At 46.7% G+C, this 57,671-nt stretch carries 48 protein-coding genes and 1 tRNA gene (2 of these 49 cut by a window edge); 28 read left to right on the top strand and 21 right to left on the bottom strand.

Translation table 11 applies throughout. The features are described 5' to 3' along the window. On the bottom strand, positions 1 to 2,439 hold the 5' portion of the coding sequence (gene rapA, locus L1N97_RS13800; RefSeq protein ID WP_236130187.1) for an RNA polymerase-associated protein RapA. 465 nt of this gene lie to the left of the window's left edge; 2,439 of the gene's 2,904 nt are visible here — the first part of the coding sequence; its start codon is at positions 2,437 to 2,439; its stop codon lies off the left edge, out of view. Between the two features lie 247 nt (positions 2,440 to 2,686). On the opposite strand from rapA, the gene L1N97_RS13795 reads away from it, so the two are divergent. The 3 genes from L1N97_RS13795 (at position 2,687) to L1N97_RS13785 (ending at position 6,059) form a co-directional block, all read left to right on the top strand. Beyond that, positions 2,687 to 4,078, top strand: coding sequence for a PhoH family protein (locus tag L1N97_RS13795; protein ID WP_229588066.1), 1,392 nt, complete (start codon positions 2,687 to 2,689; stop codon positions 4,076 to 4,078). Positions 4,079 to 4,157: 79 nt separating this feature from the next. Then, on the top strand, positions 4,158 to 5,192 hold the full coding sequence (locus L1N97_RS13790) for a hypothetical protein (RefSeq protein ID WP_236130186.1): 1,035 nt from the start codon (positions 4,158 to 4,160) through the stop codon (positions 5,190 to 5,192). Positions 5,193 to 5,228: 36 nt separating this feature from the next. Continuing rightward, positions 5,229 to 6,059 (top strand): RluA family pseudouridine synthase, encoded by an 831-nt coding sequence (locus L1N97_RS13785; RefSeq protein WP_236130185.1) that lies wholly within the window; start codon positions 5,229 to 5,231, stop codon positions 6,057 to 6,059. Positions 6,060 to 6,080: 21 nt separating this feature from the next. Here the strand turns inward: L1N97_RS13785 and L1N97_RS13780 are convergent, their stop codons facing one another. Continuing rightward, positions 6,081 to 8,129, bottom strand: coding sequence for a tetratricopeptide repeat protein (locus L1N97_RS13780; RefSeq protein ID WP_236130184.1), 2,049 nt, complete (start codon positions 8,127 to 8,129; stop codon positions 6,081 to 6,083). Positions 8,130 to 8,196: 67 nt separating this feature from the next. Then, complete coding sequence (locus L1N97_RS13775) at positions 8,197 to 9,132, bottom strand: D-2-hydroxyacid dehydrogenase (protein WP_236130183.1); 936 nt, start codon at positions 9,130 to 9,132, stop codon at positions 8,197 to 8,199. 206 nt (positions 9,133 to 9,338) lie between these two features. Here L1N97_RS13775 and L1N97_RS13770 point away from each other — a divergent pair, with 206 nt between their 5' ends. The 3 genes from L1N97_RS13770 to L1N97_RS13760 all read left to right on the top strand — a co-directional run bounded on the left by L1N97_RS13770 (position 9,339) and on the right by L1N97_RS13760 (position 11,892). Further along, the gene (locus L1N97_RS13770; protein ID WP_229588075.1) at positions 9,339 to 10,268 is read left to right on the top strand and encodes an ABC transporter ATP-binding protein; all 930 of its coding nucleotides are present in this window, start codon (positions 9,339 to 9,341) and stop codon (positions 10,266 to 10,268) included. Continuing rightward, a complete protein-coding gene (locus L1N97_RS13765; protein WP_236130182.1) occupies positions 10,265 to 11,446 on the top strand; it encodes an ABC transporter permease in 1,182 nt (393 codons plus the stop codon). Before L1N97_RS13770 ends, L1N97_RS13765 begins: the two co-directional genes overlap by 4 nt. A 125-nt stretch (positions 11,447 to 11,571) precedes the next feature. Then, the gene (locus tag L1N97_RS13760; RefSeq protein WP_229588079.1) at positions 11,572 to 11,892 is read left to right on the top strand and encodes a hypothetical protein; all 321 of its coding nucleotides are present in this window, start codon (positions 11,572 to 11,574) and stop codon (positions 11,890 to 11,892) included. Here the strand turns inward: L1N97_RS13760 and L1N97_RS13755 are convergent, their stop codons facing one another. After that, positions 11,893 to 12,363 carry a tellurite resistance TerB family protein gene (locus L1N97_RS13755; protein ID WP_236130181.1) on the bottom strand — a complete coding sequence of 157 codons (471 nt, stop codon included), beginning with the start codon at positions 12,361 to 12,363 and terminating at the stop codon, positions 11,893 to 11,895. It lies immediately after the preceding gene. Between the two features lie 115 nt (positions 12,364 to 12,478). Here L1N97_RS13755 and L1N97_RS13750 point away from each other — a divergent pair, with 115 nt between their 5' ends. The 3 genes from L1N97_RS13750 to L1N97_RS13740 all read left to right on the top strand — a co-directional run bounded on the left by L1N97_RS13750 (position 12,479) and on the right by L1N97_RS13740 (position 17,598). Next, positions 12,479 to 13,300 carry a zinc-dependent peptidase gene (locus L1N97_RS13750; protein ID WP_229588083.1) on the top strand — a complete coding sequence of 274 codons (822 nt, stop codon included), beginning with the start codon at positions 12,479 to 12,481 and terminating at the stop codon, positions 13,298 to 13,300. A gap of 96 nt (positions 13,301 to 13,396) precedes the next feature. Then, positions 13,397 to 14,452, top strand: coding sequence for an efflux RND transporter periplasmic adaptor subunit (locus L1N97_RS13745; protein WP_236130180.1), 1,056 nt, complete (start codon positions 13,397 to 13,399; stop codon positions 14,450 to 14,452). After that, on the top strand, positions 14,452 to 17,598 hold the full coding sequence (locus L1N97_RS13740) for an efflux RND transporter permease subunit (protein WP_236130179.1): 3,147 nt from the start codon (positions 14,452 to 14,454) through the stop codon (positions 17,596 to 17,598). The genes L1N97_RS13745 and L1N97_RS13740 overlap by 1 nt, the downstream gene beginning before the upstream one ends. On the opposite strand, the gene L1N97_RS13735 is transcribed toward L1N97_RS13740, so the two are convergent. Next, the gene (locus tag L1N97_RS13735) at positions 17,579 to 17,761 is read right to left on the bottom strand and encodes a hypothetical protein (RefSeq protein WP_229588089.1); all 183 of its coding nucleotides are present in this window, start codon (positions 17,759 to 17,761) and stop codon (positions 17,579 to 17,581) included. The two genes, L1N97_RS13740 and L1N97_RS13735, sit on opposite strands and share 20 nt — an antisense overlap. A gap of 135 nt (positions 17,762 to 17,896) precedes the next feature. Between L1N97_RS13735 and L1N97_RS13730 the strand changes: the two genes are divergently transcribed. From L1N97_RS13730 to L1N97_RS13715, 4 genes are all read left to right on the top strand, one after another. Beyond that, on the top strand, positions 17,897 to 18,868 hold the full coding sequence (locus L1N97_RS13730) for a calcium/sodium antiporter (RefSeq protein ID WP_229588091.1): 972 nt from the start codon (positions 17,897 to 17,899) through the stop codon (positions 18,866 to 18,868). Beyond that, the gene (locus L1N97_RS13725) at positions 18,868 to 21,096 is read left to right on the top strand and encodes an exonuclease domain-containing protein (RefSeq protein WP_236130178.1); all 2,229 of its coding nucleotides are present in this window, start codon (positions 18,868 to 18,870) and stop codon (positions 21,094 to 21,096) included. Before L1N97_RS13730 ends, L1N97_RS13725 begins: the two co-directional genes overlap by 1 nt. 171 nt (positions 21,097 to 21,267) lie before the next feature. Further along, entirely contained in the window at positions 21,268 to 21,957 is a 690-nt protein-coding gene (gene mtgA / locus L1N97_RS13720) for a monofunctional biosynthetic peptidoglycan transglycosylase (protein WP_236130177.1), read from the top strand. A gap of 97 nt (positions 21,958 to 22,054) precedes the next feature. Continuing rightward, on the top strand, positions 22,055 to 22,882 hold the full coding sequence (locus tag L1N97_RS13715; RefSeq protein ID WP_236130176.1) for a DNA ligase: 828 nt from the start codon (positions 22,055 to 22,057) through the stop codon (positions 22,880 to 22,882). Here L1N97_RS13715 and L1N97_RS13710 read toward each other — a convergent pair. After that, positions 22,879 to 23,802, bottom strand: a complete 924-nt coding sequence (locus L1N97_RS13710) for a DMT family transporter (protein ID WP_236130175.1) — start codon at positions 23,800 to 23,802, stop codon at positions 22,879 to 22,881. The genes L1N97_RS13715 and L1N97_RS13710 overlap by 4 nt on opposite strands. 31 nt (positions 23,803 to 23,833) lie before the next feature. After that, on the bottom strand, positions 23,834 to 24,409 hold the full coding sequence (locus L1N97_RS13705; protein ID WP_236130174.1) for a hypothetical protein: 576 nt from the start codon (positions 24,407 to 24,409) through the stop codon (positions 23,834 to 23,836). Between the two features lie 592 nt (positions 24,410 to 25,001). Here L1N97_RS13705 and L1N97_RS13700 point away from each other — a divergent pair. Beyond that, on the top strand, positions 25,002 to 25,283 hold the full coding sequence (locus tag L1N97_RS13700) for a type II toxin-antitoxin system Phd/YefM family antitoxin (protein ID WP_236130173.1): 282 nt from the start codon (positions 25,002 to 25,004) through the stop codon (positions 25,281 to 25,283). Continuing rightward, positions 25,280 to 25,567 (top strand): type II toxin-antitoxin system RelE/ParE family toxin, encoded by a 288-nt coding sequence (locus L1N97_RS13695; RefSeq protein WP_236130172.1) that lies wholly within the window; start codon positions 25,280 to 25,282, stop codon positions 25,565 to 25,567. Before L1N97_RS13700 ends, L1N97_RS13695 begins: the two co-directional genes overlap by 4 nt. 1,199 nt (positions 25,568 to 26,766) lie before the next feature. Here the strand turns inward: L1N97_RS13695 and L1N97_RS13690 are convergent. Then, on the bottom strand, positions 26,767 to 27,030 hold the full coding sequence (locus L1N97_RS13690) for a hypothetical protein (protein ID WP_236130171.1): 264 nt from the start codon (positions 27,028 to 27,030) through the stop codon (positions 26,767 to 26,769). 637 nt (positions 27,031 to 27,667) lie between these two features. Then, positions 27,668 to 28,276, bottom strand: coding sequence for a TetR/AcrR family transcriptional regulator (locus L1N97_RS13685; RefSeq protein WP_229588107.1), 609 nt, complete (start codon positions 28,274 to 28,276; stop codon positions 27,668 to 27,670). Positions 28,277 to 28,529: 253 nt separating this feature from the next. On the opposite strand from L1N97_RS13685, the gene L1N97_RS13680 reads away from it, so the two are divergent. From L1N97_RS13680 to L1N97_RS13665, 4 genes are all read left to right on the top strand, one after another. Further along, a complete protein-coding gene (locus L1N97_RS13680) occupies positions 28,530 to 29,774 on the top strand; it encodes an efflux RND transporter periplasmic adaptor subunit (protein ID WP_236130170.1) in 1,245 nt (414 codons plus the stop codon). A 10-nt stretch (positions 29,775 to 29,784) separates the two neighbouring features. Continuing rightward, on the top strand, positions 29,785 to 32,964 hold the full coding sequence (locus L1N97_RS13675; protein WP_236130169.1) for an efflux RND transporter permease subunit: 3,180 nt from the start codon (positions 29,785 to 29,787) through the stop codon (positions 32,962 to 32,964). Beyond that, positions 32,957 to 34,339 carry an efflux transporter outer membrane subunit gene (locus tag L1N97_RS13670; protein ID WP_236130168.1) on the top strand — a complete coding sequence of 461 codons (1,383 nt, stop codon included), beginning with the start codon at positions 32,957 to 32,959 and terminating at the stop codon, positions 34,337 to 34,339. The genes L1N97_RS13675 and L1N97_RS13670 overlap by 8 nt, the downstream gene beginning before the upstream one ends. Before the next feature lie 160 nt (positions 34,340 to 34,499). Then, positions 34,500 to 35,123 (top strand): LysE family translocator, encoded by a 624-nt coding sequence (locus L1N97_RS13665; RefSeq protein ID WP_236130167.1) that lies wholly within the window; start codon positions 34,500 to 34,502, stop codon positions 35,121 to 35,123. Between the two features lie 3 nt (positions 35,124 to 35,126). Here the strand turns inward: L1N97_RS13665 and L1N97_RS13660 are convergent, their stop codons facing one another. The 3 genes from L1N97_RS13660 to L1N97_RS13650 form a co-directional block, all read right to left on the bottom strand. Continuing rightward, positions 35,127 to 35,735, bottom strand: a complete 609-nt coding sequence (locus L1N97_RS13660; protein ID WP_236130166.1) for a DUF502 domain-containing protein — start codon at positions 35,733 to 35,735, stop codon at positions 35,127 to 35,129. Between the two features lie 10 nt (positions 35,736 to 35,745). After that, positions 35,746 to 36,831: a DUF2891 domain-containing protein gene (locus L1N97_RS13655; RefSeq protein ID WP_236130165.1), complete on the bottom strand. Its 1,086-nt coding sequence runs from the start codon at positions 36,829 to 36,831 to the stop codon at positions 35,746 to 35,748. 150 nt (positions 36,832 to 36,981) lie between these two features. Next, complete coding sequence (locus L1N97_RS13650; protein ID WP_229588119.1) at positions 36,982 to 37,920, bottom strand: LysR family transcriptional regulator; 939 nt, start codon at positions 37,918 to 37,920, stop codon at positions 36,982 to 36,984. A 108-nt stretch (positions 37,921 to 38,028) separates the two neighbouring features. Between L1N97_RS13650 and L1N97_RS13645 the strand changes: the two genes are divergently transcribed. The 3 genes from L1N97_RS13645 to L1N97_RS13635 all read left to right on the top strand — a co-directional run bounded on the left by L1N97_RS13645 (position 38,029) and on the right by L1N97_RS13635 (position 41,995). Beyond that, complete coding sequence (locus L1N97_RS13645) at positions 38,029 to 39,054, top strand: zinc-binding alcohol dehydrogenase family protein (protein ID WP_236130164.1); 1,026 nt, start codon at positions 38,029 to 38,031, stop codon at positions 39,052 to 39,054. A gap of 115 nt (positions 39,055 to 39,169) precedes the next feature. Beyond that, positions 39,170 to 40,330, top strand: a complete 1,161-nt coding sequence (locus L1N97_RS13640; RefSeq protein WP_236130163.1) for a phage tail sheath family protein — start codon at positions 39,170 to 39,172, stop codon at positions 40,328 to 40,330. A 198-nt stretch (positions 40,331 to 40,528) separates the two neighbouring features. Continuing rightward, positions 40,529 to 41,995 (top strand): aminoacyl-histidine dipeptidase, encoded by a 1,467-nt coding sequence (locus L1N97_RS13635; protein WP_236130162.1) that lies wholly within the window; start codon positions 40,529 to 40,531, stop codon positions 41,993 to 41,995. Positions 41,996 to 42,050: 55 nt separating this feature from the next. Here L1N97_RS13635 and L1N97_RS13630 read toward each other — a convergent pair whose 3' ends face one another. Next, positions 42,051 to 42,560, bottom strand: coding sequence for a lipocalin family protein (locus L1N97_RS13630; protein ID WP_236130161.1), 510 nt, complete (start codon positions 42,558 to 42,560; stop codon positions 42,051 to 42,053). Between the two features lie 91 nt (positions 42,561 to 42,651). On the opposite strand from L1N97_RS13630, the gene L1N97_RS13625 reads away from it, so the two are divergent. The 3 genes from L1N97_RS13625 (at position 42,652) to L1N97_RS13615 (ending at position 44,781) form a co-directional block, all read left to right on the top strand. Next, on the top strand, positions 42,652 to 43,014 hold the full coding sequence (locus L1N97_RS13625; protein ID WP_229588128.1) for a DUF2237 family protein: 363 nt from the start codon (positions 42,652 to 42,654) through the stop codon (positions 43,012 to 43,014). Positions 43,015 to 43,016: 2 nt separating this feature from the next. Then, positions 43,017 to 43,268 (top strand): TIGR03643 family protein, encoded by a 252-nt coding sequence (locus L1N97_RS13620; protein ID WP_226751701.1) that lies wholly within the window; start codon positions 43,017 to 43,019, stop codon positions 43,266 to 43,268. 61 nt (positions 43,269 to 43,329) lie between these two features. After that, positions 43,330 to 44,781, top strand: a complete 1,452-nt coding sequence (locus L1N97_RS13615; protein ID WP_236130160.1) for an NAD-dependent succinate-semialdehyde dehydrogenase — start codon at positions 43,330 to 43,332, stop codon at positions 44,779 to 44,781. 154 nt (positions 44,782 to 44,935) lie between these two features. Here the strand turns inward: L1N97_RS13615 and L1N97_RS13610 are convergent, their stop codons facing one another. The 5 genes from L1N97_RS13610 to L1N97_RS13590 all read right to left on the bottom strand — a co-directional run bounded on the left by L1N97_RS13610 (position 44,936) and on the right by L1N97_RS13590 (position 51,167). Further along, entirely contained in the window at positions 44,936 to 46,981 is a 2,046-nt protein-coding gene (locus tag L1N97_RS13610) for a S9 family peptidase (protein ID WP_236130159.1), read from the bottom strand. 451 nt (positions 46,982 to 47,432) lie between these two features. Further along, the gene (locus L1N97_RS13605) at positions 47,433 to 48,422 is read right to left on the bottom strand and encodes a PA2778 family cysteine peptidase (protein WP_236130158.1); all 990 of its coding nucleotides are present in this window, start codon (positions 48,420 to 48,422) and stop codon (positions 47,433 to 47,435) included. Then, positions 48,423 to 48,803: a PA2779 family protein gene (locus tag L1N97_RS13600; protein WP_229588136.1), complete on the bottom strand. Its 381-nt coding sequence runs from the start codon at positions 48,801 to 48,803 to the stop codon at positions 48,423 to 48,425. Between the two features lie 206 nt (positions 48,804 to 49,009). Beyond that, positions 49,010 to 49,951: a TIGR03571 family LLM class oxidoreductase gene (locus tag L1N97_RS13595; protein WP_236130157.1), complete on the bottom strand. Its 942-nt coding sequence runs from the start codon at positions 49,949 to 49,951 to the stop codon at positions 49,010 to 49,012. Between the two features lie 43 nt (positions 49,952 to 49,994). Then, positions 49,995 to 51,167: an MFS transporter gene (locus L1N97_RS13590; protein WP_229588140.1), complete on the bottom strand. Its 1,173-nt coding sequence runs from the start codon at positions 51,165 to 51,167 to the stop codon at positions 49,995 to 49,997. Positions 51,168 to 51,336: 169 nt separating this feature from the next. On the opposite strand from L1N97_RS13590, the gene L1N97_RS13585 reads away from it, so the two are divergent. The 3 genes from L1N97_RS13585 (at position 51,337) to L1N97_RS17095 (ending at position 54,636) form a co-directional block, all read left to right on the top strand. Further along, positions 51,337 to 52,224: a LysR family transcriptional regulator gene (locus L1N97_RS13585; RefSeq protein ID WP_236130156.1), complete on the top strand. Its 888-nt coding sequence runs from the start codon at positions 51,337 to 51,339 to the stop codon at positions 52,222 to 52,224. A gap of 358 nt (positions 52,225 to 52,582) precedes the next feature. Continuing rightward, the gene (locus L1N97_RS13580) at positions 52,583 to 54,307 is read left to right on the top strand and encodes a DUF4041 domain-containing protein (protein ID WP_236130155.1); all 1,725 of its coding nucleotides are present in this window, start codon (positions 52,583 to 52,585) and stop codon (positions 54,305 to 54,307) included. 83 nt (positions 54,308 to 54,390) lie between these two features. Next, positions 54,391 to 54,636, top strand: coding sequence for an AAA family ATPase (locus tag L1N97_RS17095; RefSeq protein WP_442967245.1), 246 nt, complete (start codon positions 54,391 to 54,393; stop codon positions 54,634 to 54,636). Positions 54,637 to 54,885: 249 nt separating this feature from the next. Here the strand turns inward: L1N97_RS17095 and L1N97_RS13575 are convergent, their stop codons facing one another. The 3 genes from L1N97_RS13575 to rpoD all read right to left on the bottom strand — a co-directional run. Beyond that, complete coding sequence (locus tag L1N97_RS13575) at positions 54,886 to 55,641, bottom strand: reverse transcriptase domain-containing protein (RefSeq protein ID WP_236130154.1); 756 nt, start codon at positions 55,639 to 55,641, stop codon at positions 54,886 to 54,888. Positions 55,642 to 56,187: 546 nt separating this feature from the next. Continuing rightward, positions 56,188 to 56,264 (bottom strand) — tRNA-Ile (locus tag L1N97_RS13570). 236 nt (positions 56,265 to 56,500) lie between these two features. Further along, positions 56,501 to 57,671, bottom strand: partial view of an RNA polymerase sigma factor RpoD gene (gene rpoD, locus L1N97_RS13565; RefSeq protein ID WP_226751719.1) — the 3' portion only. It continues 680 nt past the right edge of the window; 1,171 of the gene's 1,851 nt are visible here — the last part of the coding sequence; the start codon falls outside the window, past its right edge; its stop codon occupies positions 56,501 to 56,503.

Genomic DNA, 57,671 nt, shown 5'->3' with positions numbered 1-57,671 from the left:
GAAGCTACCAACCGGTACGGCTTTGTTAGGTAATAATGCCACGGAGCTGTTACCTAACACATCATTACTCAGGATATCCAAAGTGCCTGTGACCATCGGGTGATCCCAGCTTAAAAATTGAATATCTTCTTCGGCTAAGGCGGTAGCACGGTCGAAGGTTACGGTGGTGCCATCATCTGCTAATCCAGGATAGTTTTGCTGTAAGTGCTCAGATGGCCGTAAAATGATGCTGGTATCAGAGCGATCCTCTTGATTAACGCCCAGTAAATCCCACGCCTTGAACATCAGCATTGGCAGTTTAACGTCTTGATCGAGTGCACTGACTTCCGCAGCAAGTTGTAACGCTTGTTGACCACCGCTGGAGTTGATCTCTAGTAACTGATCGCGGCCTTGCTCTAATTTAGTTTGTAACTCGGCGGCCAATTCAGCACAGGCTGCGATTAATTGCTCGGCCTCGTCGCTCGGGCCTCGGTAGTCAGCGAGTAGCTGTTCTAACTGCGCTTTTTGTTGTTCAAAAATCAGCCGGCCCGTTTGGCAGGTTTTGGCAAACGCATTTAAGCCGTGATGATACCATTGCAGTAATAATTGCTGCGCAGTATCCGCGAAGTAGGGGATATGGATCTGAATATCATGCTGCTGCCCAATCCGATCTAACCGGCCAATCCGCTGTTCGAGTAAATCAGGGTTTAGCGGTAAATCAAACAATACCAAATGCTCGGCGAACTGGAAGTTACGACCTTCACTACCAATTTCAGAACACAGCAACACTTGGGCACTGTACTCTTCTTGGGCAAAGTAGGCGGCCGCTTTATCTCGCTCGATAATGGTCATGCCTTCATGGAATACGGCGGCACGAATACCTTCAGATAAACGTAAGGCCTCTTCCAAGGCGAGAGCCGTGGCTGCCGACGCACAAATGACTAAAAATTTGCCGTGTTTCGCCGCTTTTAACGCGGACAACAAATACGCTACACGCGGGTCAAATTGCCACCACTGACTGTTTTCACCTTCAAATGCCTGAAAAACTTGCTCTGGAAAGAGATTAGCGGTGATTTTAGCGTGCACCGAGGCGTCTTGTTGCAAGGCGCGATGTACTTTTAAGGCATTTTGATATTGCTCTGGCATTGCCAGAGGTTGTAATAGCGGGCAACGTTTTGGAAAGCCTTGAATGGTGTTACGGCTATTGCGGAATAAAATGCGGCCGGTCCCATGACGATCTAATAACTTTTCGACCAGCTCATGCCGCAACGTCTCGCTGAGGGGTTGCTGATCGGCGAGTGACTGTAATAGCGCTTGGCTAGCGCTATCGTTTAACAAGTTGTTTAACGAGGCTAACAAGTTGGCATTCAGTGACGTGGCGTTTAACAGTTGCTGAGCCAATTTGGCGATCTGCTGATAATCTTGCTCTTCAGCTTGAAATTGTTCGTAATCATAAAAACGATCAGGATCTAATAACCGTAGCCGGGCAAAGTGGCTCTGATGGCCAAGTTGATCGGGGGTGGCTGTCAGTAAGATTAAACCGGCTGTATCTTGGGCTAGGGCCTCGATGCGCTGATATTCCGTACTGGGCTTTAATGGATCCCAATGTAAATGGTGGGCTTCGTCGACCACCAATAAATCCCAGTGGCTACTCACCGCATGCTCGTGCCAGCTGCGCTTTTTCGCTAAAAACTCCATGCTACACAGCACGAGTTGTTCGGTATCAAAGGGGTTATCCGCATCGAGTTGCGCTTGCTGGCAACGTTCTTCATCAAAAATCGCAAAACGCAGATTAAAGCGCCGCAACATTTCTACCAACCATTGATGTTGTAATGACTCGGGCACGATAATTAAAATACGACTGGCCAAGCCCGTTAGTAATTGCTGGTGAATAATTAAACCGGCTTCAATGGTTTTACCTAAACCCACTTCATCTGCCAATAACACCCGTGGTGCGTGGCGCTGTGAAACTTCGCGTGCAATATGAAGCTGATGTGGGATCAAGCTAACACGACCACCAACCAAACCACGCAGCGGGCTTTGTTGCAGGCTTTGTTGATGCTGCCAGCTTTGATAGCGTAATGGGAAGAACTCAAAACGGTCTACTTGACCGGCAAATAAGCGATCTTGAGGTTTGTTAAAACTCAGGAAGTGGTCTAAAAAGGTTTCGCGTAAAATGCAGGGCTCTTGCGTATCTAAGCGAATACCGTGATAACTTAATAGCGCGTTTTCAATCGTTACTTGCTGTACCAGTAAAGTAAAGCCCTCTGCACTTTTCACTTCATCGCCGATGTTAAAACTCACGCGAGTCAGTGGCGCTTCTTGCTGAGCATAAAAGCGTGTTTCACCGCTGGCGGGGAACAGAATTGATAGCATTCTGCCCTCCAGTGCAATTACAGTACCTAAGCCTAAATCAGACTCTGTATCGCTGATCCAACGTTGTCCCAGTGCAAAATTCATTCTAAACCCTAACTGTCAAAAACGGGGCGCTATGGTACAGCGAAACGACCTTGGTTGCATCTGTCTCGCACAGCTTTTTCTTCAGCAACGATTATAAGTTGTCATGCTGTTGTCATCTGGTAACGGCAACGTAGCAATTAGCGTCTAAGGTGCGGTTCGGAACTTTTAGTCGCAGTCTGGCAAAGTTGCACTATGCTAAAAAGAGCCGTAATGCTTTACGGTGAGATAAGCAAATAAAGGAGTGCTTATGGCGCGGAAAAAACAGCAAGCGAAAAAAATTTATGTCCTAGATACCAATATTTTGTTGCATGAACCTTTTGCCTTCCTTAATTTTGAAGAAAACGATGTTGTGATACCGATGACGGTATTAGAAGAACTTGATCATATAAAAGATAAAAATAAAGATGTCAGCCGAGATGCACGAGTGGCGATTCGTGCGTTGGAAGATATTTTAAAAGACGCCTCCCCAGAGCAAATGCTGCACGGTGTGGCGTTACCCAGCCGCCAAGATGCTAAGCCCGCCGGTCATATTTTTATTGTTAACGATCACCATCTAAAAGATGAAATCCCTGGTTTACCCGGCGGCGAGAACGATCATCTGATCATTAATACCGCCTTGTATTTGCAGCGCGAAAAAAGCCCTGTAAAAGTCATATTGGTTACAAAAGACATCAATATGCGTTTAAAAGCCAAGGGTGCGGGTTTAAAACAAGTGGAGGATTACCGCACTGACCAACTGATAGATGATGTACGCTTTCTCTATAAGGGCTATTACAAATTTGCCGGAGAGTTTTGGCCACAAGTCGGTGAATGTCACAGTGTGAATGAAGGGCGCGATACGGTCCATTACATCAACCGAAAGGTCTTACCTAATGCCTATGTTAACGAGTATTTAGTCGATGAGGCTGAAACTTTTGCTGGGAAGGTCTTGGCAGTCAGCGAGCACGAATTAAAAATCCAAGACTTCGGTTATGAGCGATTAATGCATCGACATGCTTGGGGGATTCATCCAAAAAATATTTATCAAGCCATGGCCTTAAATGCTTTGCTCGATCCGCAAATGGATTTGGTGATTTTAACTGGCCCCGCCGGTTGCGGTAAAACCCTGATTGCCTTAGCTGCCGCGCTGGAGATGGTTATTGAAAAAGGCATTTACGATAAAGTCATTGTGACGAGGAATACACCTGAAATTGCCGAGTCTATTGGCTTTTTACCAGGCTCTGAAGAAGAAAAAATGGCACCTTGGTTAGCGGCAATTACCGATTCGCTAGAAGTGCTACACAAAACCGACGAACATCCGCATGCCAGCGTGAATTACATTATGGAAAAGGCGAATATTCAGTTTAAGTCGGTTAACTTTATGCGTGGCCGCAGTATTCAAAATGCCATTGTTATTTTAGATGAATGCCAAAATTTAAGCGCCGCACAGTTAAAAACCATTATTACCCGTTGTGGCGAGGGAACAAAATTAATCTGCTCAGGTAATTTATCGCAAATCGACAGTAATTATCTTACTGCGGTGACCTCGGGGCTCACTTACATTGTGGAGCGTTTTAAAAACTTTGAAGGCAGTACTACCGTTAATTTAAATGGGGTTGTTCGTAGTCGATTAGCCTCTTTTGCTGAGGCGAACTTGTAGTTTTCTGCGATGGATAGATTGACTAATTAATGAAACGCGCTAATTTAGTTTCAACGCAATTGTTAACAAGGAAAGGTTGATGCAAAATCCAGCGCTTTACGAATATCGCCGTACGATTAAATTGGCGGCGCTATTCGTCCTTATGTTGAGTTTTGCTGCGGCACTCTGTCACTTTTTATTGACCATCGATAACCGGCTACAACACACCGAACAACGTTTGCAATTTAAAGCCGCACAAATTGACACGCAATTACAACCGCTGCTGAATTTGCTTAATTGGTTAACCAAGCTACCGTTTAGTGAGCAAGCTGCTTTGCAAAGCACACTTGCGTTAAAGCTGCATAATCGTCAGGGTGAGCCATTAAATACCACCGAGTTAGTAGAGAAAACCGAAAGTGTGGCCAGCGAATTGTTATTACTGCAACATCTCGATTTAGCCTTTACGGCTATCGAATTGATGCAACCCGCGCTAGAGCGCATTGTGTATGTGTCAGAACAACATTTTATTTATGCTAATCCGCAGACACAGTTAACCGCGACTTTAGCGAATTTAGTGCCGTGGTTTGAGCAATATGAGCAAGCTGAAGGCTCAGCTAAACCAGGTTTAGCGACTTTGGCGCTAAGTAAAAACAAAGTATTGCTAAGCCAACGTATCCAGCAGCCTAATGGTGGGGCAGGGTATATCTTATTTGTGTTAGATGTCCCTTTATTGTTGATGCCATTACAACAGCAAACACCGGGGGCTGATTTCCTATTATTAGATGAGCATGGCCATATGCTTGGTGGCACGACAAAAGACGACAGCAAGGTCGATGAAATGCTGCTGCAATTACAGCGGATAGGTCGGCAGCCGTTTTCTTTAGCGATGCTTGAAGCACGGAATGGCTTATTTAGTGCCGGCTTTAAAAGCTTTATCGCTTATTGGATTGGCTATCTTGTCGTGTTGTCGCTGGCAACCTTAGGTTATGCGTATCGTTACAAGCAAAAAGTAGTGGGGCCGGTGCGGCGTTTAACGGTTCATGTTGAGCGAGCGATCCGCGATCAGGGTAGCGTAAGACATATTCCTAGTGGTTGGGAAGAGATCTTTGATAAGATCAGTCGATTGAAATCCTGATATACCTTTGCCAATGGCAAGGGCTGAGAATTTATTATGAAGTTGTCTCGTCAACTGCCGGTGACTACGGCCATCTCTGCTATCGATTTACTGGTCTCTGCTGCTCCTGAATTAAGTAAAGGCCGTTTAAAAGATGCGATGAACAAAGGTGCAGTGCAGTTAGTCGGCAAGCCGGTTAAACGGTTGCGCCGCGCTCAATTCATGTTAAAGCCCGGTGCAACACTACTGTTAAATTACGATGAGGATATTTTGCAGCGGCAATGTGCGCCGGCAACCTTATTATTTGATGAAACCGCGTACAGTATTTGGTTTAAACCGGCAGGTATGTTGTCGCAAGGCAATGAGTGGGGCGATCATCTGAGTTTACTGCGCTTTGCTGAGCAGCATTTTACTCCTGCGAGGCAGGTTTTTTTATTACACCGCTTAGATCGTGAGGCCAGTGGCTTAGTTATTCTTGCCCACAGCAAAAAAGCGGCTGCCGCTTTTAGTCAATTAATTGCGCAGCGACACATTGCCAAAGGTTACGCCATTACGGTAAAAGGCCAATTATCTGCCGATTTAATAGCAGATGGGGTGATCAGTTTACCGTTAGACAATAAAGCTTCAGAAACCCGTTTTACTGTTGAGGCTTATGATGCCGTTACCGATTGCAGCCGACTTAATGTGCAGTTAATCAGTGGTCGAAAACATCAAATACGTCGTCACTTTGCCAGTGTTGGCCATCCGGTGTTAGGCGATCCACACTATGGTAGTGGCAATAAGTCGGCGGCAGGGTTGGCATTACAAGCGGTCAGTTTAAGCTTTAACTGTCCATTACGCCGACGCCAGCAGCTTTTTGAGCTGCCAGCGGCACTGCGTATAGCGTGATAGGGTAATCAGGTTGGGGGGTTAATCGGCTTGATCTGGCGTTAAAGCTTGCTGATTGACCAACATGGTCAGTTCGCCCAAGCGATAAGCATTGACAATATCTGTGCGTAAATCTTCTACCTGCCATTCGCAGGGCCTAGCATGTTCAGTTGTGAAACTTAACCGCCAAGCCAGATCCGCTGGCGGAGATTGCTCAAGTAATGACCAACCAAACCATAAGATATCGGTTAAACCATTCAAATCACGTTTGTGCCAATTGGGTCCTAGCAATGAGGCTAATTCCAGTTCTGCCGTTAAGATAGCGGGTGCAACACCTAGCGCGAGCAATTTATTGCTAAATGATTGGATGGCTTGTTCTAACAAAGCACTTTGTGCGGCTTTATCTTGGCTGTTAACGGCGAGCCAAAGCATTTCACTGCCACTAAAGGATGCGTTAACCGCCTCCGTATCAAGCTCTTGTGCTAATTGTTTTAGCATATCGGTGACAATGCGTCGGCCAAATTGCCGCTGTAAGGCAGCACGCTGGCGCGGCATAATAACGAGTAAGCTCTGTGTTTGCTGTTGATCAAGCACTTTCACCTTCTCACGGAACTGGATCCATTGCGGCGGCGCTAACTCTGGCACTACCGAAGGCGTGACGGCGTTTTGTTGCCGGCGCACCAATTGCCAAAAAACAAAGCAGATAAAAATCAGTAAAACCAGTAACGCTTGCAGTAAAAATTGGCGAGATTCTGTTTCTGCTAAGGTTTGCTTTAATGTGGTTAATTGCTGGCGATATTGCTCTGCTTCATTAATTTCTGATAAGTCTTCGCTAAGCTCAGCCATGTTGTACTGCATTTGTTCTGCTAATTCTTGTTGATTTAATTGTGTGACTTTTTCTTGTAAGGTATAAGCTAGTTGCCAATCGCCTGCCGCACTCGCTAAAGCTGCTGCGCTATCGTGATAGCGCAATTGTAAAAAAGTGGCGGCTTGTTCGATATCCGGGCTTAATTCATTTAGCAGCACTTTCGCTTCAGCATAACGTTGTTGCGTAATCAATAATTTAACAATGGCCAACGCAGTTTCTTGCATCATGGGGCGCACGTTTAACTGTTTAAAGTTCTGCAGGGCCAACTGATAATACTGTTCTGATTGTGGGTAGTTTTTACTTAAAAGTGCGGCGCGACCCAAGCTGTAATAAACCAAAGCGGTGCGCTGTTTGTGCTGCAATTGCTCTGCGATTTCTAAAGCTTGTTGCAGTAAAGTTTCAGCTTGTGCTATCTGCTGTTCACCTTCCATATAACTTTCAGCCATGTAAATCAGTACATGACTGTAATTCGACAACCGATTTAATTGTTGATAGCGTTCAGCCGCTTGTTGAAAGTGAGTAAGGGCAAGATCATGTTGATCAAGCTTGCGATAAGCCATGCCCATCCGGAAATAAATCGATGCAATTTGTTCGTCATCCGATAACTCACGGGCAATGACCAGCGCTCGTTCAAAATGACTAAAGGCGACTTTATACTGGTTATTTTGCAATGCTAATCGGCCAATCAGCACTAAGGCATTCAACTGGCGTGGGGTATTGCTGAGCTCTTCAGCCAACAGCAAACTCTGCTTGGCATATTCTAAGCCTTGGCTAAGATTACCCAATACATTATGAGCAGAGGCAAAGCTGTTAAATACATCGCTCAATAGTACTTTTGCAGCCACATCTTTTAACGAGGTGAGGCGCTTTTCAGCTTCAACTAATTGTACTAGTGCCATCTCGGCATCTTGAAAATAAATGCCATAGATTTGCGCTTTATGAAATAAACTCATGGCGCGAAGATAATCGCTTGGCGCCATGTTTTCGGCTTTATTAACCGCATCTAAAGCGGCTTCACGTTTGCCGAGTGTTTGATAGCTTTCTGCTAAGACTAAATAGTCTTCGGTGCTTAGGCTGTTCTCTGTTTGCGTTTGTAACGACGTGATCACTTGTTCGGCATGTTCACTGCTGCTTGCTGCGTCGCGCATTCTCGAGCTCAGCGTTTCTGCGGCTAAGTTCGTACTGATAAACAGTATAAAGGTAACAAACGTCAGGCATTTCATAGCACTTTTGCTCTTATTAGGTTGTTGGCCACCGCATTCAACTTGTTGGCGCATGGTGTAAAATATTCTACTGTGTTGCTATAAAGTTATTAATATTGTCAGCAATTTTGCTCACCATCCGTGCTCTGGCTTCGCGGCTGGCCCACCCAATATGTGGGGTAATTAATAAATTCGGTAAGGCACAGTGCAACAGCGCCGTGTCGGGCGCGGGGGGTTCTTCGGCTAACACATCTAAACCGGCTGCCAGTTTTCCTAGCTGCAGGGCATTAATCAGTGCGTCGGTATCGATTAATGCACCTCGTGCGGTATTAATTAAAATCGCGCCAGGTTTCAGCCATGCCAGCCGCTGTGCGTTAATAAAGGCTCGGGTGTCTGTCGTTAACGGACAGTGTAATGACACCACATCGGCTTGAGCAAAGGCCTCTGCCATCAGCATTCGGCCTGGTCGTGCTTCGGTTGCGCTGGGGCGCTCTGAGATAATCACTTGCATACCAAAGGCTGCAGCTAATTTTGCTGTGGCTTGACCTAAAGCACCATAACCCACAATCACCATGGTTTTGTTAGCTAATTCCATTATCGGAAAATCCAGCAAACAAAAAGAACGGCTTTGTGCCCATTTGCCCGCGGCAACCCGCTGCTGATAGCCAATAAGTTGATTGGTGAGTGCCAGTAATAACGCAAAAACATGCTGCGGCACCGCCGTTTCGGCATAGTTACGCACATTTTTTACCACAATTCCGGCGGCTGCTGCCGCGTCTAAATCGATATTGTCGGTGCCGGTTGCACTGATCATAATTGCTTTTAAACGCGGTAGCTGCTTCAGTACCTCGGCATCTAAGATGCATTTATTCACGATAGCAATATCAGCATTGCGCAAGCGCGGCACAATCTGCGCCGTTGTACTGTAATCGTGTAAGGTTAATTCACCATCAATGTGCTTTAACGCTGAAAAATCCGCATCACCCAAGGTGGCAGCATCTAAAAAAACCAGTTGAAGAGCCATAATTTATTCTTAAATACCAAAGCTATAAATTAGCGATAGAGCAATTACACTGTTTTACCATAGCCGTAGCTAAAATGCAGCAAGTGTTGTTGTTAGACCATTGGCTAAGTGGTTCTGATATTTTTGTTATACATTTGCTAACAAATTGCTTGTGAATTAGCGTAATGGCTTTGCTATTATCGAGTTTTCATAGAGGAGTAAGCAGCATGCGAATAGCGGTATCGGCTATTGAAAAAGCTTATGCAACGGTGCAAGCCGTGCGTGGCGTCAGTTTTACCATTGAACCGGGTGAGATTTTCGCCTTACTGGGCCCAAATGGTGCGGGTAAGTCATCTATTATTCGTATGTTAGTGGGTATGACGTTGCCCGATACGGGCACTATTCAGGTCGAATACCAACAGCAGCGCTATAACCATATACCACGGCGTCAGTTGGGTTACTTACCCGAAGACCGTGGTTTATATCCGGATAAAAGCGTTGAGAAAAATTTATTGTATTTGGCGCAATTACACGGTTTAAGCAAAGCAACCGCACAGCAGCAAATGTCGCACTGGTTAGAGATATTTGAGTTAACTGAACGGCGACATGAAGACTTAAAGCAATTATCAAAAGGTAACCAACAAAAAGTGCAGCTGATCGCGGCCGTGATCCATCGGCCGGCCGTGGTGATTTTGGATGAGCCATTTTCTGGCTTAGACCCACTCAATCAGGAAAAAGTCGTTGCCTTTTTAAAAGAGCTGCGCCAGCAAGGTATGACGGTGATCCTCAGTGCCCATCAAATGGCGATGGTAGAAAAACTGGCTGACCGCATGTTGCTGATGGCAAAGGGCAAAGTAGTCTTAGCGGGCACCTTAGCCGAGATCCGCCTGCAAGCACAGCCAAAGCAAGTGGTGTTAATTGAAACTGAACAAACAGTCAGTGAAGACAGCTTAGCGTCAGTATTGGCTGATGAGCATTGGCAATGGCAGTCGAGTCACAGTTTTAGTGTCACCTTAGCCAACAGCACGGATCTCACACACTGTTTGCAACGTGTTTTGGGTTCATTCACTGTGCGCGCCGTGACCATGCAAGCAGCCGATTTACATCAATTATATGTGTCGGCCATGGCCGAACATCAGCAAGGGAGTGCAGCATGATCTCTAAGCAAAGTTTAATTGTCGCTAAATGGGAGTTTTTACGCTTCTTTAAATGGAAACAACAGCTGATCTCCTACCTGTTAATGGTGTTGGTGATGGCCGCGGTGGTGGCTTGGAGCTTTTTTGTGGACGAAAGTCGGCATCAATATCGGATTGCCGTTCCTGCGCATTTTACCTTGGAAAATACTGAGCAATTTCAGTTTCAGCGGCCCACGATAACCTTAGAAGAGCAATTGGCACAGTTAAAAAGTACTGAGACCTGGCATGCGGTGGTCAGCGAAGAGGCTGAGGCTATTGTGGTGCATACGCTATCGGGTAAAAAATGGCAGCAAACACTGGATAGCGAGTTACAAAAGTACTTTCGGCAAGTTTATGGTCAGTCACAAGGCTTGTCTGCGGCACAGTTAGCGACATTAGAAGAGCCCGTTACCCTTGAAATGCGTTATTTGGATGACAATTATAAGGGCAGCGATCGGCCTGAAAAGATGATCGCGATAGGTTTATTGTTTTTATTGCTGATTGGTTTATCGACGGCCTTTGGCCAATTACTGATGAGCATTACCGGTGAAAAACAACAACGCGTAACCGAACAGTTATTCGCTATTGTAACGCCACAGCAGTGGATTGATGGCAAGGTGCTGGGCCACAGCTTAAGCGCTATGAAAGCCATGTTTACCACCAGTTTAGTTATAGTGTTAAGTACGGTGATCACGCTGTTGTTTATCGCCGATAAGCCGGTGGATTTCACTTGGCTAAATTGGGCGGTCATTGCTTGGTTAGTGCCTTTCGCTTTAGCGGGGCTGTTGTTATGCGCCTGTTTTATGGCGGCTATTGCAGCTTCGATTGACGATCCTAACACCAGTGGTAAAGGGGTAGTGATGATGGTGACATGGTTACCGCTGTTATTTACTTACTTGGTCATAGATAGCCCCACTGGCTTTGGCATGACCTTACTCAGTTGGTTACCATTGACGTCGTTTGCGGCTATGCCGGTAAGATTAGCCATGGTAGAACTTGCTTGGTGGCAACCCTTGCTATCGTTATTATTGCTACTGGGTACGCTGTATTGGTTGAGGCGTTTAGCCGGGCGCATTTTTTTACGCGGTATGCAGATGTATGGCAAAGAACCGAGTTGGGGCGACATTATGCGCTGGGCACTGAGCAATAAAACCGAGTAATCGCATTTATTGAACTATTCAGGTCAGGCTCAGCCAGATAAGAGATAATAAGCTGCCGTGGTAACACGGTGGCGCTTTTTGCAGAGCAAGGTTCCACTTACTGCAGCAAATTAAATGAGGTTATTATGTTTGATTCATCCTTTCGCCAGCAAGCAGCCGCTTGGCAACGCCAGTTTCAGCTGCAGCATCGAGGCAGCTTTTTACAGCGTGTGCTCGCCTGGTTGGTACTGGGTGTCATGCTGATGGTCGGGGCCTTTTTACTGTTGTTTGCCTTAGTACTCAGCTGGGTATTGATCCCCATTTTGATTTTTCGGCATCGGCAACGCATGCGTAAATTTAGAGAGCAGGCCGGTCAATATCAGCAGCAACAGCAAAGCCACACCCGCTCTGGCGGTCAAGTGATTGAAGGCGAAGTCATCCACAAAGATGACACCGATCCACGTTAGTTAAGTGGGTTTATTGGCCAGCTTACTTTGAATAAAATCACTGTGGCGGATGAACAGTAAATCTGCCACTTTACGTAACATCGCATCTTCATGTGGGTCGATATTGCCATCGGCATAAGCCACTTTCCATAACTGGTCTAAAACGGCAATGCGCTGCGGCTCGGTTAAACTTTTTAGTTTCGAGGTGTAAGCATGTAAGCAGGTTGAGTCAGCCGCCATTTGCTGCGCCTGAGCAAAAACCTTGTTGGTATGCTCTGGGGTTAATTGATATTCCTCTGATAAATAGCGCTGCACCAGTTGCTGCTCTGCTTCAGCGCTGTCAAAGTCTGCGTGTGATAACTGTAGCATCAGTACCACGGCCATAAACTCTGCTTCGTTAAGCCCCGCTTGTTGCCAATGCTGTTCAGCCGCGCCGGCACCTTGCCAATCGTTACTGGCTTTCTCGAGTAAGTTTTTTAAAAGATTAAACATGACAACTCCTAAATCACTGCAGCCATAGCGCCTAACTGCTTGGCGCTAAATGCTTGAATTTTGTCAGACCTCACCCCACTAAAAGAGTTCGACTGCCTCTTGCTGGAGCACCTGAGTGCCCTTACTTATTTTATTAATACTGACCATCTTAATCAGTGGTTTTATCTTTGGCCAGCCTTACTACCAACGTTGGCAACGGCAGAAAATTCGCGCTCGGCCTTTTCCCGAGCCTTGGCGGCAGATCTTAAAAAAGCGTTTACCCTATTATCGCGCCTTGCCTACTGATCTGCAGCTGCAATTAAAAAAACATATTCAGGTGTTTATTGCAGAGAAAGATTTTATAGGTTGTGCAGGCTTAACCGTTACCGATGAAATGCGCGTGACCATAGCGGCGCAAGCCTGCTTGCTGTTATTAAACCGACCCAATCATTACTTTCCGCAGCTAAAAGCGATCTTGATTTATCCTGCCGCCTTTATTGTGGCCAATGCGCAACAAGATGCGGCGGGCTTAGTCAGTGAGCAACGGCGTATTCTCAGTGGGGAATCATGGCAACAAGGGCGGGTGATTTTAAGTTGGCAAGATACTTTGGCTGGCGCCGCCAATCCAAAGGATGGCCACAATGTGGTGATCCATGAGTTTGCGCATCAATTAGATCAAGAACATGGCAGTGCACAAGGTGCCCCATTATTGCAGCGCAGTAGTGATTATCAGCAATGGTCTCAGGTGATGCAGCAAGCCTTTGATCAATTACGATGGCAGCTACAACAGGGCCAACCCGTGCTGATTGACCCTTACGCGGCAACCAACCCGGCAGAGTTTTTTGCGGTGCTATCTGAAGTGTTTTTTGAACAGTCTGCCGAATTAGCGAAACAGCATCCGGCATTGTATCAACAATTGAGCTACTTTTATCGATTAGACCCGTTAAGTTGGCACTAATCGCGCAGAGGCCGTCTTTCGCCGTGTGCTGATTGATCGTTATGCTCACTTTACGCATAACAGATCAGGCTAACCTGCTGATGATAAGGAGAGACAATGCGGCATTTATGGGCAATAACATTACTGTGGAGCGGTATCTTGCTGGCACAAGAAGCAGTGCCTGTGCAAGCGATTCAGCCTGTTGCCAACAGTTTGGCAGAGCAACTGACGGTATCCGGCACCTTAACGGCACGTCAAGATGCGAACTTATCAAGTAAAACGGCGGGTTTAGTGGCACAAGTTCATGTTGATGCAGGTAACCGTGTGGCAGCGGGTGACGTGTTGCTGACTTTAGATGCCGCCTTAGCACAACATAATTTAGCACAGTTTCAAGCGGGGTTAGCGTTAGCTGAAGTTAACTTACAAGAACAGCAACGCTTGGTTGCCGAAGCCGAAACGCTGACGTCGCAACAGCTTTTTCCACAAACGGAATTAGCGTTAAGAAAAGCGGCATTGCGTCAAGCAGAGGCCCTAAAACGTCAAGCAGCTGCGGCGCTGGCGCAGCAGCAAGAGCAAGTGGCACGTCACCAGTTAACCGCACCTTTTGCCGGCGTGGTGGTTGAGCGATACACTGATGTGGGTGAATATGTCAATTTAGGTGCCCCAGTATTTCGCTTAGTGGCCTTAACGCCGTTGTATCTTGACGTGCAATTACCACAAGAATATTACCCCGCCTTAGCGGATCTTTCACATATTGATGTTATCTCTGATCTTTATCCTAATAACGCCTTGTCCGCCACCTTAACGGCCGATGTCCCCGTGACCAGCGGTAATGCCCGGAGTTTTCTGGCTAGGCTCACCGTCGAGAGCCAGCTTAGTGGCTTATTGCCAGGTACGTCAGCCCGCGCGGTATTCCATTTTCAACAACGTGAGCGTCAAGTCTTGGTGGTGCCTGCCGATGCGTTGCTACGCCATGCTGATGGAAAATTCAGTGTGTTTTCTATTGCTGAAGGTAAAGCCTATCGCCGACTTGTGACCCTTGGGCGCAATACCGCTGGCGGTGTAGAAATTGTGTCGGGTTTACCCGAAGGTGAAGCGGTGGTGGTGCGAGGTAATGAAAATTTACGTGATGGCCAAGCGGTTCGCTTAGTTAGTGTGGCAGGAGGCAACTAATGTTAGCTGCCGCTATCCGCCATGGCACCATTTTAACGGTTGCTGTTTTAATTATTTGTGTGTTGGGTATTGTTGCCGCTTTTCGAATACCCGTGCAGATGATCCCTGATCTGGAAGTCAGAACCATCAGTGTGGTCACGGGCTGGCCCGGTGCCACGCCGCAAGATATTGAAAAAGAAATTTTAATTGAGCAAGAGCGCTATTTACGCAATTTGCCTAATTTGCAGCGGATGATATCCAGAGCGAGTACCGGCTCAGCTAACATTGAGTTAGAGTTTCCGTTCGGGGTGGATGTTAATGAAGCCTTGATCCGAGTCAGTAATGCTTTAAGCCAAGTGTCTAGTTATCCTGAAAATGTCGACCAACCGCGCTTATTAAGCAGCTCCTTTTCCGCAAATGCCTTTATGTATTACCGCTTAATGCCCCTTGCCGGCAACCCGCTGCAATTAGACATGGACATGCTGCGGGATTTCGCTGAAGACGTGGTTAGGCCCCGTATGGAACGCGTGCTTGGCGTATCCGAAATTGGTGTCAGTGGCGGTGCTGAGCGGCAAATTCAGGTGCTGGTCGATCCGGCTAAATTGGCACAACGCGGTTTAAGTATGAGTGATGTACGCCAAGCCATTCGCGAGCGTAACCGCGATAGCTCTGCAGGTGATATCGATAACGGTAAACGACGCTATTTATTGCGGGTGATCGGCCGTTTCGATAATTTAAGCGAATTAGAAGACGTTATCCTTGCACAACGCGGCGCTGAACAAGTGCGACTGCGTGATGTTGCCAGCTTGGTCTTAGATCATTTTGAAGTGCGGCAACTTTCTTATGCAGACGGTGAGCAAGCTATAGGTTTGTCCGTCAGCCGCGAAAGTGGTACCAATGTGATCGCCATTAAACAAGGTATGTTGGAGGTTGTGGCGCAGCTTAATCAAGATTTATTAGCGCAGCAAGGTTTGCAACTGATGCTGATTGGCGATGACGTACGTTATGTTGAAGATTCTATCGTTAATGTCTGGACCAACTTAGCATTAGGGGCCGCTCTAGCAACCCTGGTTATGTATCTGTTTTTACGTTCTGGCCGTGCCACCCTTGTCGGCATTATTGGCCTGCCAATTTGCACCATTGCGTCATTCCTTGGCTTGTTATTATTTGAACGCACCATCAATGTCATTTCTTTAGCGGGAGTTGCCTTTGCCATCGGTATGACGGTGGATAACACTATTGTGGTGCTCGAAAGTATCGAGCAAGCCAGGCGACGGGGCTTAACTAAGTTTGATGCAGCTTTAGCCGGTGTGCGTGATGTTTGGCCAGCGGTATTAGCCTCAACCATGACCACGGTGTTGGTGTTTTTGCCTATTTTGTTTATTGAAGAAGAAGCTGGGCAGTTGTATTCCGATATTGCGATATCGATTGCCGCGGCGATAATTGCCTCGATGTTAGTGGCGGTGTTTGTGGTACCTTCCGCCTTAGCCAGAATGGGATTTGGCGGTCAAGCTGCGGCTCAAGCGGGCGGATCAGCTGCGCCAAGCCGAATATTGGCTGTGATAAATCAGCTAACTGCCAACGGTAAGCGGCGGGCAGCCGTTATGCTGAGCACACTTGTCTTTACCTTGGGCTTAGCCGCTTGGTTAATGCCCCCTGCCGAGTACCTGCCCGAGGGCGAAGAGCCGAAAGCATTTTCATTGATGATTGCGCCACCCGGTTACAACCTCACTGAAATGGCGATGATTGCCGAAGAGGTCAGGGCGTTTCTAGAGCCGCACGTGCTGGCAGACGCGCAAGCGTTTGACGAGGGTACAACCGGCATGCCTCCTTTGAAATATTATTCAATGAATGTGTCAGTAGGGCGAATTTGGTTGATGAGTGAGCCGGTGCGAGCCACGGATATACAGGCGATGATGGATCGCTTAACGGCGTTATTTCGGCAGTATCCTGGGATGCGGGCTTTTTCTTCACGAGGTTCCATAATTAGCAGTAATGATGGCGGTACCCGTGCGGTGGCGTTGGATATTTCGGGGCCTGATCTGGCGAGTTTATATGCGACCGCCGATGCCGCCTATTTGGCAGCACAACAGCTATTTGACAACCCACAGTTAAATTCTGATCCGTCGTCGTTGTCTTTAGATCAGCCGCTGATTGAAATTCGCCCCAACTGGCAACGCTTGGCAGAGCAAGGCTACAGTGCGGCTGACTTTGGCTTTGATGTTGCCGCGTTAAGCGATGGTGCCTTTGTTGACGAGTTTTTCTTAAACGACGATAAAGTGGATATTTTCTTATTCAGTGCGGCGGGTAATCAACAACAATTGGCCGCGTTGGGGCAAGCGCCCTTGTATACACCGGCTGGCGCAGTATTACCGCTGAGTGCCTTAGCTGAACTGCGTGAAGTGGCCGACAGTGATAACTTACGGCGGGTAAATGGTTTACGTACTGTCACGTTGTATATTATCCCGCCTCGCGACGTCGCGTTAGAAACTGCTGTTGAGCAAGTACAGCAACAGCTTGTGCCACAATTACAACAACAAGGCGCCATTGCCCAGGGCGTTAGCCTCGATATCACCGGTGCCTCGGATCAGCTTGATGCCACTAAGGCGGCGCTAAGTGGTAACTTTATGATTGCGATTGTCTTAATCTATTTATTACTGGTTGCCATTTTCCGGCATTGGGGCTATCCGCTTTTAATTCTAACGACTGTGCCCTTAGGGCTGGCGGCGGCACTGGTCGGTTTGGTCACCATTAACGCAACGGGGAGTGTGTTTACTGCGATGGGACTAAGCGGTTTTTATCAACCCTTTGATATGATCACCATGTTAGGGTTTTTAATTTTGCTCGGCACCGTGGTGAACAACCCCATTTTGATTGTTGATCAAAGCCGGCGTAACTTTGCAGCACAGCCAGGTAAGGTACAAGCCGCAGTGTTGGCCGCGGTGGCTACACGGTTAAGGCCTATTTTAATGTCCACCGCAACAACAGTGTTTGGTTTGGCGCCTTTAGTATTCCTCCCTGGTGAAGGCACAGAGTTGTATCGTGGCGTGGGGGTCATAGTATTAGGTGGTTTGCTGCTGTCTACGGTCGTCAGTTTAATTTTCTTACCGGCATTATTAATCTCGGTATTTAATGCCATACCGCGTTTTACGCGAATAACATCTTGAGCAATTGCGCAATTAACACTAAGGCGACCAACGGCAGGATCCAGCGACTGTATTTACGATAGTCCTGCTCTGCTGTTTCGCCTTTTTTAGCAAACTTTTCCATAACGGGCACTAAAATCATTAAGGCCAAAAATAATACGGCCAGGATCCCAATTAATACCATGTGGCAATGTGTCCTTCTCGGTTAACGCCATGTTGATGGCAGCTATTTATTTTTGCATAGGTACAGAGTACCCCTCTATTGACCTTACCATACGCATGATAAACTGCCCATAATCTATTAAGGAGATTATTGATTATGTTGCTGGCGGTATTAGCGTTGTTAGCAGGCTTAGCCTTGCTGGTGTGGAGTGCAGACAAATTTGTCGATGGCGCGGCGGCAACAGCTAAATATGCAGGTATGCCACCGTTGCTGATTGGTATGTTAGTGGTGGGGTTTGGTACTTCAGCACCCGAAATGGTGGTGTCGGCGATGGCAGCCAGTGATGGTAATCCTGCTTTGGCTTTAGGGAATGCTTACGGCTCGAATATCACCAATATTGCGTTAATTTTAGGCTTAGTCGCGTTAATTAGCCCTATTGCGGTTAATTCGCAAGTGCTGCGAAAAGAGCTGCCCATTTTATTAGGCGTAACCTTGTTTGCCGGTTGGCAATTATTCGATCATCAGTTAACACGGTTTGATGCTTGGTGTTTGTTAGGCGTGTTTTTACTGTTAATGATTTGGTCGGTATGGCAAGGCATGCGTAACCCTGGCGATCCGATGGCAGTCGAAATGAATACCGAACTGGCCAACGCCGAGAGTATGAGCTTAAAACAATCGATAATCTGGTTGCTGGTAGGCTTACTGTTATTGATTTTGGCTTCGCGGATGTTGGTGTACGGTGCGGTGTTTATTGCACAATCATTGGGTGTCAGCGATTTAGTCATTGGCTTAACGGTGGTGGCGGTGGGAACCTCGTTACCAGAGTTGGCGTCTTCATTGATTGCCATCAAAAAAGGTGAGCACGATATTGCCTTGGGTAATGTGATCGGTTCAAACCTGTTTAATACCTTAGCGGTAGTGGGTATCGCAGCGATGATCCAACCGATGAGTGTTGATGCGGTAGTGTTAACACGCGATTGGACCTTGATGGCGGTGCTGACTGCGGCGTTATTAGTGCTCGGGTTTGGTTACAAAAAACAGGGGCGTATTAATCGGTTTGAAGGCGCGTTGCTGCTGGCTGTGTTCTGTGGTTATACCGGTTATCTATTAAGTACCGTGTTGGGCTGATGGCATATAGCAAACCTGAGTTAGATAGCGGTTATTATTTACAGCATTTTAATGAGCTGCTGCAGTTTGTGGCAGCGCATTATCAAGCAGTGCTAACGGCAGACAGTCAGGCTTTTATTAGTGACTTTGCTGCCTTAGCGCCCTCTGCGCAGCTGTTGTTGGTGCGCATGCTGAATCGCAAAGGCGCAGTGTTTTGTGATAGCGAACTAAGCTACGATGAAATTGGTGAGCCAACACCTTGGTTAATGCTGTTGCAGCAACAGGGTTTTGTCGCAGAACTCCAGACTACGGATTTGGCCGATTTTTGGTTACGTCTGACTAAACACACCTTATGGCAATTACTTGAGCGGGCGCAGCAGCAACTGGCCGCGCCGTTGGAGCTTAAAAAAAGTGCCACCAAACCGCAATTGCTGCGTATCGCGTTGAGTTTGCCAGTGGATTGGTTGGCACTGATCCGCCAGTTACCACAGCGCTATGTGGTGTTACAGCGACAAGCCGCACTGAGTTATATCTATTTCCTGTATTTTGGCCGCATAGAAAGCAACTTATCGCTGTTTACGCTGCGCGATCTGGGTATTCGGCAAACCGGGCAATTTAAACAAGTCTTCCAACCTCGCTTTACCGAGTTAGCTCAAGCGCAACTGGCTTTTAGCATTGCTAGCGCTAAAGCACCGATCCAAGCATTAGCCAAAAAACTGAAACCGCTTACAGATGTGGCAACCATCCGCGCCGAATTACAGCCGATGCTCACTATGGTTGAACACTGGCCGCAAACCGATGATCCGCAGCTCAGCACTAAGCGCAGTGAGCGGTGTTATCAGCTAGGCCGGATTGCCGAGCAGCAGCGGCAAATGGATTTTGCTATCGCGTTTTATCAGCAAAGTGCTGATTTTCCCGCATCAGAGCGACTGGCGCGTTTATATTGGCAGCAAGGCCAGCGCGAGCAATGCCAAAGCTATTTGCAGCAACTGTTAAATGATCCAGCCTGTGATGAAGAATGGCTGTTTGCCGATGATTTTTTCACTCGGCACTTTCCTGCGCCAGGCACGGTCAGTGCTAAGCGCTCCCGACTGACAGAATTACTGCAACAAGCTCCCAGTATTGGTGTGGATGAGTTGTACTTAGGCAAAGCCGAGCAAGGTGTGATCGCGCATTATCAACGCCAAGGTTATCAGGCGTTTCATGCCGAAAATAACCTATGGCTGGCGCTATTTGCCCTATGGTTTTGGCATGAGCTATTTGAGCATCCGGCAAGTGCCTTGCATAACCCGTTTGAACGGCGGCCACGCAATCTCAGTGCTGGGCTGTTTTACTCGCAATTTGCCGACAGTATTGAACAGAAACTGCAGTTGTTAGCCGAGCCTACGGCAACGCAGTATTTACTCAGTGCTTTGGCCGCGCATTTTGGCAAACGCAATAGTATCTGTTTTTGGCCGCAAGACTTGGCAGAGCAACTGTTACCCTTAGTTAAGCAAGCTCCTGCCAAGGCGTTAACCACTTTGTTACGTCATATGGCGCAAGATTTTCAGCGCTGCAGTAGTGGCTATCCTGACTTGCTACTGATTAAAGGGAATGAGCTGGCTTTTGTTGAAGTCAAAGCCCCGGGTGACAAGATCCAGCGCCATCAACTCGCGCGTTTGTTAGCTTTGCAGCAAGTAGGGTTTAACGCCCGTTTAGAAAAGCTGCATTGGATCATCGATCCTGATCGTCTGTATGTGGTACTTGATGTCGAAACCACTGGCGGTAAAGCGGGGAGTGATCGGGTCATTGAAATTGGTGCGGTTAAAGTACAATCTGGCGAGATCATTGACAGCTTTAGCACCTTACTTGATCCTCAGCGGCGCATTCCGTCTTTTATCAGCCGACTAACCGGCATTACAAATAATATGGTTGTGGGCGCCCCCACCTTTGCCGAAATAGCCGATAGCCTGGCGGCCTTTCTCAACGGCGCGGTGTTCGTGGCGCATAACGTGAAATTTGATTACGGCTTTATTAAGGCCGAGTTTGCTCGGTTAGCCATACCCTTGGATATGCCGCAGCTGTGTACCGTGGTAAATATGCGCCGGTTTTACCCCGGGCATGCTTCTTACAGCTTAGGCAAATTATGCCAAGCGTTAGACATTCAACTGTTGAATCATCACCGCGCCTTAGATGATGCTAAAGCCGCTGCGCAATTACTCTTACTGATAAATCACAAACGCGGTAAGCCAGAGCACGCCACTACCTAACCTCTTTTTAATGCGGCATATATTGCCTTAATAGAGGGCATAGGTAATTGAGCTATGCCGTCATTGCCGTTGGCAATAAAGGGGTGCTGGCTTAATAGGGTGTGCTGCTGTCATCGTCTATAGTGTTAAGGGCAACATCTAAGAGTCATGGCTTTAATGAAGAGGGTTAGAATGACACAACATCAACGCAGTTGGCTTGGCTGGACAGGGTTAGTCATTTGGCGTTTTTTGCTCTGCTTTTGCCTGATTTTAATGATTTTGCTGTCTGTGCTGCGGTTTATCCCGCCACCTACCTCCGCTTTTATGCTGCAAAGCCCTTATCCCGTGACGCAACATTGGATAGACATTGCTGAGCTACCGGCGCATGTGCCGTTAGCGATGGTTGCCTCTGAAGATCAGCGGTTTCCTCAGCATTGGGGGGTAGATTTTGCGGCGATCAGTCAAGCATTGCAGCAATTTGATAATGGCGGTGGTCTGCGGGGGGCGAGTACCCTAAGCCAGCAAACGGCAAAAAATCTATTGTTATGGCCAGGGCAAAGTTTTTTACGTAAAGGTTTAGAGGCGGGTTTAGCGCTGAGTCTTGAGGTCATTTGGGGTAAAAAACGGATTTTAGAGGTCTACCTCAATCTTGCTGAATTTGGGCAAGGTATATACGGTGTTGAAGCGGCCAGCCAACATTATTTTGCTAAATCGGCGCGCTATCTCACCGTTAATGAGGCCGCAAGGCTTGCCGTGTTGTTACCCAGTCCACGCTCGCGCGATCCACGTCAATTAACGCCTTATTTGCGTCAACGCGTCGCTTGGGTCGAGCGACAAATGCGGCAATTAGGCAGTGATTACTTAAACCCGATATTGCATTAATCACTGGTGGTAGCAATAACCGCGACGCAACTGCAAAAAAACCAGCAAACGTTAACAAACGGCTATACTTTATTTTTTAAATAAAGGATGCCAAATAATGATTAGATTGTTAATTTTTTTATGGGTGTGCGCATTGCCTTTAGGGGTAGCCGCTAAGCCTGAGTTGCTGCTAGCTCAGGTTTATCATGAGGATGTCGACATTCAAGATTATTGGGTAAGCGAGAAATTAGATGGGGTGCGTGCTTATTGGGATGGTCAACAACTACTTAGCCGAGGAGGCAATATTATTGCTGCGCCGTCTTGGTTTCTTGCTGATTTTCCAAGCCAAAAATTAGATGGCGAGCTGTGGCTGGGTCGCCAGCAGTTTGCCGCTACGTTAAGCATAGTGAGCAAGCAACAACCGGTACAGAGCGAATGGCAGCAAATTCGTTATTACGTATTTGAGTTACCCGAAGCGCCAGGGACCTTTAGTGATCGGGTCTTGGCAATGCACGCACTTAAACAGCAGCTCAATTCGCCTTATATCGTCATTGTGCCGCAGTTTCGTGTTGCGGATAAGCAACAACTGTTGACTAAACTTACTGAGCTGGAGCAGGCTGGCGCAGAGGGCTTAATGTTGCACCATCAAGACGCGTTATATCATACCGGCAGAAGTCAGGCGTTATTAAAGCTGAAAACCTATCAGGATTCAGAAGCCGAAGTGGTGGGTTATCGCCCGGGTAAGGGCAAGTATCAAGGTATGGTTGGAGCGCTTATCGTCAAAACACCTGAAGGCAAAACCTTTGCTATTGGCAGTGGTTTAACCGATGCGCTGCGCGAAACACCACCAGAAATTGGCACGGTGATAACCTATCGGTATAACGGTCTGACCGTGCATGGCTTACCTCGTTTTGCGCGATTTTTAAAAGTACACTCCGATTATTAAGCCATTGGCTCGGGTATCACGGTGGTGGGGCGCAGTAAGGCTCGGATCCGTTCAAAGGGAGTCAACACGATAGCATTGCCCAGTAACACCAGCGCAAAACCGCTAAAGGTATAGCTGGTCCAACTAAAACCTTCAAATAAGGTACTTAATACCACGGCCACTAATGGAAACAGCACTATGGTATAGCTGGCTTTTTCCGGGCCAATTTTTTTCAGTAGCGCAAAATAACTGGCAAAAGCGATGACCGAGCCAAAGATCGCCAGATAGAGCAATGAAGCAAGATAAGCCGGTTCAGTACTGAAGTTAAACTGTTGCCCTTGCCATAATGCCGCTAACAATAATACGCCGCTACCGTACAGCATGCCCCATGCATTCACTTGCATAATGGGCATGCCTTCACGTGAATTTCGCACGCTGACCATGTTGCCAAACGAGGCCGAGAGCGCACCCGATAAGATCAGCAATAAGCCCATTAAGCTGGCATTGGTAAAATCTAACCCATCTAAATCAGGCCAAAACAGCACCACAATACCGGCGATGCCCATTAAGGCACCAAAATAAATACGTTTCGCTACCGGTTTGCCGAAAAACAACCGGGTATTAACGATGTTCATCAGTAGCATAGTGGTAAAGGCGATGGCGGTCATCGCGGAGGTCAGGTATTGCTGTGCTTGATAAATAAACAGAAAGTTAACGGCAAAATTGAGTGTGGCTAACAGCAAAATAAAACCATGCTGGCGCAACGTGAAACGCATATCGAGCTTTTTGTACCAGCAAAATAGCCACATCAGTACAGCGGCAATGGCAAAACGGTACAAGAGTGATACTTCAATCGCCACTTCACCGAGTTGAAACTCAATGGCAAACCAGGTGGAACCCCAGATCAGTACGGTAACTAAGTACAATAAGATGTTTTGCATAAAGCGCTGCCAGTGGCGATAAAGGCGCTGATCATAAAGCCTTGTTCAAGATTAAAACAGTGGTCAAAGTAGAATTTTTTATGTGGTTTGCTTTAATGCGACGACGGTGCAGTCGCGTGTTAAACCATGCAGCTTCGCCAGGTTGTAACTTTGTGTAGTTGATAACCTTTTCGCCGTTGGCGAGTGATTTGCTTTCTTTTGCCTTGCGAAAATAATAATGCATAGTCTGCGACTTTAAACGCTTGTTAATCATGTGGTTAAAAACTTTTTCGCCGTTGGCGAGTGATTTGCTTTCTTTTGCCTTGCGAAAATAATAATGCATAGTCTGCGACTTTAAACGCTTGCTAATCATGTGGTTAAAAGCTTTTTCGCCGTTGGCGAGTGATTTGCTTTCTTTTGCCTTGCGAAAATGATAATGCACAGCCTGCGACTTTAAACGCTTTATAATCATATGGTTAAAAACTTTTTCGCCGTTGGCGAGTAACTTTCTTTTGTCTCGCCAAAAGAAAGTCACCAAAGAAAATGCGACCCACGTTGCGGCGAAAGCCCGTTCAATTTTGCCCGCCCAAGGCGACGAGGTAACTCGCTCGGCGCTACCGCCCCTCACTCAGACACCCCTCGTCTTAAAACCTTGGTCGGACAAACTTGCTCGGCTTGCAACGTAATGGGATTTAAAAGCGCATCAGCCTTAAATACTTAGTCTTTGGCCTCAAAAATGAAAACGATTTGGGGTAAAAAACGGATTATTCAGCTTAGCGAATACGGCTCTGGCTTTTAGTCCCCTTAGAGCGAGCCGACTGGTCATCGTTGGCCAAGGTTTTAAGAAAACGGGTGTTTGAGTGCGGCGACGGTAGCGCCGCGCGAGTTACGTTTTCGCCTTGGACAACGCATGAGCAGCCGGGCTTTCGAGCGGAAGTGGGGTCGAATTTTCTTTGGATACTTTCTTTTGGCGACGCAAAAGAAAGTATCTCGCCAACGGCGAAATCGTTAAGGGTCTTGGTATATGCCCCCGAAGCTACTCCTTAAAGCGCAGGACCAAAATTCCTGCCGCACCAAAATGTCTACGCGCATATCCGCAATAACTTAAGATCTGACAATTGTCTAAGTTTTTTAAAAAATAAAGACTTTATCAATTCCTTGCTCACAAAGGTCAACAGGACTAATATTTGTACGTTAAGTTGTACTAATTGGAGTTCAATATGAACCGTATTCATCTTGATAAAGATATTCAGCCTTTATCTGAATTTCGTGCTGGTGTTACATCATTTATTAAGCAAGTCAATGAGACACGTCGGCCGTTGGTTATTACGCAGCATGGTAAAGGTGTGGCCGTTGTTCTTGATGTCGCAGAATATGAAGCAATGCAAGAGAAGATCGAGTTACTTGAAGAAATACATACTGCTGAAGTGCAATTAGCTGCAGGTTTAGGTGTATTAAATAAAGATGCTCGTTCCCAAATCTTAAAACGCATTAATAGATGAGAGTAGTCTGGTCACCTTTAGCATTACAAAAGCTGGGTGATGCTGCAGAGTTTATTGCTTTGGATAATCCCTCCGCCGCAGAAAAATGGGTAAATGACGTTTTTGACAAAACGGATCTCCTTGAATCAGTGCCAGAAATGGGGCGAATGGTTCCAGAAATGCCTCATACACACTACCGAGAAATTATCTTTGGTCATTACCGCATCATTTATAGCTTGAGTCATGAGATACGCGTGCTAACGGTAAGACATTGTCGTCAGTTGCTCACCGAGCATGATGTGTGAAACGATGTTAGTAAATGCTTAGTCTCTCCCCTAAAAATGATGTTTAACGAAGCTTCCTGCTAACACCTAAAAGCGAACTTAAAAGCCTTAAAATTGAAATTTCAGCAATTGACGCAGTGCCAAATACAATCAATAATCATGTATCAGATGATAAAATAGTAAAGTTTAAATGAAATTTTTGAGTAAACTCAAAGGCTACTGTCAAAACAAGATAATAATTAAAGACACTAAAATTTATTCATTTTTAATAATTGGTAGCATGTACTTTTTAGGCTTTTTTAAAGTATTTATGAGTGGAAGCTTTGAAGAATTTTCTTTATATCGGTTTACTTGGGTCTCATTAACAGTTATTCCTGCAGGTATCATAGTTTCCTTTTGGTATGCAGTTCATGAGCATAACCAAAAAAGTGATTGAAAATAACTGATGTACTAAGTACCAAGTGAGTAATTCAGTAGACTTGATTAATCTTGGCGGTAGCACAGGCACCCGAAACTTCAATCAAAAATGCTTAGTTTCTGACCCCAAGCATGCTATTACTGCGAAAGCCCGTTCAATTTTGCCCGCCCAAGGCCACGAGGTAACTCGCTCGGCGCTACCGCCCCTCACTCAAACACTCCTCGTCTTAACACCTGGTCACGCAAACTTGCTCGGCTTGCAACGTAATGGGATTGAAAAGCACATCAGACTAAAGAGTATTTCGGTTTTAAGATTCTTACAGCTAAGAAGTGAAAGCGGTCTTTGCTGATTGCGTTGTGAAATGTCTGCAATATTGCACAAACAAGCTATTCAGCTTAGCGAATACCGCTCTGGTTTTAATTCCCCTTAGAGTGAGCCGACTGATCATCGTTGGCCAAGGTTTTAAGAAAACGGGTGTTTGAGTGCGGCGACGAAGCATAGCGCGAGTTACGTTTTCGCCTTGGACAACGCATGAGCAGTTGGGCTTTCGAGCGGAAGTGGGGTCGCATTTTCTTTGGATACTTTCTTTTGGCGACGCAAAAGAAAGTATCTCGCCAACGGCGAAATCGTTAAGGGTCTTGGTATCAGAACCCGAAGCTACTCAAACACCCCTCGTCTTAACACCTGGTCACGCAAACTTGCTCGGCTTGCAACGTAATGGGATTAAAAAGTACATCAGCCTTAAATGCTCAGTCTTTGACCCCAAACATGTTACAAGTCTCTTACTCCAAACATGTTATCTTTAATGCTTAGCAATTGTTGAATGGTGAATAATCCAATAGGCTAAAGCAACAAATACACCACCAACTAAAACGGCTAAAGACCAAATCCACGAGTTTACAAAGGCCAAAGAATCATGCTTACTTTGTAGCCTTTTGGCGTCATTGAATACTGCCGCACTAAACGCAATATGCACTAAAATGGTCGCTATAATTGGCAATAAGCTCCAAGTCAGACTAAAAGTCATTAAGTGCTCTGAACCTATATTGCTTGAATGAAAGTCCATTAAAATTCTCTCCTGGATGATTAGAAAAACTCAACTTTTACATAGCGCTTAAGTGTTTTATCCGACACGTTATACAGTGACGGATAAACGCCAGTTGAACGTGACGATTCACTTAGTTTTTGGTATAGCTGATGCTAATGGAATTTTCTTTTTGATGAAACAATTAATTTACAGTGGTTAATTTTGAAATGCTTTTTCTCTGAACTCTAAACATGAGTTGCATAAATGACGACCAAAACGATTTTGGATAAAAGACGGCATTTGCAGCTTAGCGCATACCGCTTTAGATTTTAGTCCCCTTAGAGCGAGCCGACTGATCATCGTTGGCCAAGGTTTTAAGAAAACGGGTGTTTGAGTGCGGCGACGAAGCATAGCGCGAGTTACGTTTTCGCCTTGGGCAACGCATGAGCAGTTGGGCTTTCGAGCGGAAGTGGGGTCGCATTTTCTTTGGATACTTTCTTTTGGCGACGCAAAAGAAAGTATCTCGCCAACGGCGAAAACGTTAAGGGTTTTAGGTTTTGGTATCTGTCCCCGAAGCTTGCAGACGCAAAAGAAAGTATCTCACCGCAGGTGAAATATTGCCTCGCCAAGTAGGCTAAGCCACCGAATATTCAGCCGCAAAAAATGCAGGTAAAACTTAGCGTGGAAAGGCCTGCAGCGTCATTTCCGCAATTTGCTGCAGTTGCTCTGCTGTGGCGCCATTATTGGCTTGAATCGCCATGCCTTGTAACACGGTTCCCATAAAGCGTGACAACACTTCTGCATCAACATGTGCCGGAAGATCGCCCGCTATTTTGGCCTGAGCAAAGCGTTCATGCAGTTTTTGTTCACCGGCCAACCGGCGATTAATTAATGCCGCTTTTACGGCCGATGCCGCTTCGCTGCAAGACAAGGCGCCTTGCACCACAAAACAACCTTGGGGTTGTGTTTTGTCGGCCATATTATTCGCCGCACCATAAAGCATATGTTCGGCTACTTGATAGGCAGTGGGTTTTTCTAGTGCCGGTAAAAAAAACGAGCAAGGGCGGCTTTCATAAAGCTCAATGGCTTTTAAAAAAAGCTGTTCTTTATTACCAAAAGCGGCATACAAGCTGGGTTTGTTAATTCCCATGGCTTCGGTGAGATCGGCTAATGAAGTGCCATCGTATCCTCTGCGCCAGAAAACCTCTAGAGCCTTCTCAAGCGCGGTATCTGTATCAAAGGCGCGGGGGCGGCCGACACTTTGTGGGCAACTTGTTACGGTCATGGCTCTGCTCCTGAAAATAGTGTTTATATAGTAAACAGCAAATCGCCCCATGTCCAGCAAGGGTTATATACCGCTAGGTATAAAACCTGACCCCCAGCTAACGCTTATAACGAATCGTTCTAAAGGCAAACTTATTATATTTACCGCTTGGTACAAAATAGATTGACAGTAAGAGATAAATCTATATATTTACCGACCGGTACAAAACAAGCAGATTAAATGCAAATTACGCAACAAAGTGGAGACGTGCGTCATGAGTAGTTTCAAACAGGTGAGAATTTTAATGTTAGCCAGCGTTGCGGCATTAGCGCTGTCCGCTTGTGGCAACCCGGAAGCCGCTGAGCAAGCTACGGCGCCTGCTGCTCCTGAAGTGAGTGTGGCACAGGTTGTTGCTGAGCGTATCACCGAATGGGACGAATTTACGGGCCGTTTGCAGGCTCCGCAAACCGTGAAGCTGGTGCCTCGTGTATCCGGTTATATCGAACAGGTGCATTTCAACGAGGGCGCTTTGGTGCGTCAAGGGGATTTACTGCTGCAAATCGATCCTCGCCCGTTTACCGCAGATGTCGCGCGTTTAAAAGCCGAATTACAAAATGCCGAAAGCGCGGCCAGCTTAGCTGAAAGTGAATTTCGGCGCGGCGAAAGGTTAAGCAAACAGCAAGCTATTTCTACTGAAGCACTCGACAGCCGCTTAGCACGGCAACAACAAACAGCGGCCACTGTCGCTGCCGTGAAAGCCGCCTTACAGCGCGCAGAATTAGATTTAAGTTATACCCGCGTAACGGCCCCTATTAGTGGCCGAGTGTCTTATGCGATGGTGACAGCCGGTAACTTTGTGACCGCTGGGCAAACTGAACTGACCAATTTAGTCTCGACTGACAAAATGTATGCCTATTTCGATGTAGACGAGCAAAGCTATTTAAAATACGCCCGCCTAAGCAACGAAGGAAAACGCGCCGATACCCGTGATGCAACGGGCAACCCAGTTTATATGGCGCTGGCTAACGATACAGATTATCAACATATCGGTCAGATCGATTTTGTGGATAACAGTGTAAATCAACACACTGGCACGATTCGTCTTCGCGCCAGTTTTGCTAATCAAGATAACCATTTATTACCCGGTTTATTTGCCCGTTTAAAGCTCGTTGGCAGCAACAGCTATGACGGCGTGTTAATTGATGAAAAAGCCATTGGTACGGATTTGAATAATAAGTTTGTATTGGTGGTGAATGCCAATAATCAACTGGAATATCGCGCCGTGACTTTAGGGGAAAAAATCAATGATTTGCGCATTGTTAAAGCGGGCTTAGCCCCTAGCGATAAGATTGTGGTCAATGGTTTGCAGCGGGTACGGCCGAATATGCAAATTTCACCGAAAATGGTGGAGATGGCAAATGAAACGCAGCTAACGCAAATTCGTCAGGCACAGCAACTGCTTGAGCAAAGCCACGCCGCCTTAACAGCACAAGCCGCACACAGCGCGACTCAAGGTTAAGGGCTCTTCGATGTTTTCTCAATTTTTTATCAAACGGCCGATCTTTGCTGCCGTTATTTCATTACTGTTTTTTATCAGTGGTGCCATTGCGGTTTGGCAACTGCCGGTAACGGAATATCCAGAAGTGGTGCCACCCACTGTGGTGGTCACCGCAAATTATCCGGGTGCCAACCCTAAAGTGATTGCTGAAACCGTTGCCTCGCCGTTAGAGCAGGAAATCAACGGTGTTGAAGATATGTTGTATATGTCATCGCAAGCCACCTCGGATGGCCGCATGACCTTAACCATTACCTTTGCCATTGGTACCAACGTCGATTTAGCGCAAAGTCAGGTGCAAGCGCGGGTTGATCGCGCTATGCCAAGACTGCCGCAAGAAGTGCAGCGGCTGGGCATTGTCACAGAGAAATCGTCACCCGATCTCACCATGGTGGTGCATTTAACGTCACCAGACGATCGTTACGACATGCTGTATTTATCTAATTATGCTGCGCTAAATGTTAAAGATGAATTAGCGCGTATTGAAGGTGTTGGCGCGGTACGGGTATTTGGTGCGGGTGATTACAGCATGCGTATCTGGTTAGATCCGAGTAAGGTTGCGGCCTTAGGGTTATCGCCAAGCCAAATTGCCAGTGCCATTCGTGAGCAAAACCAACAAGCCGCTGCCGGTAGTTTGGGCGCACAACCCAGTGGCGATGCCGATTTTCAATTATTGATCAATGTGAAAGGCCGTTTAACCACGGAGGCAGAGTTTGAAGACATTATTATCAAAGTGGGCGAGCGCGGTGAAATCAGCCGCTTAAAAGATGTCGCACGGGTCGAATTGGGTGCATCTACCTATGCACTGCGTTCCTTGTTAGATAATAAAGATGCGGTTGCTTTACCGATTTTCCAAGCGTCAGGTTCAAACGCCATTCAAATCTCTAATGATGTACGTAGCACCATGCAAAGCTTAAGCAAAAGCTTTCCGGATGGGCTTAGTTACGACATCGTTTACGATCCGACGGTTTTCGTGCGGGGCTCAATTGAAGCCGTTGTAAAAACCTTACTTGAAGCCGTATTGCTGGTGGTGTTAGTGGTGGTGCTGTTTTTACAAACATGGCGCGCGTCTATTATTCCGCTGGTGGCTGTGCCGGTGTCTTTAGTGGGTACTTTTGCCTTTATGCACTTAATGGGTTTCTCATTAAATGCCTTATCGTTATTTGGCTTAGTGTTAGCAATTGGTATCGTGGTTGATGATGCCATTGTGGTGGTCGAAAACGTTGAGCGTAATATCAGCGAAGGTTTATCACCGGTAGCGGCTACACAAAAAGCCATGAAAGAAGTCACGGGGCCTATCGTGGCCACCACTTTGGTATTAGCGGCCGTGTTTATTCCAACGGCGTTTATGTCGGGTTTAACCGGGCAGTTTTATAAGCAATTCGCGCTAACGATTACGATCTCTACCTTTATTTCGGCGATTAACTCGTTAACGTTGAGCCCGGCATTGTCGGCCCTTTTGTTAAAAGGGCATGGCGAGAAAAAAGATGCGCTAACCCGTGGTATGGACAAACTGTTAGGCGGTTGGTTGTTTGCACCGTTTAACCGTTTCTTTACGCGGTTGTCGAATGGCTATGGTTATTTGGTGCAAAAAATCATTCGTTTTGGTGCCATTGTGATGTTGCTGTATGTTGCCTTGGTCGGTTTAACCGGCTTGCAGTTTGCCACTACGCCAACCGGTTATGTACCAGGGCAAGATAAACAGTATTTAGTTGCTTTTGCGCAGCTACCGGATGCCGCTTCACTTGAGCGTACCGAAGCAGTGGTGAAAGAAATGTCACGGATCGCCTTAGCACAGCCAGGTGTGGCTAATTCGGTGGCCTTTCCAGGACTGAGCATCAATGGCTTTACCAATAGCCCGAACAGTGGTGTGGTCTTTACCCCGTTAGACAGCTTTGACGAGCGTCAAGATCCAGCGTTATCCGCTAATGCCATCGCTGCGGCCTTAAACCAAAAATTTGCTGGTATTGAAGATGCTTACATCGCTATTTTCCCGCCACCGCCAGTACAAGGTTTAGGCACCATTGGCGGCTTTAGATTGCAAATTCAAGACCGTGCTAATTATGGTTATGAAGAGCTGTACAACGTGACCATGCAGGTAATGATGAAAGCGTGGCAGACACCTGAACTTGCTGGGGTGTTTTCAAGTTATCAGGTTAATGTACCGCAGCTAGATTTAGATATTGATCGCACCAAAGCGAAACAACAGCAAGTTTCGTTGGATACGGTGTTTCAAACGCTGCAGGCGTATATGGGCTCGGTTTATGTCAATGACTTTAACCAGTTTGGTCGCACCTATCAGGTGAATATGCAAGCTGATCAAAAGTTTAGACAAACGCCAGAACAAATCAGCCAGTTAAAAGTACCGAATGCCCAGGGGGAGATGATCCCACTTGGTTCTTTTATCACGGTAACCGATACCGCCGGCCCTGATCGCGTGATGCACTACAACGGTTTTACCACGGCAGAGTTAAATGGTGGTGCGGCGCCCGGTTTTAGCAGTGGTGAAGCGCAAGCGGCTATTGAGAAAATCTTGGCAGAAACGCTACCCAATGGCATGACTTACGAGTGGACTGAACTGACCTACCAGCAAATTTTAGCCGGTAATGCGGGTATGTTTATCTACCCGTTAGTGATTTTGCTGGTGTTTATGGTGTTAGCGGCGCAGTACGAAAGCTTAAGCTTGCCACTGGCGATTATCCTGATCATTCCAATGACCTTATTATCGGCGTTAAGTGGTGTGCTGTTATACGGCGGTGATAACAATATCTTTACGCAAATCGGTTTAATTGTGTTGGTGGGCTTGGCAACGAAGAATGCCATTCTTATCGTCGAGTTTGCGAAAGAGTTGCAAGACCAAGGCATGACAGCTTTAGAGGCCATTTTAGAGGCCGGTCGCTTACGTTTAAGACCGATTTTAATGACGTCTATTGCCTTTATTATGGGCGTAGTACCGATGGTGTTCTCCAGTGGTGCCGGTGCAGAAATGCGCCAAGCGATGGGCGTAGCGGTCTTTGCCGGCATGATTGGTGTCACTATTTTCGGCTTAATTTTAACCCCGTTGTTTTATTATTTACTGGCCAGTCGGCAACAGCAAAAACGCGCCGCGACGCCAGTGCAACAAAACTCGACTGTGGAGGCTTCTGATGCCTAACATGTTTAAGCTATCAACGGTGGCAATACTGGTCGCTGCGTTAAGTGCCTGCGCGGTGGGACCCGATTATCAGCAACCGACTCAGGTAGCCACCATTAACTTTGATAGCCCTTATCAACAAGCAGAGCAAGCTCAAAGCTGGTGGCTAGCGTTCGATGATGCCACGTTAAACCGCTTAATTAGCCGTGCTTTAGTGGAGAACCGCACCTTAGTGCAAGCCCGCGCTAACGTTGACCGCGCCTATGCGGTATTTCGTGACACGCAAAATAATAGCTTGCCCAAGGGGAGTTTAGCGAGCGGTTATCAAGCAACTGAAAATGGCACAGTGTCGAGCAGCGATGACGGTGTCATTACCCGTGGCTTTAGCAATGGCGCTAGCCTAAGTTGGGATATCGACTTATTTGGTAAGCTACGGCGGGCCACCGAAGCGGCAACCGCGGCGGCAGAGCAAGCCGATATCTTGTGGCATGATGCGCAAGTACAGCTGATTAGCCAAGTTGCCACCAGCTATGGTGAATATCGCGGTGCTCAGCTGCGGTTATTAGTGGCAGAGCAAAATTTGCAGAATTTGCAGCAAAGTCGTGACATCGTGCTGGCTCGGCTTGAGGCCGGTTTAGCGTCTGAATTAGAGTTAGCGCAAATTGAGGTGCAATATCATCAGGTGCAAGCCGCGGTGCCTGCGTTTCGGGTGGCTTTGTTAACTGCCGATGCCACTTTATCAGCGTTATTAGCGCAACAACCCGGCAAACTTAACTTAGGCTCTGTACCGAAACTGCCTGAGTTGGCCGAGCCTGTCGCCGTGGTCGCCGGTGAAAATTATCTGCGTTATCGCGCCGATGTTGCCAGCGCTGAGCGCGAGTTAGCGGCAAGAACTGCCGATATTGGCGTGGCTACCGCCGATTTGTATCCGAATGTGTCGATATCGGGCTTTTTAGGCTTTTTATCTGGCCCGGGTTTTTCGTTGGGCAGCGATAATCAAAGCTGGGCGATAGCGCCCACACTAAGCTGGCAGGCTGCCGATTTAGGCTCGGTGAAAGCGCGGATCCGTGTGGCTGAAGCCAATGCCACTATGGCCTTAGCCCAGTTTGAGCAGCAGGTGTTCAATGCCATTGCCGATATGCAACTGAGCTTGCAAAGCTACAATTTGAGCCGTGAGCAGCAACTGAGCACTGAGCGGCAATGGCAAGCTAGCAATAAAGCGCTGCGTATCGCGCGTGAGCGTTACAATGCCGGTAGCGGTGAGTTTTTAGCGTTATTAGATGCCGAGCGCGAGCAGCTGTCCGCGCGCGATCAGTTAGCGCAACTGCAGCAACAAAGTTTTGGTCGCTTAGTGGCTATTTACCGCAGTTTTGGTGGTGCGATCCAGCTGCAATAAATACAGCTTGCCGTGCTTTGAGTTAAAAAGCTGGAGTAATCCAGCTTTTTTGCTTTGATAAAACCGTCAAACTACCTGAAGGGCGCTAATTCCTGTTTAAAGTCACTTGCTGAGTGCACAACTAATCGCCAAAATAGCCGCCTACTGCGATGAGGTCACTATGGTTAATTTAGCTTTGCTGGGTGCGTTTATTCCGACGTTTTTGTTTGTGTCGGTCACACCGGGTATGTGTATGACGCTGGCAATGACGCTAGGTATGAGTCAGGGCGTGCGCCGCACCTTTTGGATGATGTGGGGTGAAATGTTAGGCGTGGGGCTGGTGGCGGTATTGGCCGTGCTAGGCGTCGCCGCGCTCATGTTGCAATTTCCGGCGTTATTTCAATGGTTCAAACTGCTGGGCGCGGCTTATTTGTGCTATGTGGGTATCCAAATGTGGCGGGCTAAAGGCAAGTTAGCTTTACCCAGTGCTGGCGCCGTACCGCAATTGTTATCGCGCCGCGCCTTGTTTAGTCAGGGGTTTATCACCGCAGTGTCCAATCCGAAAGGCTGGGCTTTTCATATGGCGTTATTACCGCCGTTTATCGACAGTTCGCTGTCGTTTTGGCCACAACTGGCTATTTTGATTAGTATTATTTTGTTGCTAGAGTTTTTATCTATGCTGCTGTATGCCAGTGGCGGTAAAGCCTTGGCATTGTTTTTAACACGGTCTAATCGGGTGCAGTATCTCAATCGCATTGGCGCCAGCCTGATGTTCGGCGTGGCGCTGTGGATGCTAGTCGATTAACGTTTAATCGGGCTTAGGCGGTGCTTTGGCACTGCCAATACCCCCGCTTAACACCAGTTGTAGCGCTTCAGCGGGTTTCATATCAATTTTTCGGGTGCAGCTACGCGGTACAATAATGGTATAACCGCCCACATTGTAAGCCATCGGTAAAAAGACGGCTAATTGCTCTTCTTGCATTAAGCTCGACATGCGGTCATCGGCTTGGCCGCCTTGTTTGGTGACAATACCAATCATCTCAATCTCGGATGAGGGCAGCTTAACCAGTACCACTGATCCATCTTTAAAGTTTTTACCCGACATCACATCAATAATATCTTGCAGCATGCCGTAAATTTGTTTGGTACCGGGCAATTTCATCAGCGTTTTGCCGGGTAATTGCCACAGCCAATTTAGGCTACGCCAGCGAGAGCTAAACCCTACTGCAACACAAACTAAGAGAAAACCGACAATCGCTAAACCTGGAAAGTACCATTCACCCGGCAGAACCATTTTAAACAGCGGGGCTAAACTGCTTTCGATGGTATGCAGCAGCCAGCGTAAGATCTCAATGGTGATCACTAAGGGTAAAATGATCACCAAGCCTTTCAATAGGCTTTTTACAAAAATGTTCATGTCATTCCTTTTATGGCTTAGCACTATTTAACGCATGAATGGCAAAACTACCTAACCAATGACCACCTTCGTAACTGTCGCCAATCAGGTTAGGATAGGAGTGCGCAACATGCTGATCGGCAATGGCTTGTAAATGGGCATAGCGTGGGTATTGTTTGGCCAGTACCGATAAATTCCAAGCGCGACTGAAGTTTAAACCATCTAAATGCACCAGTTTACCATCGCTGCGATCGCTAACTTGGCCAACGGCCAGTTTATAGTTCTTATCGGCTAATTGCGGCATAAAGCGGTTTACCCAGCGTAAAAACTGACCGGCAGGTAAAATGCGCTGCATCAGGCCAATTTCTTCTAAGCAAGGCGATAAAAAGTCATAACCACTCGGCTCCCAAGTGATGGGGCAGTTGGCATCGTCTAAATAATAGCTTTTGGCACGCTCACTGATCAGCTGTTGTAACGCGGTATGCTGCAGGGTAAGCGCATAATCGTAAGCAAAGCTTAAACCAAAGGCGGTGTTAGTATGTTCACCCACTCGCACTGGATAAACCAAGCGCGGTAAGAAGTTTTCGTAGCGGCTAACAATCACATCGGCCAGTGGTTGTAAATTTTTAGCCAATTGTTGGCCAAGCGGATCGGGCCAACTGTGCAGCTCTGCGGATAGCTTTAACAACCAGGCCCAGCCATAAGTGCGTTCAAACGACGCATTGATATCTTTGCTAAAAAACGCGACTTCTTGTGCCACTTTTTCAGCGGTGAGATGACGTTTTAAAATGGTTTTAACGTCTTCAGCTTGCGCCAGCTCAGGAAACTGTTTCAGTAAAGTGACCATTGACCAATAGCCATGCACCGCACTGTGCCAATCAAAACAGCCATAAAAAATCGGGTGGACTACCGACGGTTCTTGTAAATCCGCGGCACTGCCCAATACGGTGCCCGTTTTGTATGGATAAGGTGTTTCGACACAATGCAGCGGTAATGTCACCAGCTTGTTAGCTTCGGCTTGGGTCAAGCTATGGCGAGTTGCGGCGGTATTATTCGCCTGGCTGGTAAAACTGAGTGTAGCGATAAAAACCGTGCTGAGCAGGGTGCTTAACTTCATAATGAAACCTTGTTGTCTGAAAATAAGATCAGGTAATGCGTCTAAGACTAAAGCATATTGGTGAGGTTGTTAATGTAAATTCGCCGCCTTTCGTCATTTCGCGGTTTTACATCGGCAAAGTGCTGGGTTGATGCTGCATGGTTGCCTTCGCTATGCTGGTAAATCAGCTGGATGTAATAGCGCTTGCTGCAGTAATTGCTGCAATAAATCAGTGCAGCGAGTACGCAACATGTCACGTAATAAACGCACCGTCGGGGTAATAAGTTGTCGGCTAGGGCAAACTAACCATAATTCAGTTGGCGTGGGTTGGTACTCGGGCAGCAGTCGCTGCACAGTGCCATCTAATAAATGCGCTGACATGTCTAACGCCGATTTGATGGCGACACCTTGCCCAGCAACGCACCAACGCCGCACGAGATCGGCATCGTTAGCCACCCGATTACCGGAGATTTTCACTTTAAAGGTGTCGTTTTGATGCTGAAACTCCCAGACGTCTTTTACTAAATCATACAGTTGATAACATAAACCATTATGTGAGGCGAGTTGATGCGGATGCGTGGGAGTGCCATGTGTGGCTAAGTAACTTGGCGCGGCACATAGTACTCTGGGTACATGGCATATTTTAAAGCCATAGAGGCTGGCATCTCTTGGTGCGCCATAGCGTAAGGCTAAATCAACCGGATCACGGTAAAAGTCGACATTGGTATCACTGATATGCGCTTTGATACTCAGCTTTGGGTGCTGCAGCATAAACTCATCTAACCACGGTAAAATAATATTGCGGCCCAGATCTGACGATAAAGCCAGCCGTAGTTCGCCATCAATAATGTGCTGTTCATCTTTTAGATTTTGGCCGGCTTGTTGTAATAGTTGCAGAGCGTGTTCACATTGCGGGATAAATTTTTCACCTTGTGGCGATAAGCGTAATTGTCGGGTTGTGCGTACAAACAGTTCTGCACCTAACGCTTGCTCTACCCGTTTTAGAGCCGCACTGGCGGTGGCAGCTTGCATGTTTAAACTGGTTGCGGCTGCCGTGATACTGCGAAACTCAGCCACTTTCAATACCACCCATAAATCTTGTATTTGCATTCGATACTCAAATATTTTTTGATAATAAAACAAATATTGCGTTGTTTATCATTGTAAAAGCAAGCGCTATGCTACATCCCTCATTCAATACCGTTTCGGAGCAACAACATGAAAGCCATCGGATACCATGCAAATAAAGCCATTACTGAACCGCACGCCTTAGTCGATATCGAATTGCCGCAACCGATCGCCTCGGGTCGCGATGTGTTAGTCAAGGTACAGGCAATTGCCGTTAATCCGGTCGACTTTAAGATCCGGCAAAATGCGCAACCGGCAGCAGGTGAGTATCGGGTACTGGGTTGGGATGCCGTGGGTGAAGTGGTCGCGGTGGGTGATGAAGTGGCGTTGCTCAGTGTTGGGCAACAAGTGTATTACGCAGGGGATCTAACACGGCAGGGCAGTAATGCAGAATATCAATTAGTTGATGAGCGTATTGTCGGTAATAAACCCAGCAATTTAACCGCGGCCGAAGCGGCGGCCTTACCCTTAACCACCATTACTGCTTATGAATTATTGTTTAAGCAGTTGGGCATGCAGCAGCAAGTTGTAGGACAAACACAAAAAACGGCGGAAGTGCTGTTAGTGGTGGGCGCCGCTGGCGGTGTGGGCTCTATGTTACTGCAATTGGCTAAAGCTTTAACGGGTGCAACCATTATTGCTACGGCGTCGCGTGACAGCTCGAAAGCTTGGGTCAAGGCATTAGGCGCGGATTATGTGGTTGATCACAGCAAACCTTTAGCGGCTCAAATTAACGCTTTAGGGATAGCGGCGGTCACCCATGTTGCAAGTTTGAACCATACAGAACGTTATGTAGATGATTATGTCGAGGTGTTACAGCCCTTCGGTAAGTTAGGTTTGATTGATGATCCGGCCACACTGGAGATTAAAAAGTTAAAGCCAAAGAGCATTTCGCTGCACTGGGAGTTTATGTTTACTCGCTCAATGTTTAAAACGGCCGATATGCTAGAGCAGCGTCATTTGCTCAATCAGGTAGCGGCATTGATTGAACAAGGTGTTGTGCGCACTACGCTTGGGCAGCATTTTGGGCAAATTAATGCTGCAAACTTAATTCGCGCCCATGCCGAACTGGAGTCTGGCCAAGCTATCGGAAAAATTGTATTAGAAGGGTTTTAAGCCATTTCAGCAATCGCATGGCGATAACGCGGATCCCTGACTACCTTTAGCAAAGGGCAACCATAACGGTGTGCCCTTGCACAGTAGCGCCAATATCGGCGCAGCGGGGGATCAGATGCAGCAGACAGGGATAGCAACACCCATAGTGGCGGTAAGCACCGCCACAGTGCTTTTTATCGGTCGCACCGAATATGGCATTGTTGCTAAACCGATATTAATTGACAGCTTGGCGCAATATCAGCAGTTATTTCAAACACCGCAAAAAGACCTGCCGGGACAAGGCAAACTACACGATAGCAAGCTTGCTGCAGCAATGAATCAAGCGGTGATGACGTTTTATGCCAATAACGGTAACAAAGCCTATATTTGCCCTGTGGCTGATGACGATTATCAGCCGCTTTATCAAAAAGTATTAACTGCTTATGTTGATTTCAGCCTGATTGTTTTGCCTGGGCAATATTGGAGCGGGAGAAAACCCAGTGCGGCGAATGAGGCGATTAAAACTACGCTGGCGTTTTGTCAGCAGTCTCGTCGCTGCATCTTGCTGTTAGATATCGCGCCGACAGTGCAACTGCACAGTGCCGCCGATGTTGCTGCCTTACAGTTACCTTCATCAAGCTATGCCGTGTTGTATTATCCATGGTTAACGATGCCTGATCCCATCTATCAGCCCCGAACGAAAAGCGGGGTGTTGCCAGCGCTCACTGTTCCACCTTCAGCCGCAGCGGCGGCGATTTACGGCACTATGGATAGCAAAAACGGTGTTTGGAAAGCGCCAGCAGGTACTACGGCAAAACTTTATGACGCCTGCAATTTGCGGCTGCCGATAAGCAATACCTTGCTGCAGCAGCTCAATCCATTAGGGATTAATTGCCTAAGAGCGTTACCCAAGGCAGACACTGTGCTTTGGGGTGGGCGTACCTTGGCATCGGCGGCCGAGCCAGAATGGCGGTATCTTTCAGTGCGGCGCACCGCTATCTTTATTGAGCAAAGTATTTTACACAACCTTGAGTGGGCTCACGCTGTGGAAAACAGTGAGCCACTGTGGCAAGCGGTACGCAGTAATGTGGAACAGTTTCTGCTCTCGCTATTTCAAGCCGGGGCTATGAAAGGCACGGTGCCGAAAGAGGCTTTTTTTGTACGTTGTGGCTTGGGGCAGACGATGACCGTGCAAGATATCCTCCAGCAGCAGCTGATTCTTTTATGCGGCGTGGCTTTGCTTAAGCCGGCAGAGTTTGTCATTCTTAGGTTAGTGTATCCTCTTAGCGTGCCATAGTTAAAGCGGCATAGTTAACGCGACATAGTTAACTGGCAGCCTACCTTTACAGCTCCGCGTTCTCTTTAGCCTGTGTCGGTGTGTTCGCTGCGGCAGAAACTCAACTCTGATGTTGGCTTATGTTAAACTGGCGTCAATTTGGCTTTGCCTGCATGTTCGCGCAGAGCCTGTCGTTTTCTTCGATTTTCAGGAGCCTTTGTGACTGCTTTATCTAGCTTATATCCACAACCCTTATGGCAATGGTTTGCGCAAATTTGTGCCATTCCTCATCCTTCAAAACATGAACAAGCACTTAGCCGGCATATTCAAGCCTGGGCGCGAGATAAAGGCTTAGCCGTGCATGAAGATCAAGTTGGCAACTTAATTATTAAAAAACCCGCTACTGCGGGCATGGAAAACCGTAAAGCCGTGGTTATTCAAGCGCACCTTGATATGGTGCCACAGAAAAATGCCGATAAAGTGCATGATTTTACAAAAGATCCTATTGATGCTTACGTTGATGGCGAATGGGTCACGGCACGTGGCACCACGCTGGGCTCAGACAACGGTATCGGTATGGCATCTGCGTTAGCCATCTTAGGCAGTGATGACATTAAACACGGCCCATTAGAAGTATTACTAACGGTAGATGAAGAAGCGGGCATGACGGGCGCTTTTGCTTTGCAACCCGGTGTGCTAGAAGCGGAAATTTTAATTAATACCGACTCAGAGCAAGAGGGTGAAATCTACATGGGCTGCGCCGGTGGTGTAGACGCCGAATTTAGTGTGCCGATGCAGTGGCAACCGATCCCTGCAGGACATCAAGCATTTCGGTTAAGTTTAACCGGTTTAAAGGGCGGCCACTCGGGCGTAAATATTCACTTAGGTCGCGGTAATGCCGCCAAACTATTAGCGCGCTTTTTAGTGATGTCGGCCGCTGAATTAGGTTTGCGGATCAGTGAAATAGTCGGCGGCTCTTTACGAAATGCCATTCCGCGTGAAGCCGGTGTTACGGTGACCTTGCCTGCGGCGAATCAAGCTTTGTTAGCTGAAAAAGTCGCGGCTTTTGAAGCGTTATTACAGCAAGAGTTAGCGGCTATTGAGCCGGCGATCCGCTTTGCTATGGCGGAAACCATTTTACCCTCACAAGTCATGGCGCCACAGTGTGAACAAACGCTATTAAACTTATTACATGCTTGTCCGAATGGCGTGATGCGGATGAGTGATGACGTGGCGGGCGTAGTAGAAACCTCGTTAAACTTAGGTGTGATCACCACCGATGGCGACAGTGTACAGGTGGTGTGTTTAATTCGCTCACTGATCGATTCGGGCCGTGAGCATGTCGAGTCGGTATTGACCAGTTTGGCGGCATTAGCGGGTGTCTCGATCAAATTTAACGGTGCTTATCCAGGTTGGAAGCCGGATCCTGATTCACCGGTAATGGCTATCGTTAAAGCCACTTACGAAGACATCTATAATAAAGAGCCAGTGATAATGGTGATCCATGCGGGTTTAGAATGTGGTTTATTTAAAAAGCCTTATCCTGAGATGGATATGGTATCGATTGGCCCAACCATTCGTTATCCGCATGGCCCTGACGAAATGGTGAATATCGAAACGGTCGGCCAGTATTGGCAATTGCTGTTAGCGGTACTAGAACGTATTCCGGAAAAGACCGCAGCTTAAGTCACTAAGCCAGCCGCAGTGAGCCATTACTGCGGCTTTTTCTTGGGCCAGCGCACTATTTGCAGCTGCCAATCCAAATCCAATCGTCAGTCGCCACCCCGATCCGTTCGGCTTCTTTTAAGAAAGGCGCACATTCTGCCGCCGTTAATTGCGGTTGGCGTGCCAGTAGCCAAGCGTAATCCGTATTAGGGCCTATTACCAAGGCAATTTGATAATCGGCATCTAACATGGCGATATTATAGCCGCCATAAAAAGGCCCAAAAAACGACACTTTTAAGCGGCCAACATCAGCGGCTTCCACAAAGTAAGCTTTGCCATTAGCGGTGTTCCAGCGTTGTTTTTTAGCATCGTAGCCACGGTTAATAACACTCACACCACCATCATCACGCCGTTGATATTCTGCGGTAACTTGGGTTAAGCCTCGCTCAAAAGAATGATCTAACCGGGCAATTTCATGCCAGGTACCAAGATAGCGCTCTAGCTCAAAAGGTTGCACCGGCGTTACGCCATCAGGTACCGAGGTACAGCTGGTCAAAAAAAAGATGAAGATCCAGAAAAAACGCATAACCACTCCTGTTTAAATATTTCGCAGATGATTAATCGACTCGGCGATTCTATACGTTTAACAAGCTTAACAGTGTCAAAAAGCAGATGATATGGACAAAAATATTCTTGGCGGTGCGCTAGAAGCGTGTTGCTACTCACCGATGACTGGCTATTTTCGTGATGGTTTTTGCAAAACAACCGCACAAGATAGCGGTAGTCATGTGCTGTGTGGTCAAATCAGCAGTGAGTTTTTAGCTTTTACCTTAAGTCAGGGCAATGATCTGACTACGCCCCGGCCCGAGTGGCATTTCCCAGGCTTACAACCGGGCGATTTTTGGTGTCTTTGTGCCATGCGTTGGTTAGAAGCCGAGCAGGCCGGCGTTGCGCCCTTATTAAAGCTATCGGCTTGTCATAGCAAAGCACTGCAGTTTGCCGAATTAGCGTTGTATCAGCAGTATGCGCTTAAGGAGTAACGATGCAGACCTTATCTGAAGAAGATGTCTCTCGTATTGTCGAAATGGCTTGGGAAGATCGTACGCCGTTTGAGGCGATCGAAGGGCTGTATGGCTTAAATGAAAGTGCGGTGATTAAATTAATGCGCAAAACACTCAAAGCCGGAAGTTTTCGGCTATGGCGAGCGCGAGTAACGGGCCGTAAAACGAAACATTTACAGTTACGTGATCCCGCCGTTAGTCGGGCGTATTGTCCAACACAATATAAGCGTTAGGGTTGTTTCCTGTGGGCTGAACGTCTAGGCTGGTTAGTCGCGATACAAGGAGACCGATGCGATGCTGACTAACGTAGATGCGAGTTTACTGAAAACCTGTTCCTTTATTAATGGCCAATGGCAAGCCGGCCCTGATAGTTTTGCCGTAACAAACCCTGCAACACAACAGGTGCTGCTGGACGTGCAAGGCGCTAATGCCGACATGGCAGAGGTTGCGGTAGTCGCTGCGGCGGCGGCCCAAGCCGCCTGGGCTGCCCAACCGGCTCAACAGCGAGCCTCAGTATTATTGCGCTGGCAGCAGTTGTTGTTGCAGCATAAAACTGATTTAGCCCTGCTACTCACTTTAGAACAAGGCAAACCGCTAACGGAAGCGGCGGCAGAAATCGAATATGGTGCTTCTTACCTGCAATGGTTTGCCGAAGAAGCGAAACGACTTTACGGCGACCTGATCCCTGCACCGGCCTCAGATAAACGCATTTTAGTGCAGCGACAGCCAGTGGGCGTTGTGACTGCGATCACCCCTTGGAATTTCCCCAATGCCATGATGATGCGCAAAGCCGCTGCCGCCTTAGCAGCCGGCTGTAGTTTTGTGGTCAAGGTAGCACAGCAAACGCCATTATCTGCTTTAGCCTGTGCCGAGTTAGCGCAGCAGGCCGGTGTGCCATCAGGTATCTTTAACGTGCTGATTGGCACTGATGCACAGGGTATGGGTGAGGTGCTCACGCAACATCCCAAGGTGAATAAATTCAGCTTTACCGGTTCAACTGCCGTTGGTAAAAAACTGCTACAACAATGCGCGACAGGAGTAAAACGGGTGAGCATGGAGCTTGGTGGCAATGCGCCTTTTATTGTGTTTGCCCATGCCGACTTAGAGCAAGCGGTAACAGGCCTGCTGGCGGCGAAGTTTCGTAATGCCGGCCAAACCTGTGTGTGCGCCAATCGTATTTTAGTTGAAGAAAGCGTGTTACCAGACTTTTTAGCGATGCTATTACCCAAAGTGAAGGCACTAAAAATGGCCGCTGGCGAGCAAGAGGGCGCGCAAATTGGCCCCTTAATTGACGAAAAAGCCATCCAAAAAGTAGAGCAGTTGGTTGAAAAAGCCTTGGCAGCAGGTTCTGTCTTGCATTGTGGCGGTCAGCGCCAAGCCGTGGATAGTTTATTTTACCCTGCCACAGTATTAACCGATGTTCGTGCTGATATGGAAATAGCACAACAAGAGATCTTTGGCCCGGTCGTGGCCATCAGTAGTTTTAACAGCGAGGCGCAAGCGATACAACTTGCCAATGCCACTGAATATGGCTTGGCGGGTTATTTTTACAGCCAAGATTTAGCGCAAGTGTTTCGTGTGGCCGATGCCTTACAATTTGGCATGCTGGGTATTAATGAAGGCATTATCTCTAATGCTGCGGCACCTTTTGGTGGCATCAAGCAGTCAGGATATGGGCGTGAAGGGTCAAAATACGGGCTAGATGATTATACCGATTTAAAGTATTTGTACCTTGGTGGGCTTTAAACGGGGGATGGATAAATCGTTGCTCAGCTAATGGCTTGTTTACTCCAAAAGCGCCTTAGCCGATAGTGAGATAGTCGCTCTTGTGATAAAAAAACCGGCACTTAAGTGATGAGCTTAGGTGCCGGTTTTCGTTTTCGCGCGAATGAACGTGGACTTACTGCGCTGGCGCTTTTTGATAACGCTTAAACCAGGCTAGCGCATGCTCTACCTTCGCAATCATCCAAGATGGCCGATTAGTCACACCATGATAAGCATCAGGCACCCGCACCATCGCAGTATCCACTTGGCGCAGCTTTAATGCTTGATAATACTGCTCTGTTTCGGAAATGGGCGTGCGGCGGTCTTTCTCACCGGTAAACAGCAGTACCGGCGTTTTCACATTGCCGACTAAAGATAACGGTGAACGCTGCCAATAATGGGCTTGATGCTCCCAAGGCACCCCAGGAAATTGGTTCTGAATTTGCCCAATATAGCTATCAGCAGTCAGTACCTTGGTGGTCCAGTTCACCACCGGGTTCGTGGCGGCGGCTGCGTTAAAACGATCGGTTAGCCCCACGGCATAAGCCGTGGCAATACCGCCGGCTGAGCCGCCAGCAATGTACAGATTGTTTTCATCGATAAAGCCTTTGGCAATCATCGCGTCAACGCCTGACATATGATCTTGATAATCAAACTCTGATGAATAATTAAAGTGCAACAGCATGGCAAAGCGTTCGCCATAACCGGTACTGCCGCGATAATTGTTATAAAACACCACATAACCTTCAGCTGCATAGCGCTGTAATTCAGCGGCGAACTGTGGGCCATAGGCTAGGTGTGGGCCACCATGAATTTCGACTAACAGCGGGTATTTTTTGTTTGGGTCAAAATTCGGCGGGGTAATATACCAGCCCTGAATTTCTTCATTGCCTGCAGAAGAGGTATAACGAATTTCTTGTACCTGACCGAGCTGTCGCTGCGATAACAAGCCACTATTTAAACGGGTTAAAGTGCGACTGCGTTTATCATTAAACACCGCCACTTCTGCAGGACGTTGGCTAGTGCCTTGGGTGTAAGCCAAGGTGCCGTCGTTGGCCACACTGAACATGCCGCTTAAATAAGGCCGACCTAATGAGGTACCGCCGAGATCGTTAACCAAGTCGGTCATGCGATCACGGGTACTGATTTGCGCTACTTTAGTTTGGCCTTGATCAGCATATTGAAACACTAAAGTGCTGTTGTCGACCCAGTTAGGGCTTTCAACACTGCGATCCAAGTTGGCGGCAAGATCGCTGAATTTACCTGAATCTAACGCTAACAATTTAAGTTTAGTGTTGCTGTAAGAAACGGCAGCTGGGCTGCTAAAGGTAAAGGCCAAGGTTTTACCGTCGGGTGATAAAGCGGGTTCGCTTTCTGCACCATCAAGGCGGGTTAATTGAGTCAGTTGCTGGTTGTTAATGCTAACTTTATACAGATCGCCTTGGTTGCTTTGATATTCCCAGTCGGCATTACGGTTAGCCGAGAAAATCAGGTTATTGTTATCTTTGGTCCAAACAACTGGCCCGCGATGCGCATAAGGGCCTTCAGTGAGTTGCTGCTCTACACCGCCTTCACTGGGTAAGACAAATAACTGGTTATACGCAGAGCGCATAACACCTCGGCCATCGGCCTGATAATAAGTGCGTTCTACCACGATGGGGCTTTGCGACCAATTCGCTCCAGCCGGTTTTTTCGGTTGATAAACACTTTTCGCAAAATCGGTAGTGGGGGCGCTCACTTCAGCCATAAATGCAATGCGCTTACCATCAGGAGACCAACTCAGTTGCGAGGGGCGCACTTGCAGTTGGCTAATGGCTGCGGTTTTTTGTTCTGCTAGCCAGTGCACGTAGATTTGGCTGCTGCCATCACGATCCGAGACAAAGGCAATGCGTTTACTGTCGGGGGCCCAGCGTGGTTGGCTGTAACTGAACTTATCGGCAAAGAGCGGCGAGTGCTTGCCGCTTGCGACCTCGATTAACCATAGGTTACTCTCGGTACGATCCGTCATAATGTTGTTCTGTTGGCGCACATAAACAATGTATTTGCCATCAGGCGAGATCTGTACATCATTCGCCGCCGCCAGTTTAAAAATATCTTCAGCTTGAAATGGGGTGGTGCTAGCCGCTATTGCGGGCGCAACACCTAGCGCAGTGGCGAGTGCAAGCATCGGGAAAATGTTCATAAAACCTCGAGAGATTAACAGGATTAGATTTACCATATAGGGTATGGTGTAACAGACAAGATCAGATCAGTTGAAGTTGCGGAATAACGAGATAACTGTAAGTAAACTGCATTTGGGGTATCGCCAGCAATTCAGAAGTGCTAATTGTTGACTGTTACGATAAAACCCAGCAAAAAATAGCGGTTTAAAGCTAATACCAATCCGCTGAGTGTTTAGCACGATACGGCTGGCTCGGGTAAAACGCTAACTAAGCAGGGTGGGTTTAAAACCTGAGTTTTCGGCGGGCCAGCTATCGGTTCGTGGCTGTAACCTTTTCTACTTGTTTGAAAGCTGTATGGCTACAACCCAACAACATAAACGTGAGTAAAAAGACGGTTTTCTTGATCATTTCAAACATCCCTGTTTTCGTGGTTGACAGCGCGGTGTTCAGTTTTGCAACGTTAACTATGTGCTACTTCAAATCAACTAAACATGCCGCAAGATTTTCCTGACTTAAATCGGCAGATAAAATTTGCTGCTGACTATCCAGCAAGTTAGCGTCTTGTGGTGCTAACTGCAGTGCCATATTGATCAGGGCGATGGCTTTACGCTGGCAGCCTAGTTCGCTTGATAACATCGCGTAGTTGTTTAAATAACTCACTTCATTTTTGGCGTAAGGTAAGCCTTTAGCAAACCATTGTGCCGCGTAGTTGGGTTGGCTATTAAAATAATGATTCCCTAATAAAAAATAAGGTAGCCAGTAATCAGGCCATTGCTGTGTGGCACTAATTAGTGCAGCTACACCGGCTGCCGCTTGTTGCGTGTTCAGTAAATCATGGCAAGCTTTGCTATAAATAAAAGGGTCTAAGTGCGGGCTGGTGATGTGGCTAGGTAACATGGCCAGCATCCAGTATTTACCGCGTTGCCAAGTGCGCTCAAAAGTGGCGAAGTTCAAGCGATGCACTGCGGTAACGCCGCTATGTAAGATGATTTCTGCCTTACTCAAATCGTACCCAATCGCTACGGCATAATGCCACTGTGGCAGCCAAGCTACAGAATTGTTCTGTAACACAATAACCGGAATATCTTCCGCCAGTAGCTGCAATAATTGTTGCATGCTGCCACGTTGCTGATAAGCAACCAGCCCAAATTGCCGAGTGGCTGCGGCCATTTCAATTTGCAAGGTACCTTCAAGACCCGGGGTAAAGGTATGGGCCGCGATAGTATCCGGTGACGCCTCAACCCCATGAAAATTGGCCACTTCCGCTAAGGTGGTTGGGCCACAGTAAAATTGTTGTTGTGGATAAAAGGGCACTTGCGCGATCAGATGAGAAAAAGTGATGTTGGGTGGTTCGCGCAGTAATTGTTGAGTTTGTGGCGGCGTTTGACAAGCCGACAGTAACAATACGGTCAAAATAAAACCAGCCCAAGGGCTGGTCTGCAGTAGCTTACGTAACAACACTTATCGGCCGATAGGGCGAATAAACGGATATACGTCGGTTAAGCCCATTAAATCTAAAACCGCAACAACAACTAATACCGTGATTACGGTACCAATAACACCGCCCGCGGGCATATCATTTAACTGTGCGTTTAACGCGGCTAATTCTTCACTGGTCATATTCGCAATGCGCTTTTCCGCATCCGCAGGGCTAACGCCTAACTCAACGAGTTTGCTTTGCACATCGGCGTTATTTACAAATGATAACACTTGCTGCTTATTAAACTGATATTGCTGGCTCTCAATGACCTGGCTAGAGCTATAAACACCAGCGGTTGCGTGGCCCATACCCAGAATTAACATCGAACTGATAATGCCGACTTTTAATACGTTTTTCATCATGAAATATATCCTTAATGCGTTGTTTATCAGGTTAAATCTGCTTTAAATGAAAAAGTCATAAGGAAGCAAAAATGCTGAAGCCCTTAGAGAGTAGTCGATAGCGGATTGCTCTGCAATAGTGTGTGTTTTTTCAAGTCGTAAAGTGCTCATCTTTACGACGCTCAGATGCAGCAATGTTGGCTAGGTGTCAGCAATTAACTTGTGCCTTACTTGTAAATACATTTTTTATCCGTATTTACATGAAAATGAGGAAGTACATATTCAGCAATAGCGTTCATACTTTCTTCAACCGACGCGTCATTCCGTCTAAAGTGCAGCCCGATATGGTTAACGCCTGCCGCTTTCATCGCTGAAAGTTCTTCGATTAAACCGTTAATTCCTGTTTTAACACCAAAGCGATGTCGTTCTATTGGTGCATTTGGGTTATCGATAAAGTCTAGATGGATAAAACTTACATAAGGTTTATCCCCTGCAACACTTCGCCAAAGTTCAACTCTTTGGCAATGATCTTCAGGCGTACCGGGGTAGGCCAACCATCCATCTAAGTGAGCGCCAATCCATTCAGGGGTTTGTTGTGCAAGACCTGCAACATAGAGTGGGTATGCAGGAACATGCGGAAGGATCGCTTGGCCAGCCTCAAGTTTTGAAGCTGCCGTGTTTTTAATGACTTGCACTGCGTTTCTAAATAACTCCCCGCGAGAACTATAATCCACTTTAAAAAGAGGATATTCAGATGGCCTATCGCCGCTTGCAACACCGAGTATTAATCGGTTGTCACTTAGCTCCATAACAGTATTAGCGGCTTTCTTGACCAGCCAAGGTTGTCTAAGAGGCAACACTATTGCGGCAGTGCCAAGTAAAATGTTCTTAGTAACGCCAGCTAAGAACCCCAAGTAAGTGAATGCCTCAAAAACTTGAGCCGCATCACCAAAATTGGGATCGTACAACGGAACGTCTCTAACCCATGCAGTGCTAAAACCCAATTCATCCGCTAATACAACTCGCTCTTTATGCAGAGCCATATCGGGTACACCAAAGGCTCTTTTATCGCGCATTCTCTTTATTTGCCCATCCTTTGACCAATCATTGTCCAGAGGCAACTCAACTCCTATTGAAAATCCAAGTTGCTGTAACTTATCAAAACCCATATCAGTATCCTTGATGGGGGGCTCGCCCCCACTTTATTGATGACTAGACTTTTGCTTGATCACGAGCATCTAAGAAACCAGACACTCTGGTCAGAATAATGGCGAACACCACAATCAATGCACCGATCCAAGGTGTGTCAATCAGCGCCATATCTTCTACCACCATGCCGCCAATAATCGAACCTATGGCAATGCCCACATTAAATGCCGCAATATTAAGACCTGAAGCGACATCAACGGCATTTGGAGTGTATTTCTCAGCAAGTTGCACAACATATACCTGTAATCCAGGGACGTTACCGAAGGCGAATGCCCCCCAAATAAGTACAGTTAACACGGCACCAATTTGGTTTCCTGCGGTGAACGTAAAAGCGAACAGCACCACGGCAAGTGCAGTGAAGATGATATGTAGCGCCTTTATCGGGCCCATTTTATCTGCAAGCTTACCGCCCCAAATATTTCCGAACGCCACCGAAACACCATATACCAGCATAATTAAGCCAATTGAGCTTGATTCGAAACCTGATACTTGTTCCAAAATAGGCGCTAAGTAGGTAAACGCGACAAAAGTACCGCCGTAACCAACAGCCGTCATTGCATAAACCAGCAGCAATCTTGGTTGGGTTAACACTTTAAGTTGTTCGGATAACTTTGCCGGCGCCGCTTGCTTTAAGTTCGATGGAACAAGGATTGCGCTCCCAATCAAAGCCACAAACCCCAGTATGGAGACAATTAAAAAAGTCGCTCTCCAGCCTAACTCTTGACCGATCCAAGTACCTAGAGGTACACCCGTCACTAAAGCTACCGTTAAACCTGTAAACATGATGGCGATGGCGCTCGCTTCTTTATCTTTGCTGACTAAACTCGTAGCAATAGTGGAACCGATGGAAAAAAACACACCATGTGCAAGCCCTGTTAATATGCGAGCAATAATAAGCGTTTCGTAACTTGGCGCTTGCCAAGCAAGTAAGTTACCCATAACGAAAAGTGCCATGAGCGTGAGTAATACTGACTTTCTATTCCAGCGGCCAGTTAAAGCGGTCAGTACTGGGGCACCAATTGCTACACCTAGCGCGTATAAACTAATCAGTAAGCCAGCGGATGGTAAAGAAACGCCTAAATCAGCCGCTATGGTTGGGATAAGACCAACAATAACGAATTCAGTCGTTCCTATTGCAAATGCACTTAATGTCAGTGCGAGTAATGCTAAGGGCATATCTATAATCCTCAAGTAGTTTCAGTAAGGCGATTTTCAACTATTGAGGTACTTGCAAAAACAGTATTAAAGACAAAACACTTTTGACAAAATTGCAATAATAAGCTGGGATTTATTGCGGTATTTATTATAAAGTGACTTCTAGATTGTTATAACAAAGAGCTATTCCATGATGGTAAAAGCGAAAACGGAAGATCTAGAGAACTTTATTACGGTTGTCGATTGTGGGAGTTTTACCGCAGCGGCAAACTTGCTTAATACGCAAGTGGCAACAATATCACGCTCAATTGCGCGTTTAGAAAAAGAGTTAGCCGTTACCTTACTAAACCGCAGTACGAGAAGAATAGAGCTGTCAGAGGAAGGGCATCTGTTTCTGAAATATGCCAAAGAAGGCTTAGATATGCTTAGCCGAGGAGAAGAAGAATTAAATAACCTTAAAGGTGTGCCGAAAGGGCGATTAAGGGTAGATGCCGCAAGCCCTTTTCTATTTCATCAAGTTATCCCTTATATTGAAGACTTTCAAATAGCGTATCCAGACATTCAATTAGACCTTATTTCAAATGAAAATATTATTGATTTAATTGAAAAGAAGACCGATGTTGCCATTCGGATCGGTAAGTTGGCAGACTCCAATTTACATGCAAAAAAACTGGGTAACAGTACACTGCATATCGTTGCGAGCCCACGATATTTAACGAAGACCCGCATTCCAAAACACCTGTCTGAACTCAAACACCATGCTTTAATCGGTTTTGCTGATTCGCCAAAGCTAAATAATTGGTTTTTAAAGGAAGACATCGAATTACGCCCCAGAATTACCGCAAGTAACGGTGAAGCGTTAAGACAGCTTGCCTTAAACGGCAATGGTATAGCATTGCTATCAAACTTCATGATCAGAAAAGACCTCGAGAATAACCGCCTAGTAGAGTTGCTACCCGGCACAGTCACTTCCCCTAATCCTCGCGAAGAGATCCACGCGGTCTATTATAAAAACTCGGCGGTATCGTCGAGAATTTCGGCGTTTGTTAACTTTTTCTCAAAGAAATTTAGTTTATAAAATGTTCACACCGTGTTGCTGTTGCAGGCCTTATGTCAAAACATATTCCATGAGTAATCGTCAAAGCTAATGCCTGTAAATAAATGGCCTTAACTCTGCCATCGGACAAAGATTGCCAGTGTTTATGTACTCTCCAGGATTGCCAATGGATAACCTGCGTTCCTCAAAAAGGAATTTGGCATGCCAAATTTTACTCTAAATAATTCTGACACACCCGCAAGTGTTTTCTGAACTGCACCCTATTGTATTTCTGGTGTTTATTGTTGCTTGAGTAAATTCTGATTGGTGATATGGTATTAAATGTTTGGCTTATAGGGCCAAAATTAACATCTCTATATGGAAGTGAAACGGAGTGCTTATGGACAAGTTGAGTGTTGTAATTGCCATTGTCTTTTTTATTATCATAATTGAACTGATTAGACGGCTTACGGTTAACCGTGATTCTTATGAAAGCAGCTTAAAGCAGAAAACTGAGGAATACACTGACCTTAAGTTAACTCACACTGCATTAACTCAAGATTTTGCGTCACTTCAATCTGTAAGGGACAAACTTACCAGCCAGGTTGCCGACTTAATCGCCGAGGTTAAGTCGTTATCTCAGTTTACTTATGTTCGGGATACCACTTTAGAGCTTGATCGTTTAAAGGCTGAAATTCTTGCCCGAGAAAACGAATGCCAGCAACAAATCACCGATTTACTTCAGCGAGCCAACAATGAGGCTAGTTCGATAATTGCTAAAGCCCAGTTGGAAGCCGATGTGCTTCGGCGAGACACTAACGCTGATACTAAGTCGAAACGAGAACGATCAGCTGCTCTCCTGGCTGAAGCCAATGCACAAGCGGCAATTATAATCGCCAAGGCAGAAGCCAGCGCCGAACAAGTTGCCGGTGATGCTTACCGGGCCTTGCGGGAAGCTGACCGGTTGGAGAGTGTGATACAGGCATTGAAAAACGTCGTGAACGGCTATGGCGATGAGCATATGAAGCCCACTTATGGTTTGCTTGACGAGTTAGCAGAAATGTACGCTTTTGACGATGCAGGCCGGGAGTTAAAACTAGCAAGAGAGCGGACAAAGTTGCTTGTGACTACCGAGCGTGCGGCCACCTGTGATTATGTTGAAAAAGGCCGGGCTAAAACAGCTATCAACTTTGTTATTGATGCGTTTAACGGGAAGGTTGATTCGATCTTATCGCGCTCCAAAACAGATAACTTTGGCAAGTTGGAAGCTGAAATACGCGATGCAGCATCACTTGTTAATCACAACGGTAAAGCTTTCAGAAGTGCCCGAATTACTGATGAATACCTAGCGGCCCGGATTGATGAGCTGCACTGGATTACAGCGGTCAATGTGGTGCGGGAAAACGAGCGGGAAGAGCAGCGCAGAATACGAGATCAGATAAGAGAAGAGCAGAAAGCTCGGCGTGAGATTGAACGCGCCATTAAAGATGCTGCGAAAGAAGAAGCTGCAATACAAAAGGCTGTTGATAAAATGCGTACCCAGCTTGAGAAGGCTACTGAAGAGCAACGGGCTGAATACGAGCTAATGCTGAGTGAACTTCAGGGTAAACTGACTGAAGCTGAAGCGAGAAACCAACGCGCATTATCTATGGCGCAGCAAACCAAAACTGGCCATGTTTACGTGATCTCTAATGTCGGCTCATTCGGTGAAAACGTCTATAAAGTCGGCATGACACGACGGCTCGAGCCACTTGATCGGGTTCGGGAACTTGGCGACGCTAGTGTCCCATTCCCGTTTGATGTACATGCGATGATCTGGAGTGAAGATGCTCCCGCACTTGAGCGAGACTTACATCGATACTTCTTTCGGGCTCAGATGAATAAAATAAACCCCAAAAAAGAGTTTTTCAAAATTGGTATAGCTGATATCAGAACCCATGTTGAAGAACGCGGCCACAACTGTAGTTGGACAATGGCCGCCTCAGCCGCTCAGTACAGGGAAACACTTGAAATAGAGAAGCTGATTGAAAGCGACCCAGCCGTAGCTGCTGAGTGGATGCGCCACCAGTTGGAGTTTGAACCAGATTTTTCTGACGCCGAAGAAATTGAAGAAGAGTTGGAGTAAATTGCATTAAATTTACCGTACATGGGAATTTGTCATGCCAAATTTTATCTTAGCGTTCGCACATTTCACAAAGGGATTCTTTAATGCTGGTTAGATATGTTGAGATAAAAAATTTCCGAGGTGTGCGAGAGCTTTTTTGGTCGCCAAAGCCCAGAGTTAATTGTTTAATTGGTCCAGGAGACTCTGGTAAATCTACAATCATTGATGCTTTATATTTGGCCATGGGAGCTCGACGACAGTACACTTTTCTGATTCAGATTTTCATCTGCACGATATTTCACAGCCAATTGAGTCAGAGAAAAGATACTGGCTTTACTATAAAACTGTAGCCAATTTTACTTGACCACTACACGAACATTAGGGTTTATCGTCTGAAGCCTTCGAGGATAGTCGTGCGTTCCGCGTACGCGCAGCTTTATAAACAGAGCTGCAAATCAGCTTTTGATAACTGGTTTCCTAATGCAAATATGAAACCTAGTGACTTGATAGCTGATTTTCTTAAGAACTGGCATGCGCTGTCATCTGCCTTAAACAGCCAACTCAAGTTTATGGTTTAGGTGATTCCAGAACTAAATATTTTAAAGTGAGCCAGCTTGACTGATGTTTACTGTTTTCACGTAACCGATAATTGCATCAATTTTTGCTTGGTTTTCAGTGTTCAAGATCTCTTGTTTAAACGCATCAAGCCTATCAGCTGTTATGTTCAATGTCTGTTGAGATAACTCGATATTAAAGCTTTCAAGGGTATGTGAGGTGAGTCTGACTTTTGATGGGTTAACTTCAAAATGTGATTTTGACGCAGCACTCAAGAGTTCATTAAGAAGTGCATCAACATCGCTCTCCGAATTTCCCGAAATTACTATGTCATCCATATAGACACTAATTTTACAGCTCTTAAATTTTCGTTCTATCAGACGTCCAAGATAGCTGTCTCTTAAGCAAATGGAAGCCAAAATTGGCGACTGAACAAAGCCATAAGGGAGGCAGTGACTGAAACTCTGCTGATGTGATACTGGAACGGTTGAAACTGTTGCTATTTCCCTTGCAGCTGAATATCCGACCAGACTTTTTATTGAGCGTGTGATTCGTGTTTTACTGATACTGTTAAAAAAGTTCTTTATATCGAATTTTGCAAAATATGAGTCAGACTGATGGTACTTTAATGCTGCTACATGGCCACCGGCGATGAGGTGATAATAGTTTGCTGGCCTTTTCCAACGCATTGACAAAGTGGTATGAATTTTTTTGCCGAATGCATACATCTCATCACTAGGGACATAAACCCAAAGGTCCTTTTTAAGTAAAAATTTATTGTCCCAACGTCTTGAAAACATATTCTGTAACAGTTCTTGTAATTAAAAGCCACGTTAATGAACACAACGATTTCTTGAAGCAGCTTCAAAACGGTAGTAACCAATTTTGTTGCTAGAATCGCGATAATCAAGCGTTCCTTAACTAGGCCATAGTTAGATTTATTTTTCATAACTATGTCCCTCCACATTCACACCCGACTGGTCCTAGCGCAAAGCGCGTGGCCTAATTAACTAAGGGCGACTGTATGCAACGAGTACGTACAGCGCGCCAAGTAGCATCACACAGTGACAAGTGGAGCGTCAGGCGCGGGATTACTCCAGTTGCCTAACGTCGAGTGAGATCTCATAGTATGTTCTTGTCGCCAGAATATCAACGGATCTATCGAGGGTTCTCAGGTAGTTCGAAGGTTTAGCTATTCAGGTTGTCAAAATAATCTGAAAGCGAAATAAGCCACCGAAAAAACGCAGTGTTTTACAAATGTGTGATGGAGTTATAGCATGTCGGTATCACAGAGGTAGCACCGAGCTATTTTCAGGCAGTAAGGTAAAACGACAAGCCCTTAAGAATGGTGGCCCCAGCTGGACTCGAACCAGCGACCGATCGATTATGAGTCGAGCGCTCTAACCAACTGAGCTATGGGGCCATTATATGTATGTGTTAAATCACTTCTCGCCACTTACAGTGGTCGCCTTTCACCTAAGCTATGGGGCCATTTCAACATCTTGATGCTAAGTAACTTAAAGCGCAGGCAGTATAAAAACTTTTCGGCGCTTTGTCATCCGGCTTGTTAGGCTAAGTGAAGTTAATTGCTGATTTTTTAGGCTTTATGGCCGAGAAATAACAAAGGCACCAATCGGCGCCTTTGTTTTTGCGTTGTGCTTACTCGTCTAAGAAGCTTTTTAATACTTCAGAGCGAGAAGGGTGGCGCAGTTTACGTAACGCTTTCGCTTCAATTTGACGGATACGCTCGCGTGTTACGTCAAACTGTTTACCTACTTCTTCTAAGGTATGGTCGGTATTCATATCAATACCAAACCGCATCCGTAGAACTTTGGCTTCGCGGGCGGTTAAGCCGGCTAACACTTCGTTGGTAGCGTTTTTCAAGCTTTCCATGGTGGCGGAATCGAGTGGTGATTCACCCGCACCGTCTTCGATAAAGTCGCCTAAATGCGAATCTTCATCATCACCAATGGGCGTTTCCATTGAGATAGGTTCTTTGGCAATTTTCAGCACCTTGCGGATCTTATCTTCTGGCATTTGCATGCGTTCTGATAATTCTTCAGGTGATGGCTCGCGACCCATTTCTTGCAGCATTTGCCGTGAAATACGATTAAGTTTGTTGATGGTCTCAATCATATGCACTGGAATACGAATAGTCCGTGCTTGGTCAGCAATAGAGCGGGTGATCGCTTGACGGATCCACCAAGTCGCGTAGGTTGAGAACTTGTAACCACGGCGGTATTCGAACTTATCTACAGCCTTCATCAAGCCGATGTTACCTTCCTGAATTAAATCCAGGAATTGTAAGCCACGGTTGGTGTATTTTTTGGCGATAGAGATAACCAAACGTAAGTTAGCTTCAACCATTTCTTTTTTGGCGCGGCGAGCTTTCGCTTCACCAATCGACATGCGACGGTTGATATCTTTAATTTTAAAGATGCTTAGGCCAGTTTCTTCTTCAACTTTTTTCAGCTTTTCAATATTGCGTACTAAGTCTTCCTGCATTTCTTGCAGTTTAGGCGAGTAGGCTTTATTGGCTGCGATCTCGGCTGATAACCAAGCAGTTGAAGTTTCGGCACCGGTAAAGGCTTTCACGAAGTTTTTCTTCGGCATTTTGGCGTATTCAACGCAGTGTTTCATCACTAAGCGTTCTTGCACTCGTACCCGGTCCATCATTTCACGCATGTTTTTGACTAAGCGATCGAACTGCTTAGGCACCAGGCGGAAACAGCGAAACACTTCGCTCAGTTTTTCAATTTCTTCTTTGGTTGTAGGGTGTTCGCGGCCGTTTTGTACGATGGAGTGACGAGTCACTTCATATTGGGTACGC

The sequence above is a fragment of the Rheinheimera sp. UJ63 genome (genome assembly GCF_021568285.1).
In the GTDB taxonomy this organism is placed as follows: domain Bacteria; phylum Pseudomonadota; class Gammaproteobacteria; order Enterobacterales; family Alteromonadaceae; genus Alishewanella; species Alishewanella maricola.
This window is presented reverse-complemented; position numbering and strand designations above follow the sequence as displayed.

What these genes read in the sequence shown, in the direction of transcription:
- L1N97_RS13710 (WP_236130175.1), bottom strand. Translation starts at nt 23,802, where the DNA reads ATGCAAAACATCTTATTGTACTTAGTTACCGTACTGATCTGGGGTTCC.
- L1N97_RS13745 (WP_236130180.1), top strand. Translation starts at nt 13,397, where the DNA reads ATGCGGCATTTATGGGCAATAACATTACTGTGGAGCGGTATCTTGCTG.
- L1N97_RS13730 (WP_229588091.1), top strand. Translation starts at nt 17,897, where the DNA reads ATGTTGCTGGCGGTATTAGCGTTGTTAGCAGGCTTAGCCTTGCTGGTG.
- L1N97_RS13770 (WP_229588075.1), top strand. Translation starts at nt 9,339, where the DNA reads ATGCGAATAGCGGTATCGGCTATTGAAAAAGCTTATGCAACGGTGCAA.
- L1N97_RS13695 (WP_236130172.1), top strand. Translation starts at nt 25,280, where the DNA reads ATGAGAGTAGTCTGGTCACCTTTAGCATTACAAAAGCTGGGTGATGCT.
- L1N97_RS13795 (WP_229588066.1), top strand. Translation starts at nt 2,687, where the DNA reads ATGGCGCGGAAAAAACAGCAAGCGAAAAAAATTTATGTCCTAGATACC.
- L1N97_RS13715 (WP_236130176.1), top strand. Translation starts at nt 22,055, where the DNA reads ATGATTAGATTGTTAATTTTTTTATGGGTGTGCGCATTGCCTTTAGGG.
- L1N97_RS13665 (WP_236130167.1), top strand. Translation starts at nt 34,500, where the DNA reads ATGGTTAATTTAGCTTTGCTGGGTGCGTTTATTCCGACGTTTTTGTTT.
- L1N97_RS13645 (WP_236130164.1), top strand. Translation starts at nt 38,029, where the DNA reads ATGAAAGCCATCGGATACCATGCAAATAAAGCCATTACTGAACCGCAC.
- L1N97_RS13755 (WP_236130181.1), bottom strand. Translation starts at nt 12,363, where the DNA reads ATGTTTAATCTTTTAAAAAACTTACTCGAGAAAGCCAGTAACGATTGG.
- L1N97_RS13600 (WP_229588136.1), bottom strand. Translation starts at nt 48,803, where the DNA reads ATGATGAAAAACGTATTAAAAGTCGGCATTATCAGTTCGATGTTAATT.
- L1N97_RS13595 (WP_236130157.1), bottom strand. Translation starts at nt 49,951, where the DNA reads ATGGGTTTTGATAAGTTACAGCAACTTGGATTTTCAATAGGAGTTGAG.
- L1N97_RS13740 (WP_236130179.1), top strand. Translation starts at nt 14,452, where the DNA reads ATGTTAGCTGCCGCTATCCGCCATGGCACCATTTTAACGGTTGCTGTT.
- L1N97_RS13760 (WP_229588079.1), top strand. Translation starts at nt 11,572, where the DNA reads ATGTTTGATTCATCCTTTCGCCAGCAAGCAGCCGCTTGGCAACGCCAG.
- L1N97_RS17095 (WP_442967245.1), top strand. Translation starts at nt 54,391, where the DNA reads ATGCTGGTTAGATATGTTGAGATAAAAAATTTCCGAGGTGTGCGAGAG.
- L1N97_RS13780 (WP_236130184.1), bottom strand. Translation starts at nt 8,129, where the DNA reads ATGAAATGCCTGACGTTTGTTACCTTTATACTGTTTATCAGTACGAAC.
- L1N97_RS13670 (WP_236130168.1), top strand. Translation starts at nt 32,957, where the DNA reads ATGCCTAACATGTTTAAGCTATCAACGGTGGCAATACTGGTCGCTGCG.
- L1N97_RS13590 (WP_229588140.1), bottom strand. Translation starts at nt 51,167, where the DNA reads ATGCCCTTAGCATTACTCGCACTGACATTAAGTGCATTTGCAATAGGA.
- L1N97_RS13625 (WP_229588128.1), top strand. Translation starts at nt 42,652, where the DNA reads ATGGACAAAAATATTCTTGGCGGTGCGCTAGAAGCGTGTTGCTACTCA.
- L1N97_RS13685 (WP_229588107.1), bottom strand. Translation starts at nt 28,276, where the DNA reads ATGACCGTAACAAGTTGCCCACAAAGTGTCGGCCGCCCCCGCGCCTTT.
- L1N97_RS13620 (WP_226751701.1), top strand. Translation starts at nt 43,017, where the DNA reads ATGCAGACCTTATCTGAAGAAGATGTCTCTCGTATTGTCGAAATGGCT.
- L1N97_RS13690 (WP_236130171.1), bottom strand. Translation starts at nt 27,030, where the DNA reads ATGGACTTTCATTCAAGCAATATAGGTTCAGAGCACTTAATGACTTTT.
- L1N97_RS13680 (WP_236130170.1), top strand. Translation starts at nt 28,530, where the DNA reads ATGAGTAGTTTCAAACAGGTGAGAATTTTAATGTTAGCCAGCGTTGCG.
- L1N97_RS13640 (WP_236130163.1), top strand. Translation starts at nt 39,170, where the DNA reads ATGCAGCAGACAGGGATAGCAACACCCATAGTGGCGGTAAGCACCGCC.
- L1N97_RS13630 (WP_236130161.1), bottom strand. Translation starts at nt 42,560, where the DNA reads ATGCGTTTTTTCTGGATCTTCATCTTTTTTTTGACCAGCTGTACCTCG.
- L1N97_RS13700 (WP_236130173.1), top strand. Translation starts at nt 25,002, where the DNA reads ATGAACCGTATTCATCTTGATAAAGATATTCAGCCTTTATCTGAATTT.
- L1N97_RS13735 (WP_229588089.1), bottom strand. Translation starts at nt 17,761, where the DNA reads ATGGTATTAATTGGGATCCTGGCCGTATTATTTTTGGCCTTAATGATT.
- L1N97_RS13775 (WP_236130183.1), bottom strand. Translation starts at nt 9,132, where the DNA reads ATGGCTCTTCAACTGGTTTTTTTAGATGCTGCCACCTTGGGTGATGCG.
- L1N97_RS13580 (WP_236130155.1), top strand. Translation starts at nt 52,583, where the DNA reads ATGGACAAGTTGAGTGTTGTAATTGCCATTGTCTTTTTTATTATCATA.
- L1N97_RS13660 (WP_236130166.1), bottom strand. Translation starts at nt 35,735, where the DNA reads ATGAACATTTTTGTAAAAAGCCTATTGAAAGGCTTGGTGATCATTTTA.
- L1N97_RS13765 (WP_236130182.1), top strand. Translation starts at nt 10,265, where the DNA reads ATGATCTCTAAGCAAAGTTTAATTGTCGCTAAATGGGAGTTTTTACGC.
- L1N97_RS13610 (WP_236130159.1), bottom strand. Translation starts at nt 46,981, where the DNA reads ATGAACATTTTCCCGATGCTTGCACTCGCCACTGCGCTAGGTGTTGCG.
- L1N97_RS13575 (WP_236130154.1), bottom strand. Translation starts at nt 55,641, where the DNA reads ATGTTTTCAAGACGTTGGGACAATAAATTTTTACTTAAAAAGGACCTT.
- L1N97_RS13725 (WP_236130178.1), top strand. Translation starts at nt 18,868, where the DNA reads ATGGCATATAGCAAACCTGAGTTAGATAGCGGTTATTATTTACAGCAT.
- L1N97_RS13785 (WP_236130185.1), top strand. Translation starts at nt 5,229, where the DNA reads ATGAAGTTGTCTCGTCAACTGCCGGTGACTACGGCCATCTCTGCTATC.
- L1N97_RS13790 (WP_236130186.1), top strand. Translation starts at nt 4,158, where the DNA reads ATGCAAAATCCAGCGCTTTACGAATATCGCCGTACGATTAAATTGGCG.
- mtgA (WP_236130177.1), top strand. Translation starts at nt 21,268, where the DNA reads ATGACACAACATCAACGCAGTTGGCTTGGCTGGACAGGGTTAGTCATT.
- L1N97_RS13650 (WP_229588119.1), bottom strand. Translation starts at nt 37,920, where the DNA reads ATGCAAATACAAGATTTATGGGTGGTATTGAAAGTGGCTGAGTTTCGC.
- L1N97_RS13615 (WP_236130160.1), top strand. Translation starts at nt 43,330, where the DNA reads ATGCTGACTAACGTAGATGCGAGTTTACTGAAAACCTGTTCCTTTATT.
- L1N97_RS13585 (WP_236130156.1), top strand. Translation starts at nt 51,337, where the DNA reads ATGATGGTAAAAGCGAAAACGGAAGATCTAGAGAACTTTATTACGGTT.
- L1N97_RS13655 (WP_236130165.1), bottom strand. Translation starts at nt 36,831, where the DNA reads ATGAAGTTAAGCACCCTGCTCAGCACGGTTTTTATCGCTACACTCAGT.
- L1N97_RS13675 (WP_236130169.1), top strand. Translation starts at nt 29,785, where the DNA reads ATGTTTTCTCAATTTTTTATCAAACGGCCGATCTTTGCTGCCGTTATT.